Here is a 53,102-nt window from a genome sequence, read left to right as displayed (position 1 = left end):
TTTGTGTGGAAACCGACCGCTCCGTGGAATTTTTGCACGCGCAGGTTTCGGGGGGTGGGGGGTAGGAGGTAGACCATGGGACGACGAGGCCCGGCCGCGAAGCCGGTGGAGCTGAAAGTGCTGGAAGGCAACCGGGGCAAGCGCCCGATGTCGGTGAACCTGGACAGCACTTTCCGGCCAGAGGCGGGAATGCCGCCAGTGCCGAAGGGCCTGAGCCCTGGCGCGCGCAAGGTGTGGAAGCGCCTGGGCGCAGAGCTGCTCCGCTACAACCTGATATCGGTTGTGTATTCGGACATCTTTGAGGAGCTGTGCGAAACCGTTTCCGATGTGAAGGAACTGCGCCATTCGCTGCGCGCCCGCCAGAACCTGCTGCGGGCCGAAGGCAAAGACCCGATGGGTGCCTTCGAGGTGACCAGCCCGAACGGGATGCCCATGCAGCACCCCCGTTATCAGATCCTCAAAAGCGAACGGCAAATGATGCTGTCGCTGCTGGCCAAGTTCGGCCTGAGCCCGGCCGAGCAGGCCAATGTGACAACCGCCATCCGCGCGCAGCTGCAGCTCTTCGAGGGCGATGCACCGAAGGATGAGCAATCCCCGGCTGCGCCCGCTGCCGCCCCGGCCTCTCCGAGAGGGTTCACCGACTTCGACTAGCTGCCATGACCCGACCTCACGCCGAGTATTTCGAGCGCGCCAAGGCCTACGCCAAGCGCGTGACCGAAGGGCGAGAGGTCGCGGGGAAGTATGAGCGGCTGGCTTGCAAGCGGTTTCTGCGCGATCTGGAACGACAGGGCGCGGCTGGCTTTCCTTATGTCGTGAATGTGCGCCTGGGTGGCCGCGCGTGCCAGTTTCAGGAACTGCTTTGCCATATCAAAGGCGAGTGGGCCAAGCCAGTCTATGAAGACGGCATGGTGCGCTACGCAAAGATCCGCCTGGAGGACTGGCAGATCTTCTGCGAGTTCAACCTGTTTTGTTGGATTCATCGGCCGTGGACTGAGGCTGAGATGCAGGCGCACCGCGTTGCTGCTGTGAGCGAAGGTCTCGACGCTGAGCAGGTCGAAATGCGCATGCAGGTCGAGCGCGGGAAAGTGGGCAAGCGCCGGTTTCGCCGAAGCTATGAAGAGGTGGCGCGCAAGAATGCGAAGAGCACGCGCGCTGCCGGCCGTTGCCTGTACCTCGCCTTTGCGGACGATGAGCCCGGCGCACAGGTCTACAGCGCGGCGACGACTGGCGAGCAGGCCCGCGAAGTGTTCGATACGGCGCGCGAAATGGTGCTGCGTGACAGCGAGTTCCGCGAGCGCTTCGGCGTCACGGTGGGCCGCCACGACATCAGCTGCCCGAGTACGGCCAGCAGCTTCAAGATTCTGAATGCCGAGGCCAGCACGCAGGACGGCCTGAACGTGCACGGCGCGGCCGTGGATGAGGTGCACGCGCACAAGAAGCGCGACCTGTGGGATGTGATCGAGTCGGCGGACGGTGCCCGCAGTCAGCCGCTCATCTCGGCCATCACCACGGCCGGCAAGGACACGGGCGGCATCTGCTTCGAGCTTCGCAGCTACACCATCAAGGTGCTGGAGGGAACGCACGTCGATGAGACGTGGTTCGGGGTGATCTACACCATCGACGAGGGCGACGATTGGAAAGATCCGAAGGTCTGGCGCAAGGCGAATCCGAACCTGGGCATCAGCGCCAAGGTGGACAAGCTGGAGGCCACGAAAACCAAGGCGCTGGCGACACCCAGCAGCCGGGGCAATTTCCTGACCAAGCACCTGAACGTGTGGACAAATGCCGGCACCAACTGGATGGACATGGAGGCGTGGAATGCCTGTGCAGATACCTCCTTGCGGGAAGAGCAGTTCACCGATGAGGAGTGCTATGCGGCTTCCGACCTGGCAGAGAAAAACGACTTCGCGGCCAAGGTCAAGATTTTCCGGCGCGGCGAAATGTGGTTCGTGTGCACACGTCTGTACTACAACCAAGTTGCGGTGCAGGAGAGCAAGACGGCGCAGCTGTCGGGCTGGGTGGAAGAAGGATGGATCAAGGTCAGCCCTGGCAACCTGACCGATTTCGACATGATCGCGGACGACCTCAAGGCCGACCGCGACATGCATGACTTGAAGGAAGCCGCATACGACCCGGCGCTGTCCAGCTACTGGGCGCGAAAGCTGATCGATGAGGGCCTGCCCATGGTCGAGATCACGCAGCGCAGCCTGTTTTTCACGCAGCCCCTGCAGGAGCTGGAAGCCCTGGTCCTGGCCGGCAAGGTGCGCCATGACGGCAATCCCTGCATGAGCTGGATGGTCAGCAACCTGGTGGTGCTGACCAGCAAATACAACGAGCTGAAAAGCCCGACCAAGAACCGCAAGGAAGACAAGATCGACGGCGCCATTGCCATGCTGATGGCGTTCGGCCGTGCCTTGGCTCTTGCGGAACCTCAAACCGATAAGCGCCAGAAAGCCAAGGCTTTCTGGGCGTCATTTGCAGAAGCGAACAGCACATGAGCCCAATCCGAAAAGCGGTGCTCGGGGCGATGGCCTGGGCGCTCAAGGGCACCGACCTGACCCTGACCAACCCGCAGGGCTGGAATGTCCTGGGCGTAGGTCCGACCTGGGCAAAGGTGCCCGTGGGCGAGTTGACGCAGTTGAAGATCACTGCGTCATGGTCTGCGATCCGGCTGATTGCCGAGACCGTGGGCACCATCCCGCTGCACCTTTACCGCACTACACAGAAGGGGCGGGAGCGGGCCAAGGATGACGCGCGCTACACGCTGGTGCACGACCAGCCCTGTGACTACATGACGGCCCCCGAGTGGAAGGAAGCCATGGTGGTGAGCCTTGCCACCATGGGCCAGTCCTACAACCCGGTGGACCGCATGGAGTCCACGGGGCGCATCCTGCAGATCCAGCCGGTGCACAAGTCCCGAGTACAGCCCGAGGTGCAGCAGGACGGGTCAATCGTCTACTGGCTCACCGACCGCCAGGGCCGGCGCATCAAGCGCCGGCGCGAGGACGTGATGCCCATCCGGGGCTTCGGCGGTGTGGGCGATCTGGAGGGCTATGCCCCGCACCAACTGCACAGCAACAGCCTGGCCCTGGCCGTGGCGCTGGAAAAGTATGCGGCCGAGTTCTTCGGCAGCGGTGGCCGGCCCCAAGGCATCTTGAAGACCACGGCGGACTTTGGCGAACAGCAGCGCGATCAGATCCGCGCGGGCTTCGCGCAGTACCTCAAGGAGTCGCGGGACAAGGGCGAGCTGCCGGTGCTGGACGGTGAGACCGACTATCTGGCCATCAGCACCCCGAACAACGATGCTCAGTTCATCGAGTCGCGCAAGCTGCAGATTGCCGAGGCGGCGCGCATCTACCGCGTGCCCCTGCACATGCTGATGGAGATGGATAAGGCCAGCTACGCCAACACCGAGCAGGCCAACAAGCATTTCCTGGATTACACGCTGATGGCGTACCTGGTGCGGATCGAGGCCGGGCTCAACAGCAGCCTGCTGACGCCCGCCGAGCGTCGCGCCGGCATGTATTTCCAGTTCGATGTACGGGGCCTGCTGCGCGGCGACAGCACGCAGCGCGGCGAGTACTACGTGAAGCTGCGCACGGCCGGTGCCATCACGCAAAACGAGATCCGCGAGCTGGAGGACATGCCGCTCATCGACGGCGCAGACGACTTGCATGTGCCGCTCAACATGGCCCCCTCGGACCTGCTGGGGGAGATCCTGACCCGAAACAAAGGAGGCGCCTGATGGACCGCCTGACCGCACCGATTGAAATCAAGGAAGCCAAGGCAGACGGCACGTTCACCGGCTATGCCGCCGTGTTCAACAACGTGGATCTGGGCCGGGACGTGATCATGCCCGGCGCATTCCGCGCGATGAAGGAAACGCGCGACGGCAAGGTGCGCATTGCCATGAACCACGACCTCAAGCGCCTGGCCGGCAAGGCCAAGTGCACGCAGGACGAACACGGCCTGAGGGTCGATGGCCAGCTCACCCTGGGTGTGAGCTATGTGCAGGACGCCTATGAGCTGATGAAAGCCGGCGTGCTCGATGGCCTGTCCGTGGGCTTCGACATCGTGCCAGGAGGCGCCACCTGGGAAGAGCGCGATGGTGACTATGTGCGAATCATCAAAGACGCGGTGCTTTGGGAATTCTCCCTGGTGCCGTTCGGCATGAACCCTGAAGCGCTGGTGGAGACCGTCAAGGCCGCCACCACGATTCGAGATTTCGAGGCGCAGCTGCGTGGCCTCGGATACAGCCAGCGCGAGGCCAAGGCCTTGGCTGCTGGCGGCTTTCAGTCGCTGGGCCGCCGGGACGGCGACCCGGACAGCGAGACGCTGGCAGACAACCTCAAGCAACTCACGCACGCATTTACCTGGAACTGAAACATGCACTGCATTACCCGAAAGCGCGTCACTTACGCATTCCTCGCTGTCCTGGCGATCCTGGCCGTTGCCAGCGCCCTGGGCGTTCCCATCGTTGCGCCCGATGCCTGGGCCGGTCTCGCTGCCGCTGGCTCCCTGCCTGTGGCCCTGACGGGTGAGGTGGGCGGCGATATCCGCAAGGCCATCGACCAACTGACCGACACTGCGAAGGCGGCCAAGGAAACCGTTGAGCAAGTCCGCAAGGCCCATACCGAGCTGGACGGCAAGGTGTCCAAACTGCATGACGAGATGAAGTCAGGCATGGTCGATGCCACCACCAAGGCCGCATTTCAGGATGCTGTCCAGAAGGTGGACAAGGTCGAGAAGGCTTTGGAAAAGGTCAACGACGAAGTGGCCGAGATCGCCAAGAAGGCCGCCAACCTGCTGGGCGGTGGCGGCGACCAGAAAAAGAGCCTGGGCCAGATCGTGGGCGAGTCCGAAGTTTGCAAGAGCTATCGCGGTGGCGTGGCCGAGCTGGCAACGATGAATGCGCCCCTGTTCGGCAAGGCCGCGATCACCAGCGGCCCGGCAAGCGCCGGTGCGCTGATCCTGCCGCACCAGGCTGGAATCGTCATGGGGCCTGATATGGCGCTGACGGTGCGCGATCTGTTCATGGCCGTGAGCATCGCTACAAACTCCGTCGAGTGGGTGCAGGAAAAGCTCTTTACGAACAATGCCGGCTCTCGCAATGGTGAAGGCAACGCGCTACCCGAATCCGGCCTGACGTTTGAGAAGAAAAGCTCGCCCGTCGAAAACATCGGCCACTGGATTCCCGCCAGCCGCCAGGTGCTGGCCGACGCGCCGCAGCTGCAGGGCCTGGTCGATGGCCGCATGCGCCAGGGCCTGAAGATCAAGGAAGACGCGCAACTGCTGTTTGGTGACGGCACCAATGGCAACCTGCTGGGCCTGACGCCGCAGGCCGTGGCATTCAGCGCTACCGGCATGCCTGCCGTGCCCTCGGGTGGTCCGGCCCATACCAAGCTGGACTATCTGCGCTGGGCCTTCCTGCAGGTTGCCAAGGCGCAGTATCCGGCCACCTTCGCGGTGCTGAGCCTCGAAGACTGGGCACTGATCCAGATGATGAAGACCAACGACGGCGCCTACATCTTCGGCACGCCCACGGATGGCGCCGCGCCGCGCGTGTGGGGCAAGACCGTGGTGGAGAGCCATGCCATGGCGGCCGATGACTTCCTGGCCGGCAGCGGCTTCGCGGCAACGATCTATGACCGTGAGGAGGTCAGCGTACGCGTGGCCGAGCAGCATGCGGACTTTGCGATCAAGGGCATGGTGGCCCTGATCGTGGAAGAGCGCCTCGGCTTCACGGTGGAGCGCCCCTCTGCCATCGTGGCGGGCCAGTTCCCCGCGCCGTAAACGTTCCCTCAACCCTCGGGCAAACGCCAGCCTTTGCGCTGGCGTTTGGCATTTTTGGAGAGAAAACATGGAAGTAGCAAAGACATTCGAGCGCGACGGCAAGCGCTACCGCCCGGGCGACCCGTTGCCCGAGGGCCTGGACGCCGTGACCCTCGCGCACTACAAGCGACACGGCATGGTCCGCGAACCTCGCGCCAAGACGCCAGGCCCAGCCGAGAAAAAGCCCGCTGGCCCTGCCAGCCCGCCCCAGACACCCACCCCTCGCCGCAACAGCTCGCCCAAGCCGGCGAATACGGCAGGCCTGCAAGCGGCAGGGCAGGGGGCTGCAACAGAAACCGCGCCGCCAGCGCCGCTTCCTCCCACTGATCCCACGCCGCCGGCAGATCAGCCGGCCGCCGCTGGCGACGGCGTGGCGACTGGCGTGGCGACTGGCGAGGCGGCGGGCATGCAAGAGGGCGGGGCAACACCAGTGGATGGGCCGGCAGCTCAAGAGCCCGCCAAGGAGTGAGCATGCCCAAGCCCCTGGTAAGCCTGGAGCAGGCAAAGGACCATCTCAGGGTGGTGTCCAGCCTGGAAGACGCTGACATTCAGCTCAAGCTGTCGGCGGCAACGGGAATGGCTGTCAGCTACCTGGACCGAGGGGTTTTCGCAGACCAGGCGGATCTTGATGAGGCCTTGGCCGCTGACACAGCCGGCCCGCTGCCAATGGTGTGCACGGACATGGTTCGCGCGGGCATTCTGCTGATCCTGGGCGACCTGTACACCAACCGTGAGGAGGTGGTCACGGGGACCATCGCAACACGGTTGCCCACAGGCGCCCGCGCATGTTTGCGGCCGTTGCGGCGCATGGGGTGCTGACATGCAGGCCGGCAAGCTCAATGAGCGGATCACTCTGCAGCGCCTGGCCATGGGCCAGGACAGCAGCGGCGGCATGGTGCGGCAGTGGGTGGATCTGGCAAAGGATCTGCCCGCCAGCCGGCGCGACTTCTCGGGCTCGGAGCGCCCCGCCACCGGCGCCGCTGGCGGCATCGTGGCAGTGGCCCGTACCGAGTTCACGATTCGCTGGATGCCCGGTATCGACACCACCATGCGGGTGCTGCATGAGGGCGAGTGTCACAACATCCAGCACGTCAACAACTTCGCAGGCCGGCGCGAATCGCTGATCCTGACCTGTGAAACGGGAGTCAACGATGGCTGACAAACCCGAGTTCACAGGCGTGCCCGACCTGACTGCAGCCTTCCGCGAAGTCCGCGAGGACATGGCGCAAAAAGTCTCGCGCCGCATGGTGGTCGCTGGCGGCAAGGTGATTACCAACCGTGCCAAAGCGATTGCCAAGGCAAACGGATCGGTGATCACCGGCGCCATGGTCGAGAACATCGCTATCAAGCGTGAGCCCAACGCCCCGGACGGGACCGCGCAGTATCACATCGGTGTGCGCCACGGCCGCGACCAGACCAAGCGCGTACAGGCCAAGGGGCAAAAGCGCCTGGTCGTGAGCCGGGGTCGCATCAAGGTGCGGCGCGACAACGACCCGTTCTATTGGCGCTGGGTCGAGACCGGCCGCCGTGTGGTGCCTGCATCGGTCAAGTCTGGCGTCACGACATACACGCAGCGGCTTCGCAATGGCCGCGTGGTAGTTCGCACGCGCAAGTACGAGGCCACAAGCCTGCGAGCGCGCCGGCGGGCGGCCTCGCAGGGCGTGGTCGGCCGCAAGCCGTTCATTGAGCCCGCACTGCAGCAGGAGCGTGACAACGCCATCACGGCCATGGACCAGGCGCTGCAGCGCTACCTGGCCAGCGAAAGAAAGAAGGGAGGCGCATGACTGCAGGCCCGAGCATCCATCAGCGTCTGCTGCCTGCTCTCAAAGCGGTGCTGGCCAATACCTGGTGGCTTGAGCTGCCGGCCCGCCCGACTTGGCCAGCGGCTGTTTTCAGCGTCGAGACGGCACCGGAGCCCGGATGGTGCGCCGGCGGCGGCTACGACGCACACGACGCCACGGTGATCGTGCTCAGCCGCAGCGCGGTCGAGCTGGACACCCTGCTGCCGACCAGCGGCGGCGGCAGCGTGCGCGCGGCTGTCGAGGCCATGGAGCACTACCAATGGGAAGTGGGCTGCGAGGACGCGGACTATGAAGACGATCCGCAGGTCTACGCCCGCGCCCTGATCGTGCGCTTGCGCACGCCCCGATTCACCACAGCAAAGGACACGCCATGACGGCAAAGAAAGACAAGGACGAGACAGTGCACACGTCTGCACCGGCCCCGCAGAGTACCAAGCCGGCGAAGCCCGCGCACCACCAGGCCACCACGCTGCCGCCCCGGGATGCGTTCCACGGCAAGGCGGGCCGCTACGTGCGCGATCCCGCTACCGGCCTGCGCGTGCCGCAGGACTGATCGCAGGCCCTATCCCTCAACCTCTGAAAGGAATCCCCATGGCAAAGTCCATGAAACAGATGCTGCTGCTGGCCATGGTCCAGACGGCGGCGGGCACTGCGGCCACGCCTACGGCGGCGGCCAATGCCATCCTGTGCCGGGCGCTGATGCCCGAGCCCATCACGGCCGACCAGGTGGCGCGCGATCTGATCCGCCCCTACAAGGGCAACAGCGGCAAGCTCACGGCCGGCGAGCATCGCAAGCTGTCGTGCGAAGTGGAAATCGCCGGGAGCGGCACGCCAGGCGTGGCGCCTGCCTACGGCGATCTTCTGCAGGCCTGTGGCTTTGCGGAGACCGTCACGGCCGGCACCGATGTGCAGTACACGCTGGTGAGCGGCGGTGAGCCGCTGCTGACGCTGTATGGCTATCTGGATGGCACGCTGTTCAAGATCGTGGATGCCAAGGGTACGGTCAGCTTCGAGCTGAACCCCAAGGGCATCCCCGTCATGAAATTCGAGTTCCTGGGCGCTTACTCCAAGCCGGAAGAGGGCGCCATGCCCACGGGCGTGGATTACTCGAAGTTCATGCAGCCCAAGGTCGTCGGCAAGACCAACACGCCCACGCTCACCATCTTCGGGCACAGCGCCTGCACCAGCGCGTTTTCGGTCAACCTGGCCAATCAGTTGAACTGGCGCGAGCTGATCAACTGCGCAGGCGCGGCCAGTCCCGACCGCCAGCCCACGGGCTCCATCACCATGGAGTTTCCAAAGGTCACGACAAAGGACTGGACCGAGATCGTGCGCAACAGCGAGCGCGGCGCGGCCGTGATCGTCCACGGTGTGGACCCCGGCAACATCGTTGAGCTGCAGATGCCCAACATCCAGCCCGGCCCGTTCACGCTCAGCGATGACCAGGGCGTGGCAATGATGGCCTTGCCCTTCGACCTGGTGCCCATCGTCGGCGATGACGAATTGGTGCTGATCGTGCGCTGACGTGATTTCCCTTCCCTTGCCGCCAGAGGCCGCCTTGTGCGGCCTTTTGCTTTTGGTGCTCGCACGGGCCGCCGTGCGCCACCGCATCCGCTTCCCTTATTCAACAACTCTGGAGTTCATCCATGTTCAATCTCACCCCCTCGGAAACCTTCAAGGAAACCGTAAAGATTCAGGTCAAGACCGAAAGCGGCTCTTGGCGCGAAGAGTCGTTCACGGCGATTTTCCAGCGCTCCGATGAAGAGCGCCGCCAGGAACTGCACAACAAGCCCTTTGCGGAAGTCGTGGACGAATTCCTGGTGGGCTGGGAAATGAAGGATCTGCAGCGCATGCCCGTCGAGTTCACCCCGGACAACAAGGCCGCGTTCATGCGCCTGCCTGCCGCCGTGCGTGAAACGGCCATTACGTACCTGCGCACCAACGCGGGCGCCAAAGAAAAAAACTGATCGAGGCCGCGCGCTGGTGGGCGGGCATTCGCCCCTCGCCGGCCGATCCCTTCGCGCCGCAGGAATCCATGCTGGATGCAATGCGCGCGATGGGGGCGCCGGCCGGGGACATCGAGCGCGTGGCACAGGCCATTGCCGAGCAGCGCGCGGCCGTCGAGCAGCCCCCCGAGGAATTCGGGATCTACCGGGATAACTGGCCCGTCGTCACGGCCTGGCGGGCGCTGGAAACGCAATGGCATTTCGCGGGCATGGATGGCACCCGCATGGGCCTGCACTACGGCTGCGCCTCCGCCTGGCTGGACATGTTCGTGCCCCAGCGGCAGCGCCGCAAGGTGATGGTGGGCCTGATGGTCATGGAGCGCGGCGCGCTCGCGGCCATGAATGAAATCCGAGAACAAAGCAAGGAGGACTAGCAATGTCTGCATTGGGATCGCTGGTCGTCAAGCTCGCGCTGGAGTACGCGCAATTCAGCCAGGGGCTGCAGTCCTCTGAGCAGGATGTGAAGCAGCACGCCAAGCGCGTGCAGGATGCCTATGACAACATGGCCGCCGGCGTGTCGGCCCGCATGGACAGCCTCAAGGGCGCTGTGCTGGGCGCCATCGGCGGCGCGATCAGCGTGGTCGGAATCACCTCGGCCATCGCCAAGATCAAGCAGGAGACCATCGACGCCGAAAAGGAGCAGACCCAGCTCGCGGCCGCGATCAAGTCCACAGGTGGCGCGGCTGGCTGGAGCGTTGAACGGCTCAACGCCATGGCCGACAGCATGGAAAAGACCAGCACTTTCAGTGCGGGTCAGATCAACCAGGCGCAGACGCGCATGCTCAGCTATGCGGGCGTGGTGGGCGATCAGTTCCCGCGTGCCATGCAGGCCGTGATCGACATGTCCGAGCGCATGGGCTACGAGGTCACGGCCTCGGCCGAGACTATCGGCAAGGCGCTGGACGTGCCCAGCGAAGGGCTGACGGCGCTGTCAAAGCAGGGCTTTCGGTTCACTGATGCGCAAAAGGAGCTGGTCAAGCAGTTCGAGCGCACGGGCCAGACAGCCAAGGCGCAGGACATCATCCTGCAGGCCCTGGAGTCCAGCTATGGCGGCGCGGCCCAGGCCGCCCGGGACACGCTGGGCGGTTCGCTGACGGCTGTTGGCAACACCATCAACAGCCTCATGACGGCGGACAGCGCGAGCCTGCCAGGCCTGCGCGATAGCGTCGAAGGGCTCAACAGCACGCTCAACAGCGATGACGTGCGCAACGGCTTCCAGACCCTGATCAGCGGGCTGGTCGACGTGGGCAGCTTTGCCGCCAGCAGCATGGCGGGCATCGTCAAGCTGGGCCAGGCCGTGGCCGAGCACAAGGGCGAAATCGGCGTGGTGCTGGGCATGATCGCCGGCACGGCCACGGCGGCCGGGGCGCTGCAGGTTGCCAATGCCATCGGCGCCGCTGGCGGGGTGTGGGGGGCATTGACCAAGGTGCGCGGCGCGGTGATCGCGCTGAGCCTGGCCCTCGCGGCGAACCCGGCCACCCTGGTGCTGCTGGGCATTGGTGCGGCCACGGGCGCGGCCATTGCATCGAACCTGGGCGACCCAGTGGGTGACAGGCTCAGCAAGGAAATCGAATTCCAGACCGAGCGCCTGGCACAGGCCGAGGCCCTGCTTGCGCGCGCTGGTGGCCCTAAAGGGCAGATGACGGCCAAGCTTGAAGAGCGCATTGCCGGCATCAAGAGTCATCTGGATGTCCTGCGAACCGCGGCCGGCGCGGCAAAGCCAGCCGTTGAGGAGGTGGCGACTCAGGTTGCCGGTGTGGCGGCGGCCGCCAACAGCACGCAGATCCCGCTGGGCCAGTCCGAAGACTGGATCAAGAAATACGGCACGGCGGCGCAGAAAGCCGCGCTGGAAGTCGAGGAATGGAAACGCAAGCTCGGCTCTGCATTCACGCCCGAGATGCAGCGCCAGGTCGAAGAGACCTATGCCAAGCAGGATGCGGGGGCCAAGGCCAGCGCGCAGTCGGCCAAGCAGTTGCAAACCAGCTACGACAACCTGCTGCAGTCCATCGCAGAGAAGACGGCAGAGCAGCGACAGGAATTGTCCAGCGGCGAAGCCTTGACCGAGTCCGACAAGATCCGCATCAAGTTCAATGAGGATCTGAAAGACAGCCTCAAGGGCCTGACAGCCGCCCAGCGCGCCAACGTGCTGGCCAAGATCGACACGCTGGCGGCGCTGGAGAAGGAAAACGAGGCCGCGAAGAAGGCAAAGAAGGCCACTGAGGAAGAGCGCAAGTACCGCCAGGAATGGCTTGGCATACAGGCCAAGACGGTCGAAGAGCTGGAGGCCGGCAACAAGTCCCTGCGCGAAGAGATTGAGCTGATCGGCCTGAGTGCGGACCAGCAGCGGGCGGTCCTTGAACTGCGGCAAATGGCTGTGATCCTGTCCAAGGAACAGCAGCTGGCCGAGATGGAGCGTGCTGCTGCCTTGACCGGCACCATGACGGCCGAGCATGCGCTGCTGCAGCAGGAAATCGCCCTGCTGCGCGAGCGCCTGGCCCTGACCTCCCAGAAGGACGGGAAAGAGGCCGCTGCCAAGGCTTCGGCCGCCAGCGTGACCGAATGGCAAAAGGGCGTTGACCAGATCGGCCAAAGCCTCACGGACCAGCTGATGGCCGGAGGGCGGTCGTTCGGCGACTACCTCAAGAACCTGGCGCGGACGTTGATCCTGCGGCCGCTCATCATGCCGATGGTGCAGCCTGTGGCCGCCTATGCGGCGAACATGCTGGGCTTGTCTGATGGCGGTGGTACGCAGGGCAATGCCCTGGCTGGCGTCAAAAGCGTGACGGATATCTGGTCTTCTTTCTCGGGCGGCAGCTCGGGAGTGGTCGCATCGGGCGTGATCGGTCTGGGCAAGCTCATGGGCAGCAGCTTCCTGGGTGAGCTGGGCGCTGGCATCGCTGCAGGCGGGCAGCTTGGAATCGGTGGCGTGGCTTCCCTATGGGGATCTGCCAGCGGCACGACTGCGGCCGGCATGGGATTGGGCGCTGCCATTCCCTACATCGGCGTTGCGATTGCGATTTTCTCGCTGCTCAAGAGCGGCTTGTTTGGTTCCCGTGGCCCCAACCACTCGGGCGGTGTCTATTCGACCAGGACGGACGACTGGGACGACGCCACAAAGCAGGCCCTGGGCAAGGATGCGTGGGGCAATGCGCTGGGCGACTTCACCAAGCGCGGCAACAAGGAACTGGGCGAGCAACTGGGCACCACGGTGAAAGCCTTGGCCGAGGTCTACAAGTCCCTGTCCAAGTACGCGAGCGGCAACGTGCGAGAGGTGGACATTGCCGCAGGCTTTGCGACCAACCCGAAGTATGGCGATGAGGACGCCCACGGCTATTTCCAGATCATCGACAAGGTGACGGGAGAAGTGCTCAAGTCGTACAAAAACCGCGACTTGGGCAACGACCCGGAAAAGGCCTTCACGCAGTTCGTCGCCGACATGGGCGGCGCCCTGGTGGGTGAGCTGAAAAAAGCCGACCTGCCGGCATGGATGCGCGATGTCTTTGATGAGCTGGGCGACGACATCACGCTGGAAAGCTTCAACGCGATGCTGCAAAAGGTCCAGCTCACGGCCACGGCGGTGGAGGGCTGGACAAACAACATCGTCAACTTCGGCGAGATGGGCGACAAGGCAATTGCCAAGCTCATCAAGGAGATGGGGGGCATCGAGAACGCGATAGCGGGCATCGACGCCTTCTATGCCGGCTTCTACACGGAAAGCGAACGGGTCGAGAACGCCGCGAAGGTGCTGGACAAGTCGCTGAAGGATCTGAAGCTGGAGATTGACCCGCGTCAGGGCCAGGCCGCGAAAGAGCAGTTCCGCAAGCTGATCGAAGCGGCGATGGCCGCCGGCGATGTCGAGCTGCTCGCCAAGCTGCTGCCCATGGCACAGATGTTCGGCGAGGTGGCCGATGCTGCTGGCCGCGTGCTGGATGGTTTGAAGGAGGACCGCTCCAAGCTGGAAGCCGAGTACCTGCGCGCGACGGGCCAGACGGACAAGTACCGCGAGGCCCTGCGCAAGCTGGCGACCGAGGGCATGAGCGAGGCCGAGCGCGCAGCCTGGGACTACAACGAGGCCCTGCGCGCCGAGATTGCGGCCCGCGACAAGCAGACGGATCTGGAGCGGCAGTTGCTGGAGCTTTCCGGCGACACGGCCGAGCTGCGCCGGCGCGAGCTGGCCGCGCTGGACCCGAGCAACCGCGCGCTGCAGCAGCGGATATGGGCGATTGAGGACGAGCGCGAGGCCGTGACAGCGGCTCACGATCTGTTCCGGCGCGCGTACCAACGCGACCGCGATGCGCTGCAGGGCCAGGCGTCAACGCTGCAAAGCACCATCAGTGCGATCAGCTCGGCCGTGAGCATGCTCAACAGCACGGCCAATGACTTGTGGGGCAGCGTGGACAGCACGCGGCAACTGCTGGCAGCGCAGGGGATGGTCTACATCGAGCGCGCGCTGGCAGGCATGCGTGCCGGGGCTTCGGTCACGGACTATGCAGGCCTGCAGGACGCCATCGGTGCAGCGCGCAATGGCATCACCAGCGGGGAGTACACCAGCGAGTTTGAACGCCGGCGCGACACCAAGGTGCTGGCGGGCCAACTGGCCGAGATGGGCGAGATTGCCGGCATACAGCTGTCGTTTGAAGAGCGGCAACTGAAGGCGGTGCAGACCCAGATCGAGCAGCTGGATGCCCTGGCCAATACCGCTGACGAACTCGTCAACGGCACGGCTGCGCTCAGCGACACGGTGCGGGGCTATTTCGACAAGCTGCTGGCACTCATCGCTCCCAAGACCACCACGCCAGGCCAAAAGCCCGGCGGCAGCAATGGAGGCGGGGCGGTGCTGGGTCCGGGCGGCGAGGTCAGCACTGAGCCGGTGGACGCCAAGTATTCGCGGCCGCGCTTCGATGGTGTCAGCGGCACCTGGTACGAGCCGGTGATTGATCCGGGAACCATCAACCGCCTCGACGGGCTGTATGACAAGTACCACGCCTATGACGGCACGGGCGACCTCAACGGCCTCATGCAAAGCATGCGCGATGCAGGGGCCACGCTCTCGGATCTGGAGGCGCTCAGCGGGTACTACGCCCGGGATTGGGCCGAGGTCGAACGGATCACGGGCATCAAGTTGCGCGCTTTCGATATCGGAACCAACTACGTCCCGTTCGACATGCCGGCCATCGTGCATGCGGGCGAACGCATCGTGCCTGCGGCCGACAACCGCAGGCTGATGGCTGCGCTGGATGGTGCTGGCGGCCCTGCAGGCGGGGCAGTGCTGGAGGTGCTGCAGGCGGTGCGCGAAGGGATCGATGCCCTGCGCGAAGCGGCCGAAGCAACCGCAGGACACACGAGCGTGCTGCCCGATTACACGGACCAGCGCGACCGCGTGAGCGGCGGCGGAAATGCGGACTACGTGGTGATTGCCAATGTGGAAGAGGTGGCCGAAAAGCTGGCGAAGGTATTGGAGAAAGGAACGGCATGAACATACTTTTGCCCATCACGATCACGGAAGCCATGATTGCGGCCGGGACCACCATCCCGGCCGTCGATGCGGGCATGGGGGAGGTGGCATGGGTGGCCGGCGACTATGCGCTGGGCGCCCGGCTCACCTACAAAGGGTGGACCTGGCAGTGCACCAAAGCCATTGCCGGTGCCCCCGTCAATGCCTACACGCCCGACGATCCGCGCGCATCGCAGCACTGGGAAAAGGATGAGACCTCTCCCACGAATCGAATGGCGCCGTTTGACGAATATGTCTTCACTGCAGCCAAGCAGCGCGGGGGCCTCAAGTACGTCTTGACGCCCCCGTTTTTCAATGGCGTGGCGATGTACGGCGTGGAAGCGGACCAGACCGATATCAAGGTCTATGAGCCAGGTGCTGCACCTGGTGCGCCGCCCATTCACTCGCATGGGCAGACCATGTGGGAACAGGCGTTCGGCGAGTGGGAATACCTGTTCGGCAACCTCGAAAAAACCAACAAGTACACGGGCTCGGGTTATCCAATCCGGCCCGTGTCTTCGTTGGAAATCACGCTGAGCCGCAGCGATCCGCAGGCCATGGCCGAGCTGGGCTATCTCAGCATCGGCCAATGGCAGCAGCTGCTCGCACCGTTGTCCGACAAGGGCGGCACGGAGTTTGGCGCGGAGGTTTCGCCCAAACGCTATGGCCTCTGGAAAGCCAACGGCGACGGCACCTACCTGCGGCAGAAAGGCCGCGTGGCCAAGCTCATCACCGCATCGGTGCTGATCAATGCCAAGGACGCCCCGCGCGTCTCGCGGCTGCTGGAAAAGATCATCGATATCCCCGTGGCTGTCGAGGCCAGCGATCTGCCGCAGTACGGCCATATCTCAACGGTGGGTTTTGTTACCGGCACGGTGCGCGCCGAGCGCGCCACTTTCGCAAGAGTCAATATCAAAGTAGAGGGCAACGTATGAGCCTGATCCCTGAAATCCCGGCGGCACCCTTTGTGCCGCTGTATCCGGCCCTGGGGAGCCTGAATTTCAACCAGGAGGCGTATGCCTATGGCACGGCCATGCCTGGCGTAACGGCCAAGCTGCGGGAGATTGCAGCCGCCTGTCGCGAATGCGCGCTCGCTGCGCGCGAAGATGCGATGTCTGCCGAGTCCTCGCGCATGCTGTCAGCGCAACAGGCTGACCAAGCCATGAGCTACCGCAACCAGGCTGCGAACTCGGCGACGGCGGCAGCTGGCAGCGCGTCAACGGCCAGCACACATGCGAGCAATGCCGTGGGTGCTTACACGCAGATGCAGGCCCTTTATCTGGGTGCGAAGGCCTTGAACCCTGCCAAGGACAACCAGGGCAATGCGTTGCAGATCGGTGCCTGGTATACCTACGTTGGCTCGGACCCCGCTTTGAAAGGGGTGTGGCTCTGGTGGGATGGAGACGGCTGGAATCCCGGCATCGGTCCGGTCATCGGCACACTGATGCCCAAGTCCGGGGGCAAATTCTCTGGCTATGCATCGGGTCCTTCCGGGGCGACGGGTGAGCAGTTTCCACAGGCCCAGGAAGTGCTGCCACGCAAGGTCGTGAACCTTGCCGCAGGCACGGGCGATCTGAACACGCTGCCGCATGAGGTGTTGTTTGCGGATGGTGCGGGCCTGGCCAATCAGCCGCCTTCGGGCGACAACTGGCACTACTACTTTCAGATACCGCATTCGTCACCCAACTACAAGCTGCAGATTGCTGGTGGACTCACAGCGGGCACCCCGCTGTTCTTTCGTCGGCAGGTCAATGGCAGTTGGATATGGCCGGGCTGGCGGCGCTTGCTCGACAACATTGACTGTATCCCCGGCCTGAAGACGGAGGCCATCGCCGTTGGTGTCACGGACTGGGAGGTGGACCCGGGGCAAGGAATGATCCAGCAGGTTTCCATCTCCGGCCCCACAAAGTTCTGGCTCAAAGGTCCGCGCCGAGGTGGAGACACAGTGATGCTCAAGGTGCAATTCCTCGGAGGCATTCAGAGCATCGGTTTTGACGCTGCTTCGGTGATTCCCCCGAAAAACCCAATACCAACCTATGCCACGAACGAGGTATTGACCATGCTGTTTATCAATCGTGCAGGCTCGGCTAAGTACGACCTCTACTACTGCGGAGTGCATCCCGCATGACGCCGTTCTACTTGCTCGCGGCGGCAACCAAAACGGCCGTGCTCAACATCAATGCGTCCATCTGGAAACCGAACCTGCTGGCTCTTGCCCAGGCTGCAGGTTGGGGGCCGGGCATGCTTCTGAATGTCAATGTCGCTGCTGGCGTCAACGTCTGCAACTTCGTGATCACCGGCTTTCCTCACGACAGCGTCACGCTGACGAACCGGGGTGTCATAGGTGGCGAAGCGGGGGGCGGCGTGGGCCTGAAAACGGATGCGCGGTGCCGGGTGGACAACCTGGGTGGTCGCATCTTCGGAGGCGGCGGAAATGGCGGCGATGGCGGTGGCTCATCGTGCTTTTACAACAGCACATACCTCAGTGGATGGGGCGGAGCAGGTGGCGGCGGCGCTGGCTTTATTGGATCAGGCAACTCGGTTGTGATGATCGCTGCATCAGCTGGATCGCCGGGCACCTATCAAATTTATACGGGCGCCTTGCTGGGTGGGCATTCCGCGCCTTGGGTGCAGGGTGGCCAAGGTGGGGATGGCGGGGCGACCGGGTTCTCTGGGGGCGAGGGGGACGTGGGGAAATATGGCGGCACTGCGAGCGGCGCGGTCAACGAGGTTGGATATCGCGGCGGCCGGGCCGGCAATGCAGTCGAGGGAAATGCTCTCATCACATGGATTGCCGAGGGCACGATCACAGGCCCCCGGGTTTGAGGAGAGATTCTGATGCACTACATAGACAAGGAAACGAATGATTGGCCGTTGAGTGTGGATGCAATAGCGCAGGAAAACCCCGACTGGGCGAATCCCTGGCTGCTGCCTCGCTACGCGCCGATCACCGAGGCGGCAGCAACCATTGAGTACGACCGACTCACGCAAAAGCTGGCTCATAAATCTGTGCTCGACGTGATCGACGGCGTGCATGTCTGGGGCTGGGAAGCCGTGCCGCTGGATGCCCAAGAGTTGGCTGAAATGCAGGCAAAGGAAGAGGCACGCAGGCAGGCTCAGCTTGAGGCCATGCGCCTGGCGCGCCGGGTCACAAAACGCCAGGCGTTGCTAGCTCTCTGGGATCTGTGCGAGATCAAGGAGTCGGACATCCTGGCCGTCATCGACGCTGTTGAGGATGCAGGCGCACGCTACAGGATGCAAGTGGATTGGCAGGGCGCGCTCTACATCGAGCACGACAGCCCCACGGTGCTGCTGCTTGCTCAGGCTCTCAACATCACGCAGCGGCTCGGAGAGCTGTTCGACTATGCGGCGACGCAATAGCTGCACACAACGCGACCCCATCACAACCCGCCTCGGCGGGTTTTTTCATGCCCGGAGGAGGGCACATGGACAACAACTGGTTCGATCAACTTCTACCCAAAGTGCCGGGGATTCTCGGCAGTGCAGGAGCGCTTATGTGGATGCAAGGTACATGGCCGCGTAAGGGGGCAATGCTGGTGCTCGGGATCGCGGCGAGCAACTACGGTACGCCTGACTTCGTGGTGGCGACAGGCCTTTCCGAGGGGCTGGCCGGTTTCGTTGTCGGCATGTTCTCGATGACTGCGGCCGACTGGGTGTTCCGGGCGTGGGATCAGTTCGCGCTCGGGCCGTTGCTCAATGAGTGGGTGCGCAAGCGCCTGGGCCTGCCGCCAAAGGATGGGGGTGCTGTATGACCCCCCATTTCAGCTTGGCTGAACTCACGGCCAGCGCCACGGCGCAGCGCCAGGGCCTGGACAACACGCCCACGCCCGAGGCCCTGCAGCGCCTGGCGCTCACGGCCGCGATGCTGGAGCGCGTGCGCGCCCATCTGGGCGTGCCAATCATCGTGACCAGCGGCTACCGCTCGCGCGCTGTCAATGCGGCCGTTGGCGGCGTCATAAGCAGCGACCACGCGATAGGAGCGGCAGCTGACATCATCGCTCCGAAGTTTGGCACGCCGCACGCCGTGGCCAAGGCCCTGGCCCCTCAAGTCAACTCCCTCGGCATCGGGCAAATCATCTATGAGAGCGTGGGCGGCAAGCACTGGGTGCACCTGTCCACGCGCGTGCCGGACAAGCCCGTGAACCGCGTGATCACCGTCAGCGGAAAAAACACACTGGCGGGCATCCAGGAGGTCTAGATGCTGGCACTCCTCAAATCCCGCGCCTGGCAGTTCCTCGCCCTGTTGCTGGCCGCGCTGCTGCTGTGGCAGAGCGTAGGCCATCTGGTCGCTTTGCGCGCCGCCGACAAGGCCCGCGCCGACCTGGCTACCGAACGCGCGGCCGCAGCTGCAGCGGCTGCCGATACCTCCGAACGCTATCGAAAACTGGAAGGCACCTACCGTGAAAATCTCGACTCAATCACCCGTGAGGCGCAGCATGCGCAGGCGCGCGATGCAGCTGACGCTGCTGCTGCCCGCGCTGTTGCTGGCCGGCTGCGCGACGACCTCTCCGACTACCTCACCCGTCACCGTGCGGCCGCCAATGCTCGCGCCGCTGCCGGACAGTGCTCGCCAGACAACGGCGCCCTCGATCTGCTTGCCGAGTTGCAGCGCCGCGCTGATGAGCGAGCGGGAGAACTGGCGCGCATTGCTGACGACGCCCGGATGCGGGGGCTTGCTTGCGAGCGAGCTTACATCGCAGGCCGGGCCATGAACGAAGTCATGCTCGGTGAGCAATGAACTTGCACCCCCACATGCAAACTAGTTGATAAATTCTTCTCAGGAACTGCTGAGCACCGTGTGATCAGGTGTGCTATCCGTCAAGACAAGCTACTCTGCTGTTTCCCTTTGTTGGTGATTTGTAGTGTAATGCTCTTGTATCAATTTTTTGCGGATCATAGGATTCTGTCAAAAAAAATAATGATAGGCGTTAATTTTCTAACCTTGGATAAATGCGATGCTGATCGAGTTCAGTCTAAAAGAGTTCAAGAGTTTTCGTGAGGCGACGTTGCCGCTGGGGCCTTTGACCGTTTTAATTGGTGCAAATGCAGCCGGGAAAAGTAATGCTATAGAGGCGCTTCGCTTGCTTTCTTGGCTTGCTCAAGGACAAAAACTCACATCTATTCAGTATGAGGTAAATAAGGCTGATCGTGTTGTCCGTGGTAGAGTCTCTGATCTCTGTCATAAAGGGGAAACGAAATTCACGCTTGGCTGTAGAACAGATGATAGTGAATGGAATTTGTTGGAGATGCAATTATCCCTCCGAGATGGGGAATTGCATATAACTAGCGAAAAAGTCGACGACTACTTTCAGCGTGTTCCGCTCTATACAATGGATCGCCCGTCGATTAATTTAAGTACTGATGCGGGCGTTGCATATAATAATTTCGCGACAGGAGGAAATAAACCGCACGTTACAGTTAGCGATCAAATGGCCGTATTCGTTCAATTTGAGAGCGCTGCTAGATTTGGTGCGGGGCATAAAAAAGCACAGGAAGTCATTCCGAAAGTAGCCAAGCGATATCAGAATATTTTGTCAAATATTCTATTTTTAGATCCTGTGCCAGCTAGGATGCGTGAATATAGTTTCACGACTGATAAAAGGCTTCTCGGAGATGGAACAAATCTCTCCAGTGTTTTGCATAGACTTTGGGGGGAGGATTCTGATTCTCAGGATGAGCCATATGCGACGCAGCGCAGAGACATATTGGACTTTATTCAGAGCTTGCCAGAGCAAGATATATCTGGATTGAGTTTTCTAAGGGGGCCGCGAAGTGAAGTCATGGTGCAAGTTCAGGAGACATTTGGGGGAAACCCGAGAGATTACGACGCTTCACTTCTATCAGATGGAACCTTGCGGGTGCTGGCTGTGGCTGCAGCTATGCTATCTGCTACTGAAGGAAGCCTAGTGGTTATTGAAGAAATCGACAACGGTGTGCATCCAAGTCGAGCGCGGCATTTGCTGGATAGTATTCGAGCCATTGCTGAGCGTAGAAAGCTGAGAGTTTTATTGTCTACGCATAATCCAGCAATGCTGGATGCACTGCCTGATGTCGCTGTTCCTGACGTGGTTTTTTGCTATCGTGATCCATCTGGTGGAGATAGTAAACTGATCCGCATGCACAATATTCCTGATGTTCCAGATCTTCTAATACAAGGACCACTGGGTCAACTAATGACGTCGGGGACGCTAGAGAGGTTTGTTAAAAATCACAAAGGACCACGTTCTAGAAAAATGAAGGCACAGGCTTGGCTTGAATCTTTAAAGGCGCAAAATGATGGAGAGGAAAGATGAGCGCTATTGTGATTGTTGATACTTCGGTCTTCTTAAATATTCTTAATGTGCCGGGAATGAATAATGACTGGGAAGATGTTTATAAAGAGTTGGAGCGGCTTATTGAAGCTGAAGATCATCTTTTCATACCGATGGCGGCGATTGTCGAAACTGGAAATCATATAGCGCAATTAGCCAATGGGGCGCAAAGACGTAGTGTCGCTAAGCGATTTGTTGATAACGTTCGCCAGGCATTAAACGACGAAGCACCATGGAAGCCAATAAATTTCCCAACAAATAACGAAGTGCTCGGATGGTTGGATTGCTTTACAGAGGCTGCTACTCATGGAATGGGCGTGGGGGATTTGTCTATAAAGAAAGAATGGGAGACTCTTTGCGAAAGACACAGTATGAGTCGTGTCAGAGTATGGACGCTAGATGCCGATCTTGGTGGGTTGGATCGTATTCCTCATTGATGCTCTGAGAATTAAAGTGAAAATAATTTTGTGAGGTATTTTTTGTTTGGAGTAGGGCGGTATTTATGAAATTAGTCTGTTTTAGCGCTTTGCTCCCCCGCAATCCAATTCCCCTGTCTATCGACTGTTATAAGTCTTGCTATACCGCCGCGTGCTATTAGCACAAGGTCAATTTTGTATTCCCTCTCAGAGGCGGCTGGGTTTGGATTGACGCCTCGCGCGTACACTACGATCCGCTCAAAGGTGTCTGCGATAAGCTGACGGGCCTGCAGTCTGGGCTCAATCTCTTGAGCCTCCACGCCGACAGCTAGAGCGCGCCAAGCGGCATCGGCGCTGCTGACTTCTGTGCGCGCCGCGCCTGCCAGGTCCAGTTCGGCGGCTTGCAGCCTAGCTTGAGCACCGGCCAGATCAACCTCCAACTGGCGAGCGCGCCGAGCGAAAACTGCCGGCGTGCCCTCGTCGGCGCTGGCCAGCATCGCGTCGGTGAGCTTGTCAAGCTGGACGCTGATCTGGTCCACTTCCCGGCGGGCTGCTGCCACCTGGGCGCGCGGCACCTGGCTGCGGTCCGCCCCATACAGCGCCTGCAGGTTCACTATGTCGCTGCAATAGGACATGATGGCACGCTCTACCGGCGCCACGCTGGTGCTCCCAAATACTGCGCATCCACCGCCATAGGCCGCAGCCGAGGCGCAGAGCAGCCGCCGGTATCCGTCCCGTATTCGCCCATCGGGCAGGCGCTTCTTTGTGGCCAGGTGCTGGCCAGACATGGGCCGGCCGCAGTAGCCGCACACGGTAATGCCGAGGCCGGTGATGATGTGGGGCAGATCGCCCTTGACCCGCCGGCGGCCGCTTTGCGCGGCTACCCGCTGCAGCTCAGTCCACTCACCTGCACTCAGGACGGCGGGATAGTAGCCCTTGAGCTGGTATTCCTCGCCGTCAAGACTCACTGGCTTGATGCCCGCGAGCTGGGGCATCTTGATGATGCGATAGACCTGGGTTGTGACGTTGACTGGCGTTGTCGAGTACAGCCGCAACCCTTCGGCATCGAGCCGCTGCACGATGCCTTTGCCCCCGTGCCCTTGCGTGTACAGCTCAACGGCCCTGCGCACAGCCGCTGCACGCTCGGGGTCGATTTCCCACCCCGTTTCTGTCTCCTTGATCCATTCGGGGTCATGTCCCTGGCGCACTCGTCCCCGGTACGTGCCGTTCTGCCATCCTTCGCACAGGCGTCTGATGCTGGCCTTGACCCGCTTGCTCTTCGTGTCGCTTTCTTCGTGCGCGCGGATCATCACCAGCAGGCTGTAGACCAGATCCATGGGGTTTTCTTTGAGCCGTGTGCGGCTGTAGGCCTTTCCGTCGCTCGCTGTGACCACAGTGATGCCCGCATTTACAATCTGGGCCAGTTGCGCCTGAGCCTGGATGGGCTCTGCGCGAGAGAGGCGGTCCAGCCCCTCCACGATCAGCACAGATCCATGCGGTACACGCCCGTCCTCCACGGCCCGCAGGAACACCCCGAGCGCACCACTTTTAATGTGCTGCTGGTGGTAAGCGCTCAGGCCCTCGTCGCGGAGGGTCAGGCTGCTGTCGAGCTGCAGGCCGTGCTCTGAGGCCCATTTTTCCGCGTATGCCAGCTGCCTGTCCGTGCTGCTCCCCGTTGACTGCTTGGGGTCCGAGAACCGCAGGTAGCTATAGACAAGACCTTTAGAAGTTTTTCCCATGAATGAAACTGCTGTCAAAGTGGATCGGCTGCCCCGTATAGGTATGGTATCCCTCGGGTGCCCAAAGGCACTCACGGACTCCGAACTCATCCTTACCCAGCTCAGCGCCGAGGGCTACCAGACCTCCAAGACCTTCGAGGGCGCTGACCTGGTGATCGTCAACACCTGCGGCTTCATCGATGACGCCGTGCGCGAGAGCCTGGACACCATTGGCGAGGCGCTGGCCGAGAACGGCAAGGTCATCGTCACGGGCTGCCTGGGTGCCAAGGCGGGCAAGGATGGCGGCAACCTGATCCAGGAAGTGCACCCCAGCGTGCTGGCCGTGACCGGGCCGCACGCCACGCAGGAGGTGATGAACGCCGTCCACACCCATCTGCCCAAGCCGCACGATCCCTTCATCGACCTGGTGCCGGGCGCCTTTGGCGAGGCGGGCATCAAGCTCACGCCCAGGCACTACGCCTACCTGAAGATTTCCGAGGGCTGCAACCACCGCTGCACCTTCTGCATCATTCCCTCCATGCGCGGCGACCTGGTCTCGCGTCCCGTGGGCGATGTGCTCAAGGAGGCGCGTGCGCTGTTCGAGGGCGGCGTCAAGGAGCTGCTGGTGATCAGCCAGGACACCTCGGCCTATGGCGTGGACGTGAAGTACCGCACGGGCTTCTGGGACGGCAAGCCGGTGAAGACGCGCATGCTCGAACTGGTGCAGACGCTGGCCGAGATCGCCGAGCCCTATGGCGCCTGGGTGCGCCTGCACTATGTCTATCCGTACCCCAGCGTGGACGAGATCATTCCGTTCATGGCCACGGGCCGCGTGCTGCCCTATCTGGACGTGCCTTTCCAGCACAGCCATCCCGATGTCTTGAAGCGCATGAAGCGCCCCGCCAACGGCGAGAGGAACCTGGAGCGCCTGCAGCGCTGGCGCGAAATCTGCCCGGACCTGGTGATCCGTTCCACCTTCATCGCGGGATTCCCCGGCGAGACCGAGCAGGAGTTCGAGCACTTGCTGCAGTTCCTGCGCGAGGCGCAGATCGACCGCGCGGGCTGCTTTGCCTACAGCCCGGTCGAAGGCGCTGCCGCCAACGAGATTCCCGGCATGCTGCCCCTGGAAGTGCGTGAGGAGCGCCGCGCGCGCTTCATGGCCGTGGCCGAAGAGGTTTCCACTGCGCGCCTGCAAAAGCGCGTGGGCCAGACCATGCAGGTGCTGGTGGACAAGTCCGTGGGCCTGGGCAAGAAGGGTGGCGTGGGCCGCAGCTATGCCGATGCCCCCGAGATCGACGGCCTGGTGCATCTGCTGCCGCCCGAGAAGGCCAGCAAGACCTACAAGGTGGGCGACTTCGTGAAGGCGCGCATCGTGGGCACGCAGGGTCACGACCTGGTGGGCCAGCCTGTGTAAGGCCTGCATTCGCATCCCTGAAAAGCGGGCAAGGTTTTCCTTGCCCGCTTTTTTTGTCCTTGATGGTCCAAGGCCTGATTTTGATCAAGGCGTTCAGGTCGCTTCGCTGAAATGCTGTACCTACTTTGACGCAAAGAAAGGATGGCGCGAATGAACAGGACCATGAAGGCCGCCGTGGTGCGGGAGTTTGGCAAGCCGCTCACCATCGAGGAAGTCCAGGTGCCCAGGCCCGATCCCGGCCATGTGCTGGTGAAGATCGAGGCCTGCGGCGTCTGCCATACCGACCTGCACGCGGCGCAGGGCGACTGGCCCGTCAAGCCCAATCCGCCTTTCATCCCCGGCCACGAAGGCGTGGGCTATGTGGCCGCCGTGGGCGCGGGCGTCACCCATGTGAAGGAGGGCGACCGCGTCGGCATTCCCTGGCTGTACACGGCCTGCGGCCATTGCGAGCATTGCCTGGGCGGCTGGGAGACGCTGTGCGAGCAGCAAAAGAACACCGGCTACTCCGTCAACGGCGGCTTTGCGCAGTACGCGCTGGCCGATGCCAATTTCGTGGGCCTGCTGCCCGGCAGCGTGGACCTGATCGAGATCGCTCCCGTGCTGTGCGCGGGCGTCACCGTCTACAAGGGCCTGAAGGTCACCGACACCAAACCCGGCAACTGGGTGGTGATCTCGGGCATCGGCGGCCTGGGCCACATGGCCGTGCAGTACGCCAAGGCCATGGGCCTGAATGTGGCGGCGGTGGATGTGGATGACGACAAGCTGGCGCTGGCCAGGCGCCTGGGCGCACAGGTCACGGTCAATGCCATGACCACGGACCCTGCGGCCTACCTGAAAAAGGAGATTGGCGGCGCACACGGCGCCCTGGTGACGGCGGTATCGCCCAAGGCCTTCGAGCAGGCGCTGGGCATGGTGCGGCGCGGCGGCACGGTGTCGCTCAACGGCCTGCCGCCCGGGAGCTTCCCGCTGCCCATCTTCAACATGGTGCTCAGCGGCGTGACCGTGCGCGGCTCCATCGTGGGCACGCGGCTGGACCTGCAGGAGTCGCTGGACTTCGCGGCCATGGGCAAGGTCAAGGCCACCGTGTCCACCGACCGGCTGGAGAACATCAACGACATCTTTGCGCGCATGCATGAAGGCAAGATCGAAGGGCGCGTGGTGCTGGACCTGAACGCCTGACGCCTTGCCCACCCCAAAAAACAGGCTTCCCTCGGGAAGCCTGTTTTGCATGGCGCACGCCCTACACCATGCGGCGGATCGGGCGCTTCTTCCAGACCAGCTTGTAGTAGGCGGTCTGAAGGCACAGCGTCAGGGTGTAGGACAGCGGAAGCGCCATCCAGATCCCCATCAGCCCGAAGCCGCGGCTCAGCCACCAGGCCATGGGCAGCTCCAGCACGGCGAGCACCGTGATGGTGATGGCCGTGGGAATGACCACATCGCCGCTGGCACGCATGATGGACGACAGGGCAATGAAGCAGCCCAGCAGCAGGCCGCTCCACAGCACGATGTACAGCAGCTCGATGGCCAGTACCAGCACCTGCTCGTCGGTGATGAACATGCCCAGCAGCGGCCGTGCGAACAGGCTGCCGATCAGGGCCAGGGCGGCGCCCAATGCCAGGTTCATGCGGATGGCCGTGGCCGTGATGGCTCCCAGGCGCTCGCTGCGGCCCGCGCCGATGGCCTGGGCTCCGAGGATGGAGGCCGTGATGGCGACCGAGATCACGGGAAACTGCGCAAACGAGTTGATCTGGTTGACCGCACCATAGGCGGCCGTGGCGCTGGAGCCGAAGCCGTTGACCAGCGACACGACGACCAGCCCGGCCATGGACGAGGCAATCATCTGCACGCCCGTGGGAATGCCCACGCGCAGGATGCTCTTGAGCAGGGTCCGGTCAATGCGCATGGCCTTCCACAGCGCGGCATTGGGCGCCAGCGGGCTGCCGATGCGGCGCAGCCGCCAGCCCAGCCAGGCCAGCGCCAGGGTGAAGCCCAGGATCATGGACACGCCCGCGCTGGCCACGCCCAGGCGCGGCAGGCCGGCCCAGCCCGCGATCAGCGCCGGGGTGCAGGCCAGGCCCGTGCCCGTGGAGATCAGCAGGGCCAGCATGGGCGAGACCGTGTCGCCCACGCCGCGCAGCAGCGAGGTGGCCAGCAGGAACACGAACAGCCCCGGCATGCCCAGCAGCACGATGCGCGAGTACAGCGTGGCCTGCTCCATGATGTCGGGCGGCGTGCCCAGCAATCGCATCAGCGGCTCGGTGAACAGCCCGCCGAACAGGGCCACGATGGCGCCAAACAGCAGTCCTATGCACATGGCCGTGCCTGCAATCGCGCGCAGCTTGTCATGCATGCGCGCGCCGTAGGCCTGGCCGATCAGCACCGAGGAGCCCGCGCCCAGGCCGATCACGAAGGCGATGAAGAGGAACATCACCGGAAAGAAGGCCGCGACGGCGGCCAGCGCCTGCACGCCCAGCATCTGGCCGATGAAGACGCTGTTGATGGTGCCCGACAGCGATTGCAGGATGTTGGCCAGCACCATGGGGCCCAGGAACACCAGAAAGGTGCGCCACAACGGCTGGCTGCCGGCAATGGGCGGCCCGCCGTGGCTGGATGCGGCAGGCGCGGCGGCCTGGGGCAGGGGTTCGGTTGATTTCGTCATGTTGTGTCTGGTAATGCGACGAGAAAAGCAGTGAGGTCGGGCCGGGTCAGGTCTTCAGTCCTGGGCTGGCGCCGCAGGTGAGTCCGCCCACACGGGGCCGCCCAGTTGCTGCAGATAGCTTCGCACATCCTCGGGCCAGGTGGCGGTGTGCTGTGCAAAGGCTTCGGCCTGGCGTGCAAACAGGGCGCGGCTGGCGTCCTCGAAATGGGGCAGGTCGCCCGCCATCTCGCTCATGAAGCGGTAGACGGCTTCGGTGGCGGCGCGCACGGTATCCTGTGCGGCATGCTTGCCGCGCGCCTCGTCCACCAGCCTGCGCAGTGCGCCGGAGGCGCCGCCGGGCTGGCGGTTGAGCCATTCCCAGTGCCGTGGCAGCAAGGTGACTTCGCGTGCCACCACGCCCAGCTTGGGGCGGCCCACGCTGCGCGGGGCGGCGGCTTGACCGGGTGCGGGCGATGCGGCCAGTTCGCTGCGCCAGTCCAGGTCCAGCCGCATGCCGCTGTGGTCGTCGAAAACCCACAACGGCGGTGCCGATCCACTGCCCTGCGCCTGTTGTTCATGGCTTTGCAGGAACTGCAGGACGGCAGGCCTGTCCCCCTGGAGCAGGCGGCCATGGCCCTGGAAGATGGTGTAGCTGGGTGCGGGCTCGGCGCCCGCCATGCAAGAGTCGGTAGTCATGCGGCAGATATTAGCCGGGTAAAATTCACAAGTCAATTAAATCCGGGTAAATATCTGCGTGGATACCGCGCGCCCAAAGAAAAAGCCCCTGGCAGAGACTGCCAGGGGCTTCGCAGGGGGAACTGCAAGCGTTGTTTAGACGCGCTTGCGGTACTCGCCCGTGCGAGTGTCGATTTCGATCTTGTCGCCCTGGCTCACGAACAGGGGCACGGGCACTTCGAAGCCGGTGGCAATCTTGGCAGGCTTGAGCACCTTGCCCGATGTGTCGCCCTTGACGGCGGGTTCGGTCCAGGTGATTTCGCGTTCCACGGAAGTGGGCAGTTCGCAGGAGATGGCCTTGCCGTCGTAGAACACGACTTCGGCTTCCATGCCGTCTTCCAGGTAGTTGATGGCGTCACCCATGTTGGTGGCTTCCACTTCGTACTGGTTGAAGTCGGCATCCATCCACACGTACATCGGATCGGCGAAGTAGGAGTAGGTGCACTCCTTCTTGTCCAGGATCACGTTGTCGATCTTGTCGTCGGCCTTGAAGACGACTTCGGTGCCCATGTTGCCCAGCAGGGACTTGAGCTTCATGCGGACGGTGGCGGCGCCGCGGCCACCGCGAGCGTATTCGGTCTTCAGGACGATCATCGGGTCCTTGCCGTGCATGATCACGTTGCCGGCGCGGATTTCTTGAGCGATTTTCATAGCTTGCTTGGCTGAGGTTGAGCCGCTCAACAGGGCAGGCAAGCGAAGTCGCTGGGACGGTGCGCCTGCCGCAGTTCCGCGGCGGGTGCAACCCTGGTTGGTCGATGGCGGCCGGCTGGCGGTCGCCCGCAGCGGCGCCTCCAGGGAGGCAAAACGTGCATTCTAGCTTTTTTCGGTCACGAAAGCTTGTAGCTGCTCAATCAATGGGGTCTGTTGCAGCAGCCGCAGGCGTGCCGCCTGCACGCATTCCTGCCATTGCTGCAGCAGCGCAGGCGTGATTGCGGGCAGGGTGCTTGCCGGTGCCATGCCGTTCCAGGCATGGTGGAAGGCGCGCAGGCTGGCTGGTGCCTGCAGCCAGTCAAGAAAGGCGTCGAGCTTGTCGTGATGGGCGTCGTCGTGCTGGGGATAGATGTGCCAGACCAGCGGCTGGCCCGCCCACAGCGCGCGTACCAGCGAATCCTCGCCACGCACCAGGTTCAGGTCGCAGGCCCAGAGCATTTCGTCGAACTGAGGTTGGGGGCAGGGCTGCAGCGCATGCCGGGTCACCGCGCCTTGTTCCGTGGCGGGCACGCTGGCCATGGCCTGTTGCACGGCGGCGGCTGCGCGCCCCGGGGTCACCAGCAAATGCGTGGCCTGCGGCGCAGGGGGTGCTGCATGCAGTTGGGCCAGCCATTGAGGCAGGGCAGGAGGTTCGTAGCAGAACAGCGAGATGGCGCAATCGCCGGAGCCTATGCCGTGGCGTGTGCGCCAGGCCTGCCGGCCCTCGGAAGCAAAAGCTGCCTGGCGCGCGGCCAGGTCCGGCTCGCGCAGCAGGCCGCCCGTGGCGACCGTGAAACCCGGGTAGAAGAACCAGCGCGTCAGTCCCGCAGCCGGCCCCGACATCAGCGGCGAGGGCAGGCGGTGGCAGCGCTCCACATAGTCCTCTGCCGACAGGTATTCGAGGTTGATCCACAGCGGTGCCCGGCGCGCGATGGCTGCCAGAAAGGGCGGCGGAATCTCGCAGCCGAAAGCCTCGATGACCACATCGCCCATGGACTGCGGGACGTCCTGCGCCTGCGTGGGCCAGCCATGGACGCTGAGTCCGGCCGGGTGCGGTCGGGGAGCCATCCAGGCCAGGGCGCTGGCGTCGTCCATCCACAGCCGCACGCGCTGGCCGCGTGAGGCCAGGTCGGCCGCCGCGCGCCAGCACACGCCGATGTCGCCAAAGTTGTCTATGACCTGGCAGAAGATGTCCCAGGTCCGTGCAACGGCCTGCTCTGGCAGAGGGGCCGGGGGGATGGGTTTGAAGGCAAGCATGGGGATCAGGGTTCGCACAGGTGTTCGACCAGCAACTGCGCCACTGGCGGCAGTGCCTCTTGCGAGCGCACGCACAGCATCAGCTGGCGCTCGGCCCAGGGCTCGTCCAGCGCAATGCAGCGCAGCGGCAGGGCGCCCAGGTACAGGCGTGCGCTGCCTTCGGGCAGGATGCCCACGCCCAGGCCCGAGGCCACCATCAGGCACAGCGCGTCATAGCCCGTGACCTTCATGCGCAGCCGGGGCTGCAGGCCCAGGTCGGCCGCGGCGCGCGTGATCTGGTGGTTGAGCGCGCTGCCGGCGTGCATGCCCACCAGGTCATGGTCCAGCACCTGGGCCAGCCGCAGCGAGCGCCGCCGTACCAGCGCATGGCCTTGGGGCACGATGACGATGAGGCGATCGCGCCGGTACGGGCGCAGGCGGATCTTCTCTCCGTAGCTGCCCTGGTTGAGGATGCCGATGTCGGCCTCGTTGTCGGCCACGGCGCGTGCGATGTCGCTGCTCACGCGCTCCTGCAGGCGCACGTCCACATGCGGGTGCTGGTCCAGGAAGCGCTGCAGCTGCGAGGGCAGGAACTGGGTGATGGCCGAGATGTTGGCCATCACACGCACATGGCCGCGCAGGCCGCTGCCGTACTCGCGCATCTGCTCGCCGATGCCGTCCAGGTCATTGAGCACGCCGCGCGCCATGTTCAGCAGTGCATAGGCGGCGGCCGTGGGTACGCTGCCGCGGTTGCTGCGGGTGAACAGCTCCACCTGCAGCTGGCTCTCCAGCTCGGCCAGCCGGCGGCTGGCGGCCGAGGGGGCGATGTGTTCGCGTGCGGCAGCGCGGGCGATGGCGCTTTCCTCCATCACGGCCACGAACAGGCGCAGCGAAATCGGGTCGAGTTTCATGGGGTGGCGATTATCTCCCGGCCCCGCCTGACCGGGTTCTGCCATGCCGGTTTGCGATGGCAGCGTCGCGCTTGAGCGTTTTGCGGCCGGCGCGGACGGCGGCAAGATCGGCGCCGCGGCAATGCCATCGGAGGCTGGCCGCAGGAGACAAAGAGGAAGCGCTAACCCATGACACAACAGACAAGGCTGGTTCCCACCCCCGGCGCACTCAACGGTGTGCGCGTGGTCGAGATGGGGCAATTGATTGCAGGGCCGTTCTGCGGCAAGACGCTGGGCGAGTTCGGCGCCGACGTGGTCAAGATCGAGGCGCCGGGCGCGGGCGATCCGCTGCGCAACTGGCGCCTGATCAAGAACGGCACCTCGGTCTGGTGGCAGGTGCAGTCGCGCAACAAGCGTTCGGTGGCGCTGGACCTGCGCCAGCAGGAGGGCCAGGACATCGCGCGGCGCCTGATCGCCGAGGCCGATGTGCTGGTCGAGAACTTCCGTCCCGGCACGCTGGAAGGCTGGGGCATGTCGCCCGAAGAGCTGCATGCGCTCAACCCTGGCCTGGTCATCCTGCGCATCTCGGGCTACGGCCAGACCGGCCCCTACCGCGACCTGCCGGGCTTTGGCGTGATCGGCGAGGCCATGGGCGGCCTGCGCCACCTGACGGCCGAGCCCGGCCGCGTGCCGGTGCGCGTGGGCGTCTCGATTGGCGACACGCTGGCCGCGCTGCATGGAGTGATCGGCGTGATGATGGCCCTGTACCACCGCAAGGTGAACGGCGGTGCCGGCCAGGTCATCGACGTGGCCCTGCACGAGGCCGTGTTCAACGTCATGGAAAGCCTGCTGCCCGAATACAGCGCCTTCGGTGCCGTGCGCGAGGCGGCCGGCAGTGCGCTGCCAGGCATTGCGCCGTCCAACGCCTATCCCTGCCAGGACGGCTGGGTGCTGGTGGCCGGCAATGGCGACTCCATCTTCAAGCGCCTGATGGCCACCATCGGCCGCCAGGACCTGGCCGACGATCCGCAACTGGCCGACAACGCGGGCCGCGTGGCGCGCATCGCCGAGATCGACGCCGTCATCGGCGGCTGGACGCGCTCGCAGAGCGTGCAGGCCGTGATGGACCAGCTGGCCGCCGCGCGCGTGCCGGCCGGCAAGGTCTACACGGCCAAGGACATTGCCGAGGACCCGCACTACCGCGCCCGCGACATGATCCTCAGCCAGCACACGCGCGACGGAGACGACATCGAGGTGCCGGGCATCGTCCCCAAGCTCTCGCTCACGCCCGGCACGGTGCGCAGCAGTGCGCCCCATGTGGGCGATGACACCGATGCCGTGCTGGCCGAGGCCGGCCTCACGGCCCAACAGATTGCGCTGCTGCGCAGCAAGGGAGTGATCCAATGAATGCCGTCCACCCCACGGATGTCTGGCAGGGCGCGGGCCGCCGCGTTTTCTTCAACGAGGTCGGCACGCGCGACGGGCTGCAGATGGAGCAGGCCTTTGTCCCCACCGAGGACAAGATCGCCCTGGTCAATGCGCTGTCGCAGGCCGGCCTGTCCAAGATCGAGGTCACGGCCTTTGTCTCGCCCACGGCCATTCCCGCGCTGCGCGATGGCGAGATCGTCATGCGCGAGATAGAGCGCCGCCCCGGCACCGTCTACACCGCCCTGGTGCCCAATGCCCGCGGCGCCGAGCGCGCCATCGAGGCGCGCACGGACGAGCTCAACCTGGTCATGTCGGTCAGCGAGACGCACAATCTGTGCAACCTGCGCATGCAGCGCAGCCAGTCGTTCGCGGCGCTGGCCCAGGTCGTTGCCACGGCGCAGCAGGCGGGCGTGCCCGTCAACGTCTCGCTGTCGTGCTGCTTTGGCTGCCCCATGGAGGGCGATGTGCCGCAGCAGGAAGTCTTCGACTGGGTGCAGCGCTTTGCCGACCTGGGCGTGCAGGGCATCACGCTGTGCGACACCACGGGCATGGCCTTCCCGACCCAGGTGCGTGCCATGGTGGCCGCCTTCCGGCAGCGCTGGCCGCAACTGGGACTGACCCTGCACTTCCACAACACACGCGGCATGGCCCTGGGCAATGTGCTGGCCTCGATCGAGGCGGGCGGCGACCGCTTCGATGCCTCCATCGGCGGCCTGGGCGGCTGCCCCTACGCGCCCGGCGCATCGGGCAATGCCTGCACCGAGGACATCGTCCACGCGCTGCAGCTCATGGGCTACGACACCGGCGTGGACCTGGCGCAGATCGTCGCGGCCGCGCGCAGCCTGCCCGCGCTGATCGGCCATGACACGGCCAGCCAGATCGCCAAGGCCGGTGCGCGGCTGGACTTGCACCAGCCACCAGCCGACTTTGCAGCCATCCGCGAACGGGCTTTGGCCAAGGGCTGAGGCCGGCGCGCATTCTCATTCACAAGAACCGAGCAAACCAAGGAGACAAAGATGAAGAAGATTCAACGCAGACAGATCGCAGCCGTGGCCATGGCCATCGCAGGACTGGGCCTGGGCGGCACAGCCGCGCTGGCCCAAGGCGGCTACCCCGCCAAGACCATCACCATGATCGTGCCGGCCGCAGCCGGTGGCACCACCGACCTGGCGGCGCGCATGGCGGCCCAGGCGCTGGCGCCGGTGATCGGCCAGTCGGTGGTGGTGGACAACAAGGGCGGCGGCAACGGCTCCATCGCAGCCAGCCTGGTCAAGCGTGCCGAGGCCGATGGCTACACCCTGCTCATGCAGTACTCGGGCTATCACGTCATCTCGCCCCACCTGACCAAGGCCCGCATCTGGGAGCAGGGCGACTTCCAGCCCGTGGCCAATGTGCTGTCGGCGCCGCAGATCATCGTGGTGCGGTCCGAGCTGCCCGTGAAGACGCTGGCCGAACTCGTGGCCTATGCCAAGGCCAACCCCGGCAAGCTGAACTACGCCTCATCGGGCAATGGCTCGCTGCAGCACGTGACGGGCGCCATGCTGGAGCAGCAGGCCGGCATCAAGATGGTCCACGTCCCCTACAAGGGCACCGGCCCCGCGCTGCAGGACCTGCTGGGCGGCCAGGTGGACCTGACCTTCGGCACGGCGCCGCCCTTCATGCCCCACGTGCAAAGCGGCAAGCTGCGCGTGCTGGCCGTCACCGGCACGCAGCGCCTGCCCAGCCTGCCTGATGCGCCCACCACGGCCGAGGCCGGCTATGCGGGCGTCAACGCCACCTCCTGGTTTGCCGTGTTCGCGCCCGCCGCCACGCCCAAGCCCGTGATCGACAAGCTCACGGCCGACCTCAAGAAGGTGGTGGAGAACCCGGCCTTCAAGCAAAAGGCACAGGAGCAGGGCGCCACGGCGGACTACATGAGCCCGCAGCAGCTGGGCGCCATGGTCAAGACCGAGTGGTCCAACTGGGCCCAGGTGGTCAAGTCCTCGAAGATCGAGGCCGAGTAAGAGCCCGAGGGCCCGCAGGCCCGCTGCGGCGGGCCCGGGCAGCGGCCACAATAGGCGCATGTCCGAATCCCATTCCGATGAACTGCTGGCCCAGGTGGCAGCGCTGCCGGGCCTGCCCGGCGTCTACCGCTATTTCGACGCGGCAGGCACGCTGCTGTACGTGGGCAAGGCCATCAACCTCAAGCGCCGCGTCTCCAGCTACTTCACCAAGAACCATGGCGGCACGCGCATAGGCCACATGGTGGGCAAGATCGCGCGCATGGAGACCACGGTGGTGCGCTCCGAGGCCGAGGCCCTGCTGCTGGAAAACAACCTCATCAAGACGCAGCACCCCAAGTACAACATCCTGTTCCGGGACGACAAGAGCTATCCCTACCTGAAGATCACCGGCGTGGCCGCGCGCGACGGCCAGGCTGGCGAGCCTGCCCACCAGCGCTTCGCGCGCATGGCCTACTACCGTGGTGCCGTGGACAAGCGCCACCGCTACTTCGGTCCCTATCCCAACGCCTGGGCCGTCAAGGAAAGCATCCAGCTGCTGCAGAAGGTCTTCCGGCTGCGCACCTGCGAGGACACGGTCTTTGCCAACCGCTCGCGCCCCTGCCTGCTCTACCAGATCAAGCGCTGCAGCGGCCCTTGCGTGGATCTGATCTCGCCCGAAGCCTATGCGCTGGATGTGCGCAATGCCGAGGCCATGTTGCGCGGCGAGACCCAGGAACTGCTGCGCCAGCTGGAGGCCCGCATGATGGAGCACGCCGGGCGCATGGAATACGAGCAGGCCGCCGAGGTACGCAACCAGATGACGGCGCTGTCGCGCGTGCTGCACCAGCAGGTCATAGAAACCGCCGACGACCGCGACGTGGACATCCTCGCCGTGAAGGTGCAGGGCGGCCGCGCCTGCGTGAACCTGGCCATGGTGCGCGGCGGCCGCCACCTGGGCGACCGGCCGTACTTTCCCGCCAATCTGGGTGATGCCGCCTCGGTCTACGCCGGCGAGGAAGAGGCCAGTCTTGCCGAATCCGCACGCCCGGTCGAGGACATCGTGCTGGAGGCCTTCATCGCCCAGCACTACACCGGCGTGGCCGTGCCGCCCGTGCTCATCGTCAGCCATCCGGTGGACAAGAAGCTGCTGGCCCTGTTGAGCGAGCAAGGCGGCGTGCGCATCACCGCCGTGCAGCAGCCGCGCGAGCAGCGGCGTATCTGGCTGGAGATGGCGCAAAAGAACGCCGACATCCAGATGGCCCGCCTGCTGGCCGAAGAAGGCTCGCAGCAGGCGCGCACGCGCGCGTTGGTCGAGGCGCTGGACCTGGCCTGCGAGAACCTTGATGAACTCACCATCGAATGCTTCGACATCTCGCACACGGCGGGCGAGGCCACGCAGGCTTCCTGCGTGGTCTTCCATCACCACAAGATGCAAAGCAGCGAGTACCGGCGTTTCAACATCGAAGGCATCACGGGCGGCGACGACTATGCCGCCATGCGCCAGGTGCTGACGCGCCGCTACAGCCGCGTGGCCGAGGCGCAAAGAGAGGCGGGCGGTGCCGAACTCACGGGCAAGCAGCCGCAACTGCCGGACCTGGTGCTGGTCGACGGCGGCAAGGGCCAGGTCAGCATGGCGCGCGAAGTCTTCGAGCAGCTGGGCCTCGATGTCTCGCGCATCGTGGGCGTGGAAAAGGGCGAGGGGCGCAAGGTCGGCCTGGAAGAGCTGGTCTTTGCCGACGGGCGCGAGAAGATCTACCTGGGCTACGACTCGGCCGCGCTGATGCTGGTGGCCCAGATCCGCGACGAGGCCCACCGCTTCGCCATCACCGGCATGCGCGCGGCGCGTGCCAAGGTGCGGGTGGGCGGCGGCAAGCTCGAGGAGATTCCGGGCGTGGGCCCCAAGAAGCGCGCGCGCCTGCTGCAGCGCTTTGGCGGCGTGCGCGGCGTGTCCGAAGCCACCGTCGAGGACCTGTGCAGCGTGGACGGCATCTCGGCCGCGCTGGCTGAAGATATCTACCGTGCATTGCATTGAAATGACCGTCCCGCAGGCTGCACCGCGGGCCTTGAAACAGAACCTCAAACACCAAGGTACGTGACACAATGGCGGCCATGTTTCTCACAATCCCCACCTTGATGACCTGTACGCGGATCGTCGCGATTCCGCTGATCGTCGGGGTGTTCTACGCGCCGTTCGATGTGGCGACCCGCAACCTGGTCGCCACGGTCATGTTCATCGTCTTCGCAGCCACCGACTGGCTCGACGGCTACCTGGCGCGCAAGCTCAACCAGACATCGGCCTTCGGCGCCTTCCTCGATCCGGTGGCCGACAAGTTCCTGGTCTGCGCGTCGCTGCTGGTGCTGGTGCACCTGCAGCGCACCGATGTGTTCGTGGCCCTGATCATCATCGGCCGCGAGATCGCCATCTCGGCCCTGCGCGAGTGGATGGCGCACCTGGGCGCGGGCAAGAGCGTGGCCGTCCACATGCTCGGCAAGCTCAAGACCACGGCGCAGATGGTGGCCATTCCCTTCCTGCTGTACGACGGCCGCGTGTTCGGCATGATCGACACCGGCGTCTGGGGCCAGGTGCTGATCTGGGTGGCGGCAGTGCTCACCGTCTGGTCGATGGTGTACTACCTGCAAAAAGCCCTGCCCGAGATCCGCGCGCGGGTCACGCACTGAGGGCCTTTCCGGCCGTTCCCGGGATCCTGCGCCAGACACGTCAAACTGTCTGGCGTTGCTATTTTTTTGGAAGCATTTGAATCAGGCAGGGCAGCCGCTGCGGCGTCGTGGATGCGAAGCGGTGAGGCGCATTGCAGCACTGGCAAGGCCTGCAGCGGACAAGTCCATTGTCAACCCTTGTCAATTCGTGAAGCCGCTAGCCTGCGCCGGGCGCAAAAAACCGGCCGCAAAGCCAAAGCTGGCGCCAAAACCGCATAGAATCGTCCCCTGTCGCTGCGATGCGCAGCGTGCATTGACACCTGGAAGGTCGATGGCTTTAATTCACCGATGTCTGCCCCGAGGCAGGCGTCGAACGGCAAGCCAGATTCCGTATCCGTCGCGCCGGGTTTCTGGCCGAGCCAAGTTGGTGGCCGCAGAGACATCCCATTCACTTATTTCTCCAGAGGCATCTTGTGAATAAAACCGAACTGATTGAGCACATCGCTAACAACGCCGACATCTCCAAGGCTGCGGCTGCTCGTGCACTGGATTCCACGATTGAGGCTGTGAAGAAAACCCTCAAAAAGGGTGGTACAGTGTCGCTCGTTGGTTTTGGCACATTCGCCGTTGGTAAGCGCGCTGCTCGTACGGGCCGCAACCCCCGCACCGGCGAAACCATCAAGATCAAGGCCGCCAAGGTTCCAAAGTTCCGTCCGGGCAAGGCATTGAAAGATGCCCTGAACTGACACCAGTCAAGGTGGGGTGCTTAGCTCAGTTGGTAGAGCGGCGCCCTTACAAGGCGTAGGTCGGCGGTTCGACCCCGTCAGCACCCACCAAGAACAAAAGGCGAACGAAAGTTCGCCTTTTCTATTTCTGCCATTGAAAGACGACAGACCATGTTCGAATCCATCCGCAAGCATTCCAAGTTCGTGATGATCTTGTTGTTCTTGCTGATCATTCCCTCGTTCATCTTCGTGGGTGTGAACCAGAACTACTTCACAGAGTCCAGCGTCATCGTCGCACGTGTCGATGGTCATGAGATCAAGCAGGCCGACTGGGAGAACGCGCACCGCATGGAGAGTGATCGCCTGCGCGCCGAGAACCCCAACATCGACCCCAAGCTGCTGGACTCGCCGCAGGCGCGCTACGCCACGCTGGAGAAGATGGTGCGTGACCAGGTGCTGGCTGCTGCCGTGCAGAAGATGCATCTGGCAGCGTCCGATGCGCAACTGGTGCGCACGCTGCAGGAGATCCCCGCGATTGCCGCGCTCAAGAAGCCAGACGGCTCGATGGATGCCGAGGCCTACCGCGCCCTGGTCGGATCGCAGGGCCTGACGCCCGAAGGCTTCGAGGCCAACCTGCGCCGCGAGCTGTCCATGAACCAGGTGATGGGTGGCGTGACGGGTACGGCCTTTGCGACCGACACCCAGGTCAAGCAGGCCATCGATGCGCTGTACCAGCGCCGCGAAGTGCAGGTGGCTCGCTTTGAAGCCAGCGCCTACGCCAGCAAGGTCCAGCCCACCGAGGCAGACCTCAAGGCCTACTACGATGCCCACACCAGCCAGTTCCAGCAGTCGGAGCAGGCCAAGGTGGAATACCTGCTGCTGGACGTTCCCAGCATCGAGGCCGGCATCACGCTGAGCGAAGACGATGTGCGTTCCTACTACAACCAGAACGCCGAGCGCCTGGCCGGCCCCGAAGAGCGCCGTGCCAGCCACATCCTGATCAATGCAAGCAAGGATGCGCCTGCCGCCGAGCAGGAAAAAGCCAAGGCCAAGGCAGAAGAACTGCTGGCCGAGCTGCGCAAGGACCCCAAGCGCTTCGCCGAACTGGCCAAGGCCAATTCGCAGGACGGTGGCTCCGCTGCATCGGGTGGCGATCTGGGCTACTTCGGCCGTGGCGCCATGGTCAAGCCCTTCGAGGACGCAGCCTTCGGCATGAAGGTGGGCGACATCAGCGACGTGGTGCACAGCGACTTCGGCTACCACATCATCTCGCTGGTGGACATCAAGAAGCCCAAGGCTCCTAGCTTCGACCAGATGCGTCCCAAGCTGGAAGCCGAACTCAAGCAGCAGCAGGCCCAGCGCAAGTTCGCCGAACTGGCGGAAGGCTTCTCCAACGCGGTCTACGAGCAGTCGGACAGCCTGCAGCCCGTGGCCGAGAAATTCAAGCTCACCGTGCAAAAGGCAGACCATGTGACGCGCCAGCCCGGCCCCAACGTCAAGGGCCCCCTGGCCAATCCCCGTTTCCTGGAGGCGCTGTTCTCCAGCGACTCGCTGAACAACAAGCGCAACACCGATGCGGTGGAGCTGGGTTCCAGCCAACTGGTGGCCGGCCGCGTGGTGGAGTACACGCCTGCCCGCACGCTGCCCATGGCCGAGGTCGGCGACAAGCTGCGCACCCTGTACGTGGCGCAAAAGTCCGCCGAACTGGCCAAGGCCGATGGCGAGGCCAAGCTTGCAGCATGGAAGGCCAAGCCTGATGCGGCGCAGCTGCCTGCCGCCAAGGTGATCAGCCGTGACCAGCCCGAAGGCCTGTCGCGCGAAGTGGTGGATGCCGCCCTGCGCGCATCGACCGCTCAGCTGCCTGCCTGGACGGGTGTTGACATGGGTGCCCAAGGCTATGCCGTGGTCAAGATCAACCGCATCGTCGAGCGCCCGGCCGATGATGCACAGGCTGCTGCCGCGCAGAAGCAGGACTTCCTGCGAAGCTCTGCGGTCGCAGAAGCTATGGCATACTACGAGCTTCTCAAGAAACAGCTCAAGGTGCAGATCAAGGTCCCGCGCCCCTGATGAGAGAAATTTCTAGCAAAACAGAAATTTCAGAAATCAAGCAGTTTTTTGGAATAGAATAGCGTTCTTCTACGGTGGCTGTAGCTCAGTTGGTAGAGTCCAGGATTGTGATTCCTGTTGTCGTGGGTTCGAGCCCCATCAGCCACCCCAAATAAAAAAATCCCCAGAGCAGAAATGCTCTGGGGATTTTTGCTTTGGGCGGCAGGGGGACTGGTTGTGCCCGAAAGCTCCAGGGACGCCGGGCAAGGCTCCTGCCGGCTGCGGCTGCATGGAGGATGGCGGCATCCTGCCCGTTGCCCGCGTCCTCGATGCACCTTTGTTCCTGCTGCTCCCGATGCGTCACGCAACGCCTGTTCCAAAGCATTTGCCTGCTGGTTTTTGGCATATAATCGAATGCTTCAACGGTGGCTGTAGCTCAGTTGGTAGAGTCCAGGATTGTGATTCCTGTTGTCGTGGGTTCGAGCCCCATCAGCCACCCCAAACAAGAAAATCCCCAGTGCAGAAATGCACTGGGGATTTTTGCTTTGGGCGAAAACTTTTTCTTCCTCGGGCTGGAAGCAGACGGGATATTCGCATGGCCAATCGCGCTGCGGCTGGATTGCGGCCGCTCATGCTGCCGTGGATTTTCAGGCGCTTGATGCGAGGCCTGCCTGCCTGACTTCGCGGTCTGCCGTATCGCCACCGTGGCCATGCCCGTTGCGCGGGCCGTTCCGCCGAGCTTGCTGGATGGGGTGTTGCGCTCTGCGCAGGTTTTTATAAGACAAGTCCTATATTTGTCCCATGACCTGTGTCAATAGATGTTTTGCATTGCTATTGAATTACGATTGCAAACATCAATCAAAAGCAATGGCGCAGGGCTTGCAGGCCTGTCGCATGGTCCCCCGCCAACGAGAAGCACGCTTGCATGAAAAATCCCGGTTACACGCGCAACGGCTGTCCAGGCGGCAGGTGGCAACGGCCCCGTGGCTTCACCCTCATCGAGATGATGGTTGTGGTGGCGCTGGTCGCGATTCTGGCCGCTCTGGCCGCTCCTTCCTTCATCGCTCAAATAGCCAACCAGCGCGTCAGCTCGGCTGCGCTCGAGTTGCAGTCGTTGCTGCAGCTGGCTCGCTCCGAAGCGGTCTACAAACGGGTGGAAAGCAGTTTCGTGGGCGCTGGGCAGACATGGTCCGCCAAGTCGGGAGGGCAACTGGTGCGCGAGGCCCGGGTGCCTGATGCCGTGACCGTGTCGCCCTCCGGTGATTCTTCCCAGGGCGTCCTGTTCGAAACCACGGGGACCGCCAAGCAGTTCTCCGGCGCCAGCACGCTGTACACGCTGACCGTCACGGCTCGCCATGCCACGCGCATGCACTGCTTGAGAGTGACTCGCGCCGGGCTTGTGCGCCAGCAACGGCTGCCTGCCGGCGGCACTTGCTGATGCGCATGCAACGGGTCTGCAACATGTCCATTCCTTTTTCTTCTCGCAGGCAACGCGGCGCAGGCCTTATCGAGGTACTCGTCGCCGTGCTGCTGGTGGCCGTGGGGCTGCTGGGCGCCGTGCGCATCCATGTGCGTGCCATTGAATACACCGTGGATACCGAGCGGCGTCAGATGGCATCCATGCTGGCTTCCGAACTGCTGGAGACCCTGCGGGGGGATACGGCCACGGTCCTGGACGCGAAGGGCTCGCCCGTGGAGGAACTGGCCGGTTATCAGAAGCTACAGGGGGCCGCGATGCCCGCGGCCCCTGCGGCCTGCCAGCCTTTGCCGCAGCCGCGGGAGCAGCGCCTGGCCTGCTGGGGCGATCGGGCCCGCAAGCTGGTGCCCGATCTCACCGCGGACCGCATCGACAGCTCCTTCGCCGTGAGCGCCGATGCCGATGGCCTGGTGTCCGTGACGGTGGCCTGGCCGGTCAAGAAAGGCCAATGTCTGGATGGAAGCGACAATGAATTTTGCACATTCACGCTGCGGTCGCGGCTTTGAGCGCGGGCCGGGCGCACGGGCGTGCCGCATGCGCATGCCGTCCCAGGCGGGCCTGTCCCTGGTGGAGATTCTGGTGGCGCTGGCCATCGGCCTGTTCCTCGTGCTGATTGCCACCACCATCTACATGCAGGGGCTGTCGAGCTTCGGTTTTCGCGTGGGGCAGAGCGAGAACCTCGGCAACAGCCGGCTGGCGCTGGCCGTGCTGGACTCCGAGTTCTCCAAGGCAGGCTACAGGAGGGATCCTTCGCAGGCGATGTTCGACGCATTTCCTGCCGATTCCTCGCCCCATCCCAACGGCTGCCAGTTCGCCCAGGGACAGGCGCTCTACGCGGCTGACGCGCAGAGCATCTGCCTTCGCTTCCAGCCCCGGGACGCGGCGGAAACCGATTGTGCGGGCACGCCCGCGAACCTGGGAGCCGCCGGCCCCTATGACGCTCCGGCGCCGGCGACCGGCATGTTCGCGGAGAAATACACCGTTGAAAGTGGTGTGCTGGTCTGCCGGGCTGCGCAGGAGGTTGTGCCGCTCGCCGATGGCGTGCGGGCGGTGCATTTCGAGTTCGGCATCGATCGGCAGACAGCGCCCGGCGCGATACGCCGGGTCGATGCCTTCGCGGCCACGTTGCCCGGGCAGCAGGAAGCCATCCGTTCCCTGCGCCTTGCCCTCTTGCTGGAAAGCTCCGGCAAGGTGACGCAGGGCATGGCCTCCACCGTCTGCGAGCGTTGGGCGCAACTGGGCGGCGCCGCGTCCCGATGCGATGCGAATGCTGGCCCCCTGCTGCAACTGGCCACCGGCACGCTCACCCTGAGGAATCTGATGCCATGACCGCGCTGATCGGAGCCCGGAGCCGCCGCTGCATGTCCTGTGTCCTGCGCGAGCGCCAGCGCGGCAATGCCTTGCTGGTGTCCATGATCATGCTGCTGCTGGTGTTGTTGCTGGCGGTGGTCGGCATGCGCGTGGCCACGCTGGAGGCGCGCATCGCCGCCAACATGGTGGATAGCCAGCGGCTGTATGAAACCGCGGATGGCACGCTGCGAGAAGGCGAGCGCAAGCTGCTGGAGCATGCCGTCGCACTCAAGCCCTGCAATGGCGCCGGCACTCCGGTGGCCGAGGGCAGCGGCATTCCCTGCTCGGTGTCCGATGTGCGTACGGGCTCCATCGGGCTCGGTACGGATTTTCGGACGACCAAGGCCAAGGCGGCCGGGTTTCAGAAGCCCGATGGGTACTGGTATCCCCGATACATCACGACCGCCTGTCCCAAGTCGGGTAGTGCGACGTCCGCGCTGGATGCACCTGCCACCGGCTGCACGGACTTCTATGAGGTCAATGCCCAGGCCACGGAAAAGTCGCAGGCCCAGGCCTGCGGAGCGGATGCGCTGTGCCTGCGGTCCAGCGTCAACATGTTCATAAAGTAAGCAGGGGGAGGGAGCTTCAATGGCTCGCATTGCAAGTTGGAAAACCAGGCATGGCCCGAGGGCGTGCCAGGGCCAGGCACTCGCGTGGCCGGCCCTGGCGCTGTGGACGTGCGCACTGGCACTGGCCAGTACGCCGGCGCATGCCCAGGGGCGCGCGGACACCGTGCTGTCCCAGATGCCGCTGTTCGTGAACCAGGCGTTGGCGCCCTTGAACATGCTGGTGATGGGGCGTGACCACAAACTGTACTACGAGGCCTACAACGATGCCTCCGACCTCAACGGCGACGGTGTGATCGATGTCGGGTACAAGCCGGACCAGATCGACTACTACGGCTACTTCAACAACAACGTCTGCTACAGCTATTCCAAGGGTGTTTTCGTGCCCTCGCAGGCAGCGACCGGAAGCAACAGGAAAAAGTGCTCGAACAACTGGAGTGGCGACTTCCTGAACTATCTGGGCACATCGCGCATGGACGCCATACGCCGCGTGCTCTATGGCGGCATGCGTGCGGAGGACACGGCTTCGCGCACCGTTTTGCAGACCGCCTACATTCCCAGGGATGCGCACAGCTGGGGCAAGGCCTATGACCCTGCGCGGGATCTCGGGGTCTACAGCATTTCGGACTATGCGCCGCTGCGCCAGCCGGCGTCCGGTACGCGCCATCTGTTTGCCGTCACCACGCTGGGGGAGGCCGCTGGCGTCATCACCCAGTTGCGCGTGCTCAATGACTCCTCGTTCCAGATCTGGGATTGGGTGTCCCAGGAGGGTTTTGCAGGGCAGAGCAACTGTGCAGGCGGCAATTCGTGCGCGCGAGGCACCAGCAGGATCACCGACTACAACCTGCTTGTGGAGGCCTGCTCCAGCAGCAATGTCCAGTTGCTCGAGGCCAGCTGCAAGGCCTATCCCAACGGCGGCAAGACCATCTACAAGCCCACGGGGCTGCTGCACGACTTCGGAGAGAACGGGAAGATGTACTTCGGCCTGCTCACAGGCTCGTACGAGAAAAACATCGCCGGCGGCGTGCTGCGCCGCAATATCAGCAATTTCGCAGAGGAGGTCGACCCTCAGACGGGCCAGTTCAGGACGGGTGTCAATGGCGTGGTCGCCAACATAGACCGCCAGCGCCTGATCGGCTACACCGGCGGCAAATACGTGGAATGCGGCTGGATCACGTCCGGCCCCATCAGTTCGCTGGACAAGCCTTCGAAGTGCGCCATGTGGGGCAACCCCATCAGCGAGATGATGTTCGAGACCATACGCTATTTCGGCGGCGCGTCCCAGGCCCTCGGCATCTATGACTACGCCGGCGGCTCCTCCAAGGATGCGTCCCTGGGCCTGTCCAAGCCCGCCTGGGAAACGCCCTACAAGGCCAAGGCCGAAGGCGGGGGCGGCTACCAGTACTGCTCCCGTCCCGTCATGACGGTGCTCAGCGACATCAATCCCTCCTACGACGGCAAGCTGCCCGGCAGCCGCTACGCGAGCGTCGGCGCCAGCGCCCTCAATGGCTTCAATGTCTCTGACGAGGTGGCGGCCATCGGCTCGGCCGAGCGCATAGACGGGAAGAACTTCTTCATCGGCCAGTCAACGTCGGCCAATGCCGACCAGGCTCCTTCGGTCAAGACCATTGCAGACCTGTCCTGGGCGCGCGGCCTGTCTCCCGAGGAGCCCAGCAAGGAAGGCACCTACTATGCCGCCGGTGTGGCCCGTTTCGGCGCCAGGAATGCCATCTTCGGCAACAGCCAGGGCAAGAATGCGCTGAGGACCTACTCCGTGGCCATTGCGTCACCGCTGCCGGAAATACGCTTTCCGATCGGCGGCAAACGCTTTGTGACCATTGCGCCGTTTGCCAAGACCGTCTCCGGCAGTGCCGGTGGCAGCACCGTGAACAATGCGGTCTTCACGCCGACCAACCAGATCGTCGACTACTACGTGGTCAACATTGCCAACACGGGCAAGGCGGACATCGATGCCTCGGTCAATGGCGGGCGGCCCTATGCGGAGTTCCGCATCAACTACGAGGACGTGGAGCAGGGCGCCGACCATGACATGGACGCCATCGCGCGCTACACGGTCGCGCTGCAGGCCGATGGCAAGGTGAAGATCGACATGGTGTCCGAATACGCCGCTGGCGGCCTGGGACAGCACATGGGCTATGTGATCTCGGGCACCACCAAGGACGGCATGTACCTGGAGGTGCGTGACAAGGACACGGCCTCGGCCTACTACGCCTACAACACGCCCCCCAATCGCGATCCGGGCTACTGCCGGGGCAGCATCTCAGCTCAGCAGCGCACGGAATGCTCGAACCTGGGGCTCACGGCCACCCGCAGCTTCACTCCGGGCAATGCGACCGATGCGGGCAGCTTCCTGAAGGGACCGCTGTGGTATGCCGCCAAGTACGGTGTGCCGGACCGCGACCCTTCCAAGATCACGGGAGATCCGGACAACTATTTTCTGGTGACCAATGCCGGCACGCTCAAGGACCAATTGACCAAGGCGTTCAACGACATCCTGCAGAGCATCAGTTCCGTGACGGCGGTCAGCGTGGACATGCCCACTGCGACACTGGGCGAAGGCGCCGACCTGTACCGGACCACGTTCGAGGTCCAGTACTGGAGCGGCGACGTCATCCGCGAGAAGCTCACCACCAGCGACAGAACGCTGGTCTGGAGCGCGGCGGAACTCCTGTCGGCGCGGTCCGCCGATGACCGCAAGATCTACTATCCCAGCAGGACCGGCAGTGCCGTGTCGCTGAGCCCTTTCACGTACTCCAGTCTCAGCGGGCAGCGCTCCGATGCGTCCTGGCTGGCCGTGCTCAACACGGACCCGGCCACGAACTCCGCCGATGGCCAGGCAAAAAAGCGCATCGAGTTCCTGCGTGGCGAGGTGCGCGATGACTTGCGCGTGCGCAAGCCCCTGGACAGCGGAAAGCCCAATGTGCTGGGCGATATCGTCAATTCCTCGCTGGTGCGGGTCAAGGGCGGCCTGTACCGCGCCTCCGCCGCGGACAAGCTGGAGGGCAGCACCACCTATGCCGCCTTTGCCGCGAAACAGGCTGCCAAGGAGATGCTGTATGTGGGCGCCAACGACGGCATGCTGCACGCCTTCGACGCGGCATCGGGCAAGGAGGAGTTCGCCTTCATTCCATCGGGCGTGAAGGATTCGCTCAATGTCCTGGCGTCCCGGTATGGCGCGGGCGGCGCTCCCCACCGCTACTTCGTGGACGGGACGCCCGTGGTCTCCGATGTCTACTTCGGCAACGCCTGGCACAGGGTGCTGGTCGGCAGCCTGGGCGCGGGCGGGAGGCAGGTCTTCGCGCTGGACGTCACGGATCCCACCTCTCCCCGGTTGCTGTGGGAGTTCGGGGTTGAACAGGACGAACGCATGGGTTACTCGATGCCCGCGCCTGTCGTTGCGCGGCTCAACGACGCCGGCCGGTCCAAGGGCAGGTGGGTGGTATTCCTGTCCAATGGCTACCAGGCGTCGAACAGCGCCTCCGGCGAGTCCAGCCTGTTTGTGCTGGATGTCTCCAGTGGCGAGGTCATCCGGCGCTTTGATTTCGCGGCAGGCATGACGGCCGCGGAGCTGAACGCGCTGCCTGCGCCGAAAAACGGCCTGTCGCGCGCCGCCGTGGTGGACAACAACGGCGATGGCAAGGTGGACATGGCCTATGCCGGTGATCTTGCGGGCAATGTATGGCGCGTGGACCTGGCCAGTGGTGCCAGCGGCTCATGGAATGCGCAACTGTTCTTTGTGGCACGCGAGTCCGAACGCAGCGGCGGCAAGCGGCTGTCCATCACCACCGCACCCTACGTGGTGCGGCACTCCAGCGGCAAGGGCGATGTGGTGGCCTTCGGCACGGGCCGCTTCATGACGGATGACGACAAGCTGGACATGCGCCGGCAATCGGTGTTCGGTGTCTGGGACCGCTACGGCACATCCGCGACGGCTGCGCCGCAGCCGCTGCCTACCGCCGGCAAGGGGCGCGGGGATCTGCAGGCCCAGCAGTTCACCCAGGTGAGCGGCTTTCCGGGCAAGTTCGCCCTGTCGGCCAACCCGGTCACCTGGTACAAGGACGCCACCAGCACCGCCGACTCCAATGTGCACAGCTGGGGCTGGTACGTCGATCTGCCGCGCGACGGAGAAAGACTGGTCTACGACATGAGCCTGTACGGGCGGGGACTGGTGTTCACCTCCATCCGGCCGCCGCTGGGCGACCCCTGCTCCGCGGGTCTGGCCAGCACGATCTACGCCATCGATCCCGACACCGGGGGCAAGACCGACTATGTCGCCTTCGATGTGAACGGCGACGGCATCTTCAACGCCTCCGACAACCTGGCAGGCCAGCAGGTCAACGGTTACGAGGTGGGGCCGGGCAAGCCCACCATCAGCGGCGCGAAGATCTTCGACTCCAGCGGAAAGCAAAGCGGGGCAGGAGACCCAGTCAAGACCGGGGGCGACGATATCAACAGCGGAGTGGACCGGGGGCGACAGAGCTGGCGCCGCCAGCCAGCGAACCCGTGACCGCCATGCCATCCACTACACACAGGGGCCTGCCGGCCCCGGCCGTCTGGCTGGCCCTGCGGGCCTCCAAGGAGAAATGCGTGCGCAGCAAGCTACATGGATTCACGCTGATCGAGCTGATGATCACGGTGGCGGTGATCGCCATTCTTTCGGCAATCGCCTACCCCTCCTACCAGGAATACGTGCTGCGATCGCGGCGCGTGGAGGCGCAAAGCCTGCTGGGCGAGGCCGCCGCCCGGCAGGAGCGCTGGCGGGCGCAGAACGGCGGCTACACAAGCTCCGTCGCCAACCTCAGGCTGCCCTGGGGGGACAAGTCCGAGAACGGCCACTACACCCTGACGATGGCCACGGCCGCCAACGACGGCGGCTACACGCTCAAGGCCACGCGCACCGGCCGCCAGGCATCGGACAGGCGCTGCGGCGACTACACCCTGAACGCCCTGGGCGTGAAGGGCATCTCGCCCCTGGGAACGGTGAAGGACTGCTGGCGCTGAGCGCCACCGGGGCCGGGGTCTCAGTCCTGCGCCTCATCCACAAATTCCACCATGGCCGCCGACACCTTGGGCAAGCGGTCTCGTACCCGTGCCGTGTTACCGCAGTCAGGTGCGTTGCGAATCCAGCTGCTCACCGTTCCTGGCCACTTCCTGCGCCTTGGAGTAGCTTTCGATCAGCAACTGGTAAGGCGGGAAGACTGCGCTGTAGGCCTGCGCCCACTGCAACGCGTCCTCACGGTTCCAGGTCTTTTGCACCTCCGAGCACACCGCCGCCGTGTCCATAGGCACGACGCCAGCCTGCACGATGCGCGCCAGCGTGATCTCCTGCGCCATTTTCGAGTAGGTCCCCGAGGCGTCGATCACCGCGAAGACCTGGTAGCCCTCGTGCACTGCGGCGATGCTGGGGAAGGCCATGCAGACGCTGGTGATCGTCCCCGCGATGATGAGCTGCCTGCGCCCAGTGGCCTTGACGGCAGCGACGAACTCCGGGTTGTCCCAGGCGTTGATCTCGCCCTTGCGCGCAACGTACCGGGCATGCGGGGCGTACTGGTGGATCTCGGGGATCAAGGGGCCGTTCGGACCCTGCGGCACCGATGCGGTGGTGATGACCGGGATCTTCGCCAGTGTCGCTACCTTGGCGAGTGTGGTGGCATTGGCACGCACCTCGGTGAAGGGCATGTCCTTGATGGTCTGGAACAGGCCGCTTTGATGGTCGATCAGCAGCATCGCCACATTGTCGGGATCGATGACCGGGCGGGCGCCGTTGAAGTTGGCGATGGTTTGGGGTGTGCTCACGGTCTTCTCCTCAATTGCCCTGGGTGAGCATGGTGTGGCTCGTGATCAGATTGCGGTAGTCGGGGATGTGGTTGGAAAACAGAGTGCCCAGCCCCTGCACGTCGTTGCGCCAGTCGCGGTGCAGTTCGCAGGCAGCGCCGAACCAGCTCATCAGTTGCACGCCGGCCTGCGACATGCGATTCCACGCCGCATCGCGGGTGATGGAGTTGAAGGTGCCGGAGGCGTCAGTGATCACGAAGACGTCGAAGCCTTCCTCGATGGCCGACAGTGCGGGGAAGGCCACGCACACCTCGGTCACCACGCCGGCGATGATCAGTTGCTTCTTGCCCGTGGCCTTCACGGCCTTGACGAAGTCCTCGTTGTCCCAGGCGTTGATGTTGCCGGGCCGGGCGATGTAGGGCGCCTGGGGAAACTGGCTCTTGAGCTCCGGCACCAGCGGTCCGTTGGGGCCGTTCTCGAAGCTGGTCGTCAGGATGGTGGGCAGCTTGAAATAGCTGGCGATGTCGGCCAGCGCCAGCACGTTGTTCTTGAACTTGTCCGGGTCGATGTCGCGTACAAGGGATAGCAGGCCGGTCTGGTGGTCTACCAGCAGCACGGCGGCGTTGTCCTTGTCCAGGCGGACGTAGGGCTTGGTCATGGTGAATCTCCTTGGGTCGCCCAGACAAAGGTCTTGGCTGATGGATAGAGAATAGGATTTGAACGATGAACGCGGTAGCCGTTAATATTTGCCATCAGAGTCCTATCTGAGGAACGATGAAGGCGGTGTGCAATGAAAGACCTGAACGACCTCTACTACTACGTGCAGGTGGTGGACCACGGCGGCTTTGCGCCCGCGGGCCGCGCGCTGGGGATGCCCAAATCCAAGCTGAGCCGGCGCATCGCGCAGCTTGAGGAGCGTCTCGGCACGCGCCTGATCCAGCGCTCCACGCGGCGATTTGCCGTCACCGAGACCGGCCAGACCTACTACGGCCACTGCAAGGCGATGCTGGTGGAGGCCGACGCCGCCGACGAGGCCATCGCGCTGACCCACGCCGAGCCGCGCGGCATCGTGCGCATGACCTGCCCGGTGGCGCTGCTCGATGCGCGCATCGCCGACATGCTGGCGGCCTTCATGGCCGCGTATCCGCGCGTGGAGATCCACCTCGAGGAAACCAACCGCCGCGTGGACGTGGTGGGCGAAGGAATCGACGTTGCCATCCGCGTGCGCCCGCCACCGCTGGAGGACAGCGACCTGGTGATGCGCATGATCGCCGAGCGCGGGCAATGCCTGGTGGCCTGCCCGCAGCTGCTGACAGGCGGCATCCCCCAGGTGCCCGCCGACCTGGCAGGCCTGCCGAGCATGGACCTGGGCCTGCCGCAGCATGAGCATGTGTGGCACCTGATCGGCCCGGACGGCACGCAGGCGGCCATCCGCCACCGGCCGCGCCTGGTCACGCGCGGCATGCTGGCGCTGCGCGCGGCGGCCTTGGCGGGGGTGGGCGTGGTGCAACTGCCCTCGATGATGGTGCGCGAGCAGATCGCGCGCGGTGAACTGGTCCACGTCATCCCGGGCTGGGCGCCACGGCGCGAGATCATCCATGCGGTGTTCGCCTCACGGCGCGGGCTGCTGCCGGCCGTGCGGGCGCTGCTGGATTTCCTGGCAGAGCGGTTTGAGGCGCTGGACGAAGACTGAGCTGCCGGCAAGCCGACTGGCTACCACCCGGAGCTCCATCTTCATCGCTGACAGATGAATGATCCGGCCGGGTACCTTGATGCCTTCCACCTCCGGAAGCTGCTTTTCCAGAGCGACCAGATTTTCAATCAATCGGGACCGTGAGATCACGCGGCCGTCGTGTTACATCTGCGCCGAGCGGACGCCAGGAGACAGCTCTTGTGCGCCATCGATCCTGCCCGTAGAGCACGGCAATGTCCCGGTGCTTGCCGTTAGTCAGGCACGTAGTCGGGCACGTCGAACCCACTCCGGATGGCATCACGTCAAGCGTGTATCGCGCCACCGGGGCGCCGTTGGACGACGTCGGAAGCTGGATGTACCTGAAGCCCGAGACCAGTGCGGGCCCTTGGACTTCTTTGGACGTATTGGGATTTCTTGGGATGCCAGGATGGCCTGCCCGGAGGGACTCGAACCCCCGACCTATTGCTTAGAAGGCAATTGCTCTATCCGGTTGAGCTACGGGCAGGTATGGCCGCTGACGGGCCAGCGCGGATCATACCCTCAATGGGTGGGCGCTCAGGGCTTGGCGGCGTGCCCTGGCGCCCTTGCCGTCATTCGGCGTCGTCTTCTTCCTCGAAAACCACCGAAGGAGGTGCCATCACGCGCGCCATGTCGGTCATCGTGGGCACCAGGCCGCGTGCAAGGTAGCTGTAGGGTGTGTCCGGCTCCAGCGCCGCAGCGGCAAGATTGGCCATGGGCTGGTTCATCGTCAGGTAGTAGCTGCCCACGGGCGCTTCGACGGCGCCGCGCGTGAGCGCATAGGCGCCGCTGGCGGGCGTGGCCGAGCGGGCTTCGTTGTACGAGTCGGCCAGCAGCTGGCCGGGCTCGGCCACCTTGAGCACCTGCAGGCCCAACAGGCGCAGCCTGTCCACGGCGGGCTGGGCGCTGGCGGACAGCCAATAGCCGCAGGAGCGCGGGCGCGACAGCGTGGTGCGCGGCTGCAGCGAAGCGTTCCAGTCCACGCGCACCTGCTGGTCGGCGCCCGTGTCGGGCTGGATCATGGTGAGGGTGCGCTGCTCGGGGGTCTGCTCGGCCAGCACGGCCAGTTGCTGATGGCAGGCAAGGGAGGCGGTCTCGCGGGCCACGAAGGCCTGCACCTGGGTGAGGTCCTTGGCGCGCTCGGCGCTGGAATGCAGCATGCGTGTGGACGCGGTGACCAGGGTGTGCACGCGCCGCTGGATGTGGGCGCGGCCCAGGTCCGAGCCACGGCTGCTGACCAGGTAGCCCACCGAGTTCTTGAGTCCGCTGACGTTGCGCAGCGAATCGGGCGCGAGGCTGCCCATGGAGATGGACTTGTCCTGCAGATCCTGGCTGGTGGTGTAGTACCAGTCGCTGCTCAGGCCGGCCTGCGACAGCGCGGTGCGCAGCGGTGCCGTGTACCACTCGCGCGCAGCCTTGGTCACGAATTCATTCTGGTTGGCCGTGGCCGAGTACTGCAGCAGGGCGTCGTAGCGCTGTATGGCCTGGTACTTCTGCAGGAAGATGCTGGCGGCGGGGAATTCCTGCAGGTCCACCACGGCGACGGGGCGGTAGTCGCGTGCCAGCGTGGCCAGGGCCTTGGCCTCCGGCGTGTTCAGGAGCAGGTGGTCATGGGCGATGTCGGTGCCATCGGCTGCATTGCGCGTGCCGGCTTCCACGGCGTCGGGGTTGGCGCGCGGCACGAGGATCACGTTGATCTGCTGCAGCAGCGGCTCCAGCAGGCCGCCGGGAGCGAGCTCGCGGGCGATGATGAGCAAGGCCTCCGTACCCGCAGGTTCGTCGCCGTGCTGGCCGGCCACAAGCATGACCGTGGGGCGGCGGCTGTCATAGAGCGCCGACGGCTGAATGCCGGGTGCGCGCGTGGCCACCAGGGCCTGGATGGGGCTGCCGCGCTGCGAGCTGCCGGGCTGCACGATACCCAGGCGCGTGTCGCGGCCCAGGGATTTGCTGGCCTGGCTGTTCAGCCAGGAAGACAGTTCGCTGGCCGTGGTGAACTGGTTGCGCTGCGGCGCCAGGCCCGGTGTGTCGTAGCGGGTGGCTGGATCGGGAAAGCGCGCAGCCACGGCCGCGTTGTAGGGCAGAGGGACCAGGTTGTTGGCCGGCGCGATGGGCTGCGTGGTCGCCTGCGGCACCACCGGGGTGGCAGGAGCCGGCCGGGTG

The 53,102-nt window shown here is 64.1% G+C and carries 49 protein-coding genes and 4 tRNA genes; 43 read left to right on the top strand and 10 right to left on the bottom strand.

What is annotated here, in order from left to right:
• Positions 1-75 precede the first annotated feature (75 nt).
• From BW39_RS18275 to BW39_RS30455, 24 genes are all read left to right on the top strand, one after another.
• Positions 76-651 (top strand): P27 family phage terminase small subunit, encoded by a 576-nt coding sequence (locus tag BW39_RS18275; RefSeq protein ID WP_081816242.1) that lies wholly within the window; start codon positions 76-78, stop codon positions 649-651.
• Between the two features lie 5 nt (positions 652-656).
• Positions 657-2,498 carry a terminase large subunit gene (locus BW39_RS18270; protein WP_043823527.1) on the top strand — a complete coding sequence of 614 codons (1,842 nt, stop codon included), beginning with the start codon at positions 657-659 and terminating at the stop codon, positions 2,496-2,498.
• Positions 2,495-3,745, top strand: a complete 1,251-nt coding sequence (locus BW39_RS18265) for a phage portal protein (protein WP_235264231.1) — start codon at positions 2,495-2,497, stop codon at positions 3,743-3,745. Before BW39_RS18270 ends, BW39_RS18265 begins: the two co-directional genes overlap by 4 nt.
• Entirely contained in the window at positions 3,745-4,383 is a 639-nt protein-coding gene (locus BW39_RS18260; protein ID WP_043823523.1) for an HK97 family phage prohead protease, read from the top strand. Before BW39_RS18265 ends, BW39_RS18260 begins: the two co-directional genes overlap by 1 nt.
• Positions 4,384-4,386: 3 nt before the next feature.
• Complete coding sequence (locus BW39_RS18255; RefSeq protein WP_235264230.1) at positions 4,387-5,793, top strand: phage major capsid protein; 1,407 nt, start codon at positions 4,387-4,389, stop codon at positions 5,791-5,793.
• A 67-nt stretch (positions 5,794-5,860) separates the two neighbouring features.
• Positions 5,861-6,301 carry a hypothetical protein gene (locus BW39_RS31150; RefSeq protein ID WP_152547266.1) on the top strand — a complete coding sequence of 147 codons (441 nt, stop codon included), beginning with the start codon at positions 5,861-5,863 and terminating at the stop codon, positions 6,299-6,301.
• A 2-nt stretch (positions 6,302-6,303) separates the two neighbouring features.
• Positions 6,304-6,651 carry a head-tail connector protein gene (locus tag BW39_RS18250; RefSeq protein ID WP_043823522.1) on the top strand — a complete coding sequence of 116 codons (348 nt, stop codon included), beginning with the start codon at positions 6,304-6,306 and terminating at the stop codon, positions 6,649-6,651.
• Between the two features lies 1 nt (position 6,652).
• Positions 6,653-6,991 (top strand): head-tail adaptor protein, encoded by a 339-nt coding sequence (locus BW39_RS18245; protein WP_043823520.1) that lies wholly within the window; start codon positions 6,653-6,655, stop codon positions 6,989-6,991.
• Positions 6,984-7,616, top strand: coding sequence for an HK97-gp10 family putative phage morphogenesis protein (locus BW39_RS18240; RefSeq protein ID WP_043823516.1), 633 nt, complete (start codon positions 6,984-6,986; stop codon positions 7,614-7,616). Before BW39_RS18245 ends, BW39_RS18240 begins: the two co-directional genes overlap by 8 nt.
• Complete coding sequence (locus BW39_RS18235) at positions 7,613-8,008, top strand: hypothetical protein (protein ID WP_152547265.1); 396 nt, start codon at positions 7,613-7,615, stop codon at positions 8,006-8,008. Before BW39_RS18240 ends, BW39_RS18235 begins: the two co-directional genes overlap by 4 nt.
• Positions 8,005-8,187 (top strand): hypothetical protein, encoded by a 183-nt coding sequence (locus BW39_RS18230; protein ID WP_043823513.1) that lies wholly within the window; start codon positions 8,005-8,007, stop codon positions 8,185-8,187. The genes BW39_RS18235 and BW39_RS18230 overlap by 4 nt, the downstream gene beginning before the upstream one ends.
• Positions 8,188-8,225: 38 nt before the next feature.
• Positions 8,226-9,158, top strand: a complete 933-nt coding sequence (locus BW39_RS18225; RefSeq protein ID WP_043823511.1) for a phage tail tube protein — start codon at positions 8,226-8,228, stop codon at positions 9,156-9,158.
• A gap of 122 nt (positions 9,159-9,280) precedes the next feature.
• Complete coding sequence (locus tag BW39_RS18220; protein WP_043823510.1) at positions 9,281-9,601, top strand: hypothetical protein; 321 nt, start codon at positions 9,281-9,283, stop codon at positions 9,599-9,601.
• 68 nt (positions 9,602-9,669) lie between these two features.
• Positions 9,670-10,014 (top strand): DUF1799 domain-containing protein, encoded by a 345-nt coding sequence (locus BW39_RS18215; RefSeq protein ID WP_043823509.1) that lies wholly within the window; start codon positions 9,670-9,672, stop codon positions 10,012-10,014.
• 2 nt (positions 10,015-10,016) lie between these two features.
• Complete coding sequence (locus BW39_RS18210; RefSeq protein WP_052155370.1) at positions 10,017-15,116, top strand: phage tail length tape measure family protein; 5,100 nt, start codon at positions 10,017-10,019, stop codon at positions 15,114-15,116.
• Complete coding sequence (locus tag BW39_RS18205) at positions 15,113-16,069, top strand: hypothetical protein (protein WP_043823508.1); 957 nt, start codon at positions 15,113-15,115, stop codon at positions 16,067-16,069. The genes BW39_RS18210 and BW39_RS18205 overlap by 4 nt, the downstream gene beginning before the upstream one ends.
• Positions 16,066-17,262: a hypothetical protein gene (locus BW39_RS18200; RefSeq protein ID WP_043823506.1), complete on the top strand. Its 1,197-nt coding sequence runs from the start codon at positions 16,066-16,068 to the stop codon at positions 17,260-17,262. Before BW39_RS18205 ends, BW39_RS18200 begins: the two co-directional genes overlap by 4 nt.
• On the top strand, positions 17,259-17,960 hold the full coding sequence (locus BW39_RS31145) for a hypothetical protein (protein WP_152547264.1): 702 nt from the start codon (positions 17,259-17,261) through the stop codon (positions 17,958-17,960). The genes BW39_RS18200 and BW39_RS31145 overlap by 4 nt, the downstream gene beginning before the upstream one ends.
• 12 nt (positions 17,961-17,972) lie before the next feature.
• Positions 17,973-18,515: a hypothetical protein gene (locus BW39_RS18195; protein WP_043823505.1), complete on the top strand. Its 543-nt coding sequence runs from the start codon at positions 17,973-17,975 to the stop codon at positions 18,513-18,515.
• A gap of 65 nt (positions 18,516-18,580) precedes the next feature.
• Positions 18,581-18,907 (top strand): hypothetical protein, encoded by a 327-nt coding sequence (locus tag BW39_RS18190; RefSeq protein WP_139223868.1) that lies wholly within the window; start codon positions 18,581-18,583, stop codon positions 18,905-18,907.
• The gene (locus tag BW39_RS18185) at positions 18,904-19,353 is read left to right on the top strand and encodes a D-Ala-D-Ala carboxypeptidase family metallohydrolase (RefSeq protein ID WP_043823504.1); all 450 of its coding nucleotides are present in this window, start codon (positions 18,904-18,906) and stop codon (positions 19,351-19,353) included. Before BW39_RS18190 ends, BW39_RS18185 begins: the two co-directional genes overlap by 4 nt.
• Complete coding sequence (locus BW39_RS30465; protein WP_081816241.1) at positions 19,354-19,893, top strand: DUF2514 family protein; 540 nt, start codon at positions 19,354-19,356, stop codon at positions 19,891-19,893. It abuts the gene before it with no gap.
• A gap of 217 nt (positions 19,894-20,110) precedes the next feature.
• The gene (locus BW39_RS30460) at positions 20,111-21,448 is read left to right on the top strand and encodes an AAA family ATPase (RefSeq protein ID WP_081816240.1); all 1,338 of its coding nucleotides are present in this window, start codon (positions 20,111-20,113) and stop codon (positions 21,446-21,448) included.
• Positions 21,445-21,903 carry a hypothetical protein gene (locus BW39_RS30455; RefSeq protein WP_081816239.1) on the top strand — a complete coding sequence of 153 codons (459 nt, stop codon included), beginning with the start codon at positions 21,445-21,447 and terminating at the stop codon, positions 21,901-21,903. The genes BW39_RS30460 and BW39_RS30455 overlap by 4 nt, the downstream gene beginning before the upstream one ends.
• A 71-nt stretch (positions 21,904-21,974) precedes the next feature.
• On the opposite strand, the gene BW39_RS18175 is transcribed toward BW39_RS30455, so the two are convergent.
• Positions 21,975-23,621, bottom strand: coding sequence for a recombinase family protein (locus tag BW39_RS18175; protein ID WP_081816238.1), 1,647 nt, complete (start codon positions 23,619-23,621; stop codon positions 21,975-21,977).
• Between BW39_RS18175 and rimO the strand changes: the two genes are divergently transcribed.
• Both rimO and adhP read left to right on the top strand, forming a co-directional pair.
• Positions 23,620-25,014, top strand: a complete 1,395-nt coding sequence (gene rimO / locus BW39_RS18170) for a 30S ribosomal protein S12 methylthiotransferase RimO (RefSeq protein ID WP_013803131.1) — start codon at positions 23,620-23,622, stop codon at positions 25,012-25,014. The genes BW39_RS18175 and rimO overlap by 2 nt on opposite strands.
• A 150-nt stretch (positions 25,015-25,164) precedes the next feature.
• Positions 25,165-26,193, top strand: a complete 1,029-nt coding sequence (adhP, locus tag BW39_RS18165; RefSeq protein WP_034391942.1) for an alcohol dehydrogenase AdhP — start codon at positions 25,165-25,167, stop codon at positions 26,191-26,193.
• A 61-nt stretch (positions 26,194-26,254) separates the two neighbouring features.
• Here adhP and BW39_RS18160 read toward each other — a convergent pair whose 3' ends face one another.
• The 5 genes from BW39_RS18160 to BW39_RS18140 form a co-directional block, all read right to left on the bottom strand.
• The gene (locus BW39_RS18160) at positions 26,255-27,673 is read right to left on the bottom strand and encodes an MATE family efflux transporter (RefSeq protein ID WP_043823501.1); all 1,419 of its coding nucleotides are present in this window, start codon (positions 27,671-27,673) and stop codon (positions 26,255-26,257) included.
• Positions 27,674-27,727: 54 nt separating this feature from the next.
• Positions 27,728-28,330, bottom strand: coding sequence for a DUF2239 family protein (locus BW39_RS18155; RefSeq protein ID WP_043823500.1), 603 nt, complete (start codon positions 28,328-28,330; stop codon positions 27,728-27,730).
• Between the two features lie 153 nt (positions 28,331-28,483).
• Positions 28,484-29,038 (bottom strand): elongation factor P, encoded by a 555-nt coding sequence (gene efp / locus BW39_RS18150; RefSeq protein WP_012204719.1) that lies wholly within the window; start codon positions 29,036-29,038, stop codon positions 28,484-28,486.
• Between the two features lie 162 nt (positions 29,039-29,200).
• Entirely contained in the window at positions 29,201-30,334 is a 1,134-nt protein-coding gene (gene earP, locus BW39_RS18145; protein WP_043823499.1) for an elongation factor P maturation arginine rhamnosyltransferase EarP, read from the bottom strand.
• 5 nt (positions 30,335-30,339) lie between these two features.
• Positions 30,340-31,224, bottom strand: a complete 885-nt coding sequence (locus BW39_RS18140; protein ID WP_012204721.1) for a LysR family transcriptional regulator — start codon at positions 31,222-31,224, stop codon at positions 30,340-30,342.
• Positions 31,225-31,392: 168 nt separating this feature from the next.
• Here BW39_RS18140 and BW39_RS18135 point away from each other — a divergent pair, with 168 nt between their 5' ends.
• The 16 genes from BW39_RS18135 (at position 31,393) to BW39_RS18060 (ending at position 48,457) form a co-directional block, all read left to right on the top strand.
• Positions 31,393-32,610: a CaiB/BaiF CoA transferase family protein gene (locus BW39_RS18135; protein WP_043823498.1), complete on the top strand. Its 1,218-nt coding sequence runs from the start codon at positions 31,393-31,395 to the stop codon at positions 32,608-32,610.
• A complete protein-coding gene (locus BW39_RS18130) occupies positions 32,607-33,596 on the top strand; it encodes a hydroxymethylglutaryl-CoA lyase (protein ID WP_034391949.1) in 990 nt (329 codons plus the stop codon). The genes BW39_RS18135 and BW39_RS18130 overlap by 4 nt, the downstream gene beginning before the upstream one ends.
• Before the next feature lie 51 nt (positions 33,597-33,647).
• Positions 33,648-34,634 (top strand): Bug family tripartite tricarboxylate transporter substrate binding protein, encoded by a 987-nt coding sequence (locus BW39_RS18125; protein WP_043823497.1) that lies wholly within the window; start codon positions 33,648-33,650, stop codon positions 34,632-34,634.
• Positions 34,635-34,692: 58 nt separating this feature from the next.
• Positions 34,693-36,645 (top strand): excinuclease ABC subunit UvrC, encoded by a 1,953-nt coding sequence (gene uvrC / locus BW39_RS18120; RefSeq protein ID WP_043823496.1) that lies wholly within the window; start codon positions 34,693-34,695, stop codon positions 36,643-36,645.
• 77 nt (positions 36,646-36,722) lie between these two features.
• Entirely contained in the window at positions 36,723-37,292 is a 570-nt protein-coding gene (gene pgsA / locus BW39_RS18115) for a CDP-diacylglycerol--glycerol-3-phosphate 3-phosphatidyltransferase (RefSeq protein ID WP_026062576.1), read from the top strand.
• Positions 37,293-37,744: 452 nt separating this feature from the next.
• Positions 37,745-38,017 carry an HU family DNA-binding protein gene (locus tag BW39_RS30450; protein WP_012204727.1) on the top strand — a complete coding sequence of 91 codons (273 nt, stop codon included), beginning with the start codon at positions 37,745-37,747 and terminating at the stop codon, positions 38,015-38,017.
• Positions 38,018-38,031: 14 nt separating this feature from the next.
• Positions 38,032-38,107: transfer RNA gene (locus BW39_RS18105), tRNA-Val, on the top strand.
• Positions 38,108-38,167: 60 nt separating this feature from the next.
• Positions 38,168-40,063: a SurA N-terminal domain-containing protein gene (locus BW39_RS18100; protein WP_043823495.1), complete on the top strand. Its 1,896-nt coding sequence runs from the start codon at positions 38,168-38,170 to the stop codon at positions 40,061-40,063.
• 74 nt (positions 40,064-40,137) lie between these two features.
• Positions 40,138-40,213 (top strand) — tRNA-His (locus tag BW39_RS18095).
• Positions 40,214-40,467: 254 nt separating this feature from the next.
• Positions 40,468-40,543 (top strand) — tRNA-His (locus tag BW39_RS18090).
• A gap of 424 nt (positions 40,544-40,967) precedes the next feature.
• Positions 40,968-41,480 (top strand): GspH/FimT family pseudopilin, encoded by a 513-nt coding sequence (locus BW39_RS18085; RefSeq protein ID WP_043823494.1) that lies wholly within the window; start codon positions 40,968-40,970, stop codon positions 41,478-41,480.
• On the top strand, positions 41,480-42,025 hold the full coding sequence (pilV, locus tag BW39_RS18080; RefSeq protein ID WP_043823493.1) for a type IV pilus modification protein PilV: 546 nt from the start codon (positions 41,480-41,482) through the stop codon (positions 42,023-42,025). The genes BW39_RS18085 and pilV overlap by 1 nt, the downstream gene beginning before the upstream one ends.
• Before the next feature lie 28 nt (positions 42,026-42,053).
• Positions 42,054-42,848, top strand: a complete 795-nt coding sequence (locus tag BW39_RS18075; RefSeq protein WP_043823492.1) for a prepilin-type N-terminal cleavage/methylation domain-containing protein — start codon at positions 42,054-42,056, stop codon at positions 42,846-42,848.
• Positions 42,845-43,438, top strand: coding sequence for a pilus assembly PilX family protein (locus tag BW39_RS18070; RefSeq protein WP_043823490.1), 594 nt, complete (start codon positions 42,845-42,847; stop codon positions 43,436-43,438). Before BW39_RS18075 ends, BW39_RS18070 begins: the two co-directional genes overlap by 4 nt.
• A 19-nt stretch (positions 43,439-43,457) precedes the next feature.
• The gene (locus tag BW39_RS18065) at positions 43,458-47,963 is read left to right on the top strand and encodes a pilus assembly protein (RefSeq protein WP_043823488.1); all 4,506 of its coding nucleotides are present in this window, start codon (positions 43,458-43,460) and stop codon (positions 47,961-47,963) included.
• Between the two features lie 5 nt (positions 47,964-47,968).
• Positions 47,969-48,457 carry a type IV pilin protein gene (locus tag BW39_RS18060; protein ID WP_326923863.1) on the top strand — a complete coding sequence of 163 codons (489 nt, stop codon included), beginning with the start codon at positions 47,969-47,971 and terminating at the stop codon, positions 48,455-48,457.
• 105 nt (positions 48,458-48,562) lie between these two features.
• Here BW39_RS18060 and BW39_RS18055 read toward each other — a convergent pair whose 3' ends face one another.
• Complete coding sequence (locus BW39_RS18055) at positions 48,563-49,252, bottom strand: hydrolase (RefSeq protein ID WP_013803115.1); 690 nt, start codon at positions 49,250-49,252, stop codon at positions 48,563-48,565.
• Positions 49,253-49,262: 10 nt separating this feature from the next.
• Entirely contained in the window at positions 49,263-49,889 is a 627-nt protein-coding gene (ycaC, locus tag BW39_RS18050) for an isochorismate family cysteine hydrolase YcaC (protein WP_043823485.1), read from the bottom strand.
• A 132-nt stretch (positions 49,890-50,021) separates the two neighbouring features.
• Here ycaC and BW39_RS18045 point away from each other — a divergent pair, with 132 nt between their 5' ends.
• Entirely contained in the window at positions 50,022-50,924 is a 903-nt protein-coding gene (locus BW39_RS18045; RefSeq protein WP_043823483.1) for a LysR family transcriptional regulator, read from the top strand.
• 428 nt (positions 50,925-51,352) lie between these two features.
• On the opposite strand, the gene BW39_RS18040 is transcribed toward BW39_RS18045, so the two are convergent.
• A tRNA-Arg gene (locus BW39_RS18040) sits at positions 51,353-51,429 on the bottom strand.
• An 85-nt stretch (positions 51,430-51,514) separates the two neighbouring features.
• Positions 51,515-53,102: M14 family metallopeptidase (locus BW39_RS18035; RefSeq protein WP_043823529.1), on the bottom strand; the 1,588-nt coding region annotated here is incomplete at its 5' end.

The sequence above is a fragment of the Delftia sp. RIT313 genome (genome assembly GCF_000632165.1).
GTDB classification, from domain to species: domain Bacteria; phylum Pseudomonadota; class Gammaproteobacteria; order Burkholderiales; family Burkholderiaceae_C; genus Comamonas; species Comamonas acidovorans.
Note: the sequence above shows the minus strand (reverse complement) of the source record. Positions and strands in the feature narration are given on the sequence as shown.

What these genes read in the sequence shown, in the direction of transcription:
- BW39_RS18240 (WP_043823516.1), top strand. Translation starts at nt 6,984, where the DNA reads ATGGCTGACAAACCCGAGTTCACAGGCGTGCCCGACCTGACTGCAGCC.
- earP (WP_043823499.1), bottom strand. Translation starts at nt 30,334, where the DNA reads ATGCTTGCCTTCAAACCCATCCCCCCGGCCCCTCTGCCAGAGCAGGCC.
- BW39_RS18245 (WP_043823520.1), top strand. Translation starts at nt 6,653, where the DNA reads ATGCAGGCCGGCAAGCTCAATGAGCGGATCACTCTGCAGCGCCTGGCC.
- BW39_RS30455 (WP_081816239.1), top strand. Translation starts at nt 21,445, where the DNA reads ATGAGCGCTATTGTGATTGTTGATACTTCGGTCTTCTTAAATATTCTT.
- BW39_RS31145 (WP_152547264.1), top strand. Translation starts at nt 17,259, where the DNA reads ATGACGCCGTTCTACTTGCTCGCGGCGGCAACCAAAACGGCCGTGCTC.
- BW39_RS18265 (WP_235264231.1), top strand. Translation starts at nt 2,495, where the DNA reads ATGAGCCCAATCCGAAAAGCGGTGCTCGGGGCGATGGCCTGGGCGCTC.
- BW39_RS18135 (WP_043823498.1), top strand. Translation starts at nt 31,393, where the DNA reads ATGACACAACAGACAAGGCTGGTTCCCACCCCCGGCGCACTCAACGGT.
- BW39_RS18270 (WP_043823527.1), top strand. Translation starts at nt 657, where the DNA reads ATGACCCGACCTCACGCCGAGTATTTCGAGCGCGCCAAGGCCTACGCC.
- adhP (WP_034391942.1), top strand. Translation starts at nt 25,165, where the DNA reads ATGAACAGGACCATGAAGGCCGCCGTGGTGCGGGAGTTTGGCAAGCCG.
- BW39_RS18060 (WP_326923863.1), top strand. Translation starts at nt 47,969, where the DNA reads ATGCCATCCACTACACACAGGGGCCTGCCGGCCCCGGCCGTCTGGCTG.
- pilV (WP_043823493.1), top strand. Translation starts at nt 41,480, where the DNA reads ATGCGCATGCAACGGGTCTGCAACATGTCCATTCCTTTTTCTTCTCGC.
- ycaC (WP_043823485.1), bottom strand. Translation starts at nt 49,889, where the DNA reads ATGACCAAGCCCTACGTCCGCCTGGACAAGGACAACGCCGCCGTGCTG.
- BW39_RS18185 (WP_043823504.1), top strand. Translation starts at nt 18,904, where the DNA reads ATGACCCCCCATTTCAGCTTGGCTGAACTCACGGCCAGCGCCACGGCG.
- BW39_RS30465 (WP_081816241.1), top strand. Translation starts at nt 19,354, where the DNA reads ATGCTGGCACTCCTCAAATCCCGCGCCTGGCAGTTCCTCGCCCTGTTG.
- uvrC (WP_043823496.1), top strand. Translation starts at nt 34,693, where the DNA reads ATGTCCGAATCCCATTCCGATGAACTGCTGGCCCAGGTGGCAGCGCTG.
- BW39_RS18230 (WP_043823513.1), top strand. Translation starts at nt 8,005, where the DNA reads ATGACGGCAAAGAAAGACAAGGACGAGACAGTGCACACGTCTGCACCG.
- BW39_RS18195 (WP_043823505.1), top strand. Translation starts at nt 17,973, where the DNA reads ATGCACTACATAGACAAGGAAACGAATGATTGGCCGTTGAGTGTGGAT.
- BW39_RS18075 (WP_043823492.1), top strand. Translation starts at nt 42,054, where the DNA reads ATGCGCATGCCGTCCCAGGCGGGCCTGTCCCTGGTGGAGATTCTGGTG.
- BW39_RS18225 (WP_043823511.1), top strand. Translation starts at nt 8,226, where the DNA reads ATGGCAAAGTCCATGAAACAGATGCTGCTGCTGGCCATGGTCCAGACG.
- BW39_RS18220 (WP_043823510.1), top strand. Translation starts at nt 9,281, where the DNA reads ATGTTCAATCTCACCCCCTCGGAAACCTTCAAGGAAACCGTAAAGATT.
- BW39_RS18100 (WP_043823495.1), top strand. Translation starts at nt 38,168, where the DNA reads ATGTTCGAATCCATCCGCAAGCATTCCAAGTTCGTGATGATCTTGTTG.
- BW39_RS18255 (WP_235264230.1), top strand. Translation starts at nt 4,387, where the DNA reads ATGCACTGCATTACCCGAAAGCGCGTCACTTACGCATTCCTCGCTGTC.
- BW39_RS18175 (WP_081816238.1), bottom strand. Translation starts at nt 23,621, where the DNA reads ATGGGAAAAACTTCTAAAGGTCTTGTCTATAGCTACCTGCGGTTCTCG.
- BW39_RS18140 (WP_012204721.1), bottom strand. Translation starts at nt 31,224, where the DNA reads ATGAAACTCGACCCGATTTCGCTGCGCCTGTTCGTGGCCGTGATGGAG.
- efp (WP_012204719.1), bottom strand. Translation starts at nt 29,038, where the DNA reads ATGAAAATCGCTCAAGAAATCCGCGCCGGCAACGTGATCATGCACGGC.
- BW39_RS18045 (WP_043823483.1), top strand. Translation starts at nt 50,022, where the DNA reads ATGAAAGACCTGAACGACCTCTACTACTACGTGCAGGTGGTGGACCAC.
- BW39_RS18070 (WP_043823490.1), top strand. Translation starts at nt 42,845, where the DNA reads ATGACCGCGCTGATCGGAGCCCGGAGCCGCCGCTGCATGTCCTGTGTC.
- BW39_RS18205 (WP_043823508.1), top strand. Translation starts at nt 15,113, where the DNA reads ATGAACATACTTTTGCCCATCACGATCACGGAAGCCATGATTGCGGCC.
- BW39_RS18160 (WP_043823501.1), bottom strand. Translation starts at nt 27,673, where the DNA reads ATGACGAAATCAACCGAACCCCTGCCCCAGGCCGCCGCGCCTGCCGCA.
- BW39_RS18250 (WP_043823522.1), top strand. Translation starts at nt 6,304, where the DNA reads ATGCCCAAGCCCCTGGTAAGCCTGGAGCAGGCAAAGGACCATCTCAGG.
- BW39_RS18130 (WP_034391949.1), top strand. Translation starts at nt 32,607, where the DNA reads ATGAATGCCGTCCACCCCACGGATGTCTGGCAGGGCGCGGGCCGCCGC.
- BW39_RS18215 (WP_043823509.1), top strand. Translation starts at nt 9,670, where the DNA reads ATGCTGGATGCAATGCGCGCGATGGGGGCGCCGGCCGGGGACATCGAG.
- rimO (WP_013803131.1), top strand. Translation starts at nt 23,620, where the DNA reads ATGAATGAAACTGCTGTCAAAGTGGATCGGCTGCCCCGTATAGGTATG.
- BW39_RS18125 (WP_043823497.1), top strand. Translation starts at nt 33,648, where the DNA reads ATGAAGAAGATTCAACGCAGACAGATCGCAGCCGTGGCCATGGCCATC.
- BW39_RS30460 (WP_081816240.1), top strand. Translation starts at nt 20,111, where the DNA reads ATGCTGATCGAGTTCAGTCTAAAAGAGTTCAAGAGTTTTCGTGAGGCG.
- BW39_RS18155 (WP_043823500.1), bottom strand. Translation starts at nt 28,330, where the DNA reads ATGGCGGGCGCCGAGCCCGCACCCAGCTACACCATCTTCCAGGGCCAT.
- BW39_RS18200 (WP_043823506.1), top strand. Translation starts at nt 16,066, where the DNA reads ATGAGCCTGATCCCTGAAATCCCGGCGGCACCCTTTGTGCCGCTGTAT.
- BW39_RS18275 (WP_081816242.1), top strand. Translation starts at nt 76, where the DNA reads ATGGGACGACGAGGCCCGGCCGCGAAGCCGGTGGAGCTGAAAGTGCTG.
- BW39_RS18235 (WP_152547265.1), top strand. Translation starts at nt 7,613, where the DNA reads ATGACTGCAGGCCCGAGCATCCATCAGCGTCTGCTGCCTGCTCTCAAA.
- BW39_RS31150 (WP_152547266.1), top strand. Translation starts at nt 5,861, where the DNA reads ATGGAAGTAGCAAAGACATTCGAGCGCGACGGCAAGCGCTACCGCCCG.
- BW39_RS18190 (WP_139223868.1), top strand. Translation starts at nt 18,581, where the DNA reads ATGGACAACAACTGGTTCGATCAACTTCTACCCAAAGTGCCGGGGATT.
- BW39_RS18210 (WP_052155370.1), top strand. Translation starts at nt 10,017, where the DNA reads ATGTCTGCATTGGGATCGCTGGTCGTCAAGCTCGCGCTGGAGTACGCG.
- BW39_RS18260 (WP_043823523.1), top strand. Translation starts at nt 3,745, where the DNA reads ATGGACCGCCTGACCGCACCGATTGAAATCAAGGAAGCCAAGGCAGAC.
- BW39_RS18085 (WP_043823494.1), top strand. Translation starts at nt 40,968, where the DNA reads ATGAAAAATCCCGGTTACACGCGCAACGGCTGTCCAGGCGGCAGGTGG.
- pgsA (WP_026062576.1), top strand. Translation starts at nt 36,723, where the DNA reads ATGTTTCTCACAATCCCCACCTTGATGACCTGTACGCGGATCGTCGCG.
- BW39_RS18065 (WP_043823488.1), top strand. Translation starts at nt 43,458, where the DNA reads ATGGCTCGCATTGCAAGTTGGAAAACCAGGCATGGCCCGAGGGCGTGC.